At 62.9% G+C, this 55541-nt stretch carries 57 protein-coding genes (2 of these 57 running past the window's edge); 22 read left to right on the plus strand and 35 right to left on the minus strand.

Translation table 11 applies throughout. The features are described 5' to 3' along the window. The 8 genes from BHD07_RS16430 to BHD07_RS16465 all read right to left on the minus strand — a co-directional run. Positions 1–1048 carry the 5' portion of a DUF763 domain-containing protein gene (locus BHD07_RS16430; RefSeq protein ID WP_338281685.1) on the minus strand. The gene continues 230 nt to the left of window position 1, outside the view, so the window shows 1048 of its 1278 coding nt (coding positions 1–1048); its start codon is at positions 1046–1048; the stop codon falls past the left edge of the window. A 306-nt stretch (positions 1049–1354) separates the two neighbouring features. Next, positions 1355–1792 carry a hypothetical protein gene (locus BHD07_RS16435; RefSeq protein WP_018099016.1) on the minus strand — a complete coding sequence of 146 codons (438 nt, stop codon included), beginning with the start codon at positions 1790–1792 and terminating at the stop codon, positions 1355–1357. 144 nt (positions 1793–1936) lie between these two features. Beyond that, positions 1937–2812, minus strand: coding sequence for a carbohydrate ABC transporter permease (locus tag BHD07_RS16440; RefSeq protein ID WP_338281687.1), 876 nt, complete (start codon positions 2810–2812; stop codon positions 1937–1939). 10 nt (positions 2813–2822) lie between these two features. Next, the gene (locus BHD07_RS16445) at positions 2823–3716 is read right to left on the minus strand and encodes a carbohydrate ABC transporter permease (protein ID WP_338281689.1); all 894 of its coding nucleotides are present in this window, start codon (positions 3714–3716) and stop codon (positions 2823–2825) included. After that, on the minus strand, positions 3713–4825 hold the full coding sequence (locus BHD07_RS16450; protein ID WP_324763506.1) for an ABC transporter ATP-binding protein: 1113 nt from the start codon (positions 4823–4825) through the stop codon (positions 3713–3715). Before BHD07_RS16450 ends, BHD07_RS16445 begins: the two co-directional genes overlap by 4 nt. Positions 4826–4915: 90 nt before the next feature. Continuing rightward, a complete protein-coding gene (locus BHD07_RS16455; protein WP_100671515.1) occupies positions 4916–6178 on the minus strand; it encodes an ABC transporter substrate-binding protein in 1263 nt (420 codons plus the stop codon). Between the two features lie 35 nt (positions 6179–6213). Beyond that, positions 6214–7149, minus strand: coding sequence for a carbohydrate kinase family protein (locus BHD07_RS16460; protein WP_338281693.1), 936 nt, complete (start codon positions 7147–7149; stop codon positions 6214–6216). Next, complete coding sequence (locus BHD07_RS16465) at positions 7146–8531, minus strand: 6-phospho-beta-glucosidase (protein WP_338281695.1); 1386 nt, start codon at positions 8529–8531, stop codon at positions 7146–7148. The genes BHD07_RS16460 and BHD07_RS16465 overlap by 4 nt, the downstream gene beginning before the upstream one ends. A gap of 213 nt (positions 8532–8744) precedes the next feature. On the opposite strand from BHD07_RS16465, the gene BHD07_RS16470 reads away from it, so the two are divergent. Then, the gene (locus tag BHD07_RS16470) at positions 8745–9518 is read left to right on the plus strand and encodes a GntR family transcriptional regulator (protein ID WP_275599327.1); all 774 of its coding nucleotides are present in this window, start codon (positions 8745–8747) and stop codon (positions 9516–9518) included. Positions 9519–9562: 44 nt separating this feature from the next. On the opposite strand, the gene BHD07_RS16475 is transcribed toward BHD07_RS16470, so the two are convergent. From BHD07_RS16475 to BHD07_RS16490, 4 genes are all read right to left on the minus strand, one after another. Next, the gene (locus BHD07_RS16475) at positions 9563–10882 is read right to left on the minus strand and encodes an HlyD family type I secretion periplasmic adaptor subunit (RefSeq protein ID WP_338281697.1); all 1320 of its coding nucleotides are present in this window, start codon (positions 10880–10882) and stop codon (positions 9563–9565) included. Beyond that, the gene (locus tag BHD07_RS16480; protein WP_338281699.1) at positions 10879–12627 is read right to left on the minus strand and encodes a type I secretion system permease/ATPase; all 1749 of its coding nucleotides are present in this window, start codon (positions 12625–12627) and stop codon (positions 10879–10881) included. The genes BHD07_RS16475 and BHD07_RS16480 overlap by 4 nt, the downstream gene beginning before the upstream one ends. A 257-nt stretch (positions 12628–12884) precedes the next feature. After that, a complete protein-coding gene (locus BHD07_RS16485; protein ID WP_324763501.1) occupies positions 12885–13229 on the minus strand; it encodes a hypothetical protein in 345 nt (114 codons plus the stop codon). 207 nt (positions 13230–13436) lie between these two features. Beyond that, positions 13437–14534, minus strand: a complete 1098-nt coding sequence (locus BHD07_RS16490) for a DUF475 domain-containing protein (RefSeq protein ID WP_275599331.1) — start codon at positions 14532–14534, stop codon at positions 13437–13439. Positions 14535–14888: 354 nt separating this feature from the next. Between BHD07_RS16490 and BHD07_RS16495 the strand changes: the two genes are divergently transcribed. From BHD07_RS16495 to BHD07_RS16525, 7 genes are all read left to right on the plus strand, one after another. Beyond that, complete coding sequence (locus BHD07_RS16495) at positions 14889–15140, plus strand: DUF982 domain-containing protein (RefSeq protein ID WP_338282304.1); 252 nt, start codon at positions 14889–14891, stop codon at positions 15138–15140. Between the two features lie 109 nt (positions 15141–15249). Further along, positions 15250–15531 carry a DUF982 domain-containing protein gene (locus BHD07_RS16500; RefSeq protein WP_003526277.1) on the plus strand — a complete coding sequence of 94 codons (282 nt, stop codon included), beginning with the start codon at positions 15250–15252 and terminating at the stop codon, positions 15529–15531. Next, positions 15509–15757 (plus strand): DUF982 domain-containing protein, encoded by a 249-nt coding sequence (locus BHD07_RS16505; RefSeq protein WP_013850416.1) that lies wholly within the window; start codon positions 15509–15511, stop codon positions 15755–15757. Before BHD07_RS16500 ends, BHD07_RS16505 begins: the two co-directional genes overlap by 23 nt. Positions 15758–15916: 159 nt before the next feature. Beyond that, the gene (locus BHD07_RS16510) at positions 15917–16339 is read left to right on the plus strand and encodes a low affinity iron permease family protein (protein ID WP_275599332.1); all 423 of its coding nucleotides are present in this window, start codon (positions 15917–15919) and stop codon (positions 16337–16339) included. Positions 16340–16442: 103 nt separating this feature from the next. Beyond that, positions 16443–16814, plus strand: coding sequence for a hypothetical protein (locus BHD07_RS16515; protein ID WP_198516676.1), 372 nt, complete (start codon positions 16443–16445; stop codon positions 16812–16814). Continuing rightward, positions 16811–17593, plus strand: coding sequence for an SDR family oxidoreductase (locus tag BHD07_RS16520; RefSeq protein ID WP_324763499.1), 783 nt, complete (start codon positions 16811–16813; stop codon positions 17591–17593). The genes BHD07_RS16515 and BHD07_RS16520 overlap by 4 nt, the downstream gene beginning before the upstream one ends. Before the next feature lie 398 nt (positions 17594–17991). Continuing rightward, positions 17992–18294, plus strand: a complete 303-nt coding sequence (locus tag BHD07_RS16525) for a DUF6074 family protein (protein ID WP_338281712.1) — start codon at positions 17992–17994, stop codon at positions 18292–18294. A gap of 28 nt (positions 18295–18322) precedes the next feature. On the opposite strand, the gene BHD07_RS16530 is transcribed toward BHD07_RS16525, so the two are convergent. The 4 genes from BHD07_RS16530 to BHD07_RS16545 all read right to left on the minus strand — a co-directional run bounded on the left by BHD07_RS16530 (position 18323) and on the right by BHD07_RS16545 (position 20027). Next, entirely contained in the window at positions 18323–18583 is a 261-nt protein-coding gene (locus BHD07_RS16530) for a DUF982 domain-containing protein (protein WP_018099031.1), read from the minus strand. After that, a complete protein-coding gene (locus BHD07_RS16535; protein ID WP_018099032.1) occupies positions 18577–19053 on the minus strand; it encodes a CBS domain-containing protein in 477 nt (158 codons plus the stop codon). The genes BHD07_RS16530 and BHD07_RS16535 overlap by 7 nt, the downstream gene beginning before the upstream one ends. Positions 19054–19349: 296 nt before the next feature. Further along, complete coding sequence (locus tag BHD07_RS16540; RefSeq protein WP_338281716.1) at positions 19350–19613, minus strand: hypothetical protein; 264 nt, start codon at positions 19611–19613, stop codon at positions 19350–19352. A gap of 132 nt (positions 19614–19745) precedes the next feature. Further along, positions 19746–20027 carry a DUF1236 domain-containing protein gene (locus tag BHD07_RS16545; protein ID WP_100671487.1) on the minus strand — a complete coding sequence of 94 codons (282 nt, stop codon included), beginning with the start codon at positions 20025–20027 and terminating at the stop codon, positions 19746–19748. 230 nt (positions 20028–20257) lie between these two features. Here BHD07_RS16545 and BHD07_RS16550 point away from each other — a divergent pair, with 230 nt between their 5' ends. Beyond that, the gene (locus BHD07_RS16550; RefSeq protein WP_018099035.1) at positions 20258–20779 is read left to right on the plus strand and encodes a sigma-70 family RNA polymerase sigma factor; all 522 of its coding nucleotides are present in this window, start codon (positions 20258–20260) and stop codon (positions 20777–20779) included. Between the two features lie 38 nt (positions 20780–20817). Here the strand turns inward: BHD07_RS16550 and BHD07_RS16555 are convergent, their stop codons facing one another. The 3 genes from BHD07_RS16555 to BHD07_RS16565 all read right to left on the minus strand — a co-directional run bounded on the left by BHD07_RS16555 (position 20818) and on the right by BHD07_RS16565 (position 22930). Then, on the minus strand, positions 20818–20976 hold the full coding sequence (locus BHD07_RS16555) for a hypothetical protein (protein WP_018099036.1): 159 nt from the start codon (positions 20974–20976) through the stop codon (positions 20818–20820). A 213-nt stretch (positions 20977–21189) separates the two neighbouring features. Continuing rightward, on the minus strand, positions 21190–21378 hold the full coding sequence (locus BHD07_RS16560; protein ID WP_003526298.1) for a DUF3008 family protein: 189 nt from the start codon (positions 21376–21378) through the stop codon (positions 21190–21192). Positions 21379–21589: 211 nt separating this feature from the next. Further along, positions 21590–22930: an MFS transporter gene (locus BHD07_RS16565; RefSeq protein WP_100671483.1), complete on the minus strand. Its 1341-nt coding sequence runs from the start codon at positions 22928–22930 to the stop codon at positions 21590–21592. Positions 22931–23228: 298 nt separating this feature from the next. Here BHD07_RS16565 and cyoA point away from each other — a divergent pair, with 298 nt between their 5' ends. The 5 genes from cyoA to BHD07_RS16590 all read left to right on the plus strand — a co-directional run bounded on the left by cyoA (position 23229) and on the right by BHD07_RS16590 (position 28365). Continuing rightward, positions 23229–24389, plus strand: coding sequence for a ubiquinol oxidase subunit II (gene cyoA, locus BHD07_RS16570; RefSeq protein WP_338281720.1), 1161 nt, complete (start codon positions 23229–23231; stop codon positions 24387–24389). Between the two features lie 37 nt (positions 24390–24426). After that, the gene (cyoB, locus tag BHD07_RS16575) at positions 24427–26436 is read left to right on the plus strand and encodes a cytochrome o ubiquinol oxidase subunit I (RefSeq protein ID WP_338281722.1); all 2010 of its coding nucleotides are present in this window, start codon (positions 24427–24429) and stop codon (positions 26434–26436) included. Next, positions 26433–27065, plus strand: coding sequence for a cytochrome o ubiquinol oxidase subunit III (gene cyoC, locus BHD07_RS16580; RefSeq protein WP_338281724.1), 633 nt, complete (start codon positions 26433–26435; stop codon positions 27063–27065). Before cyoB ends, cyoC begins: the two co-directional genes overlap by 4 nt. Then, positions 27062–27463, plus strand: coding sequence for a cytochrome o ubiquinol oxidase subunit IV (gene cyoD, locus BHD07_RS16585; RefSeq protein ID WP_100671475.1), 402 nt, complete (start codon positions 27062–27064; stop codon positions 27461–27463). The genes cyoC and cyoD overlap by 4 nt, the downstream gene beginning before the upstream one ends. 104 nt (positions 27464–27567) lie before the next feature. Next, on the plus strand, positions 27568–28365 hold the full coding sequence (locus BHD07_RS16590; RefSeq protein ID WP_338281727.1) for an SURF1 family protein: 798 nt from the start codon (positions 27568–27570) through the stop codon (positions 28363–28365). Here the strand turns inward: BHD07_RS16590 and BHD07_RS16595 are convergent. From BHD07_RS16595 to BHD07_RS16605, 3 genes are all read right to left on the minus strand, one after another. Continuing rightward, on the minus strand, positions 28349–28879 hold the full coding sequence (locus tag BHD07_RS16595) for a DUF992 domain-containing protein (protein ID WP_338281729.1): 531 nt from the start codon (positions 28877–28879) through the stop codon (positions 28349–28351). The two genes, BHD07_RS16590 and BHD07_RS16595, sit on opposite strands and share 17 nt — an antisense overlap. Positions 28880–29121: 242 nt before the next feature. Continuing rightward, positions 29122–29742 (minus strand): DUF922 domain-containing Zn-dependent protease, encoded by a 621-nt coding sequence (locus BHD07_RS16600; protein ID WP_338281732.1) that lies wholly within the window; start codon positions 29740–29742, stop codon positions 29122–29124. A gap of 76 nt (positions 29743–29818) precedes the next feature. Beyond that, positions 29819–30280, minus strand: a complete 462-nt coding sequence (locus BHD07_RS16605; RefSeq protein WP_018099044.1) for an Lrp/AsnC family transcriptional regulator — start codon at positions 30278–30280, stop codon at positions 29819–29821. Between the two features lie 126 nt (positions 30281–30406). Here BHD07_RS16605 and BHD07_RS16610 point away from each other — a divergent pair, with 126 nt between their 5' ends. Next, the gene (locus BHD07_RS16610) at positions 30407–31474 is read left to right on the plus strand and encodes an ornithine cyclodeaminase (protein ID WP_100671619.1); all 1068 of its coding nucleotides are present in this window, start codon (positions 30407–30409) and stop codon (positions 31472–31474) included. Between the two features lie 161 nt (positions 31475–31635). On the opposite strand, the gene BHD07_RS16615 is transcribed toward BHD07_RS16610, so the two are convergent. After that, on the minus strand, positions 31636–31893 hold the full coding sequence (locus BHD07_RS16615) for a hypothetical protein (protein ID WP_324763493.1): 258 nt from the start codon (positions 31891–31893) through the stop codon (positions 31636–31638). Between the two features lie 92 nt (positions 31894–31985). Between BHD07_RS16615 and BHD07_RS16620 the strand changes: the two genes are divergently transcribed. The 3 genes from BHD07_RS16620 to BHD07_RS16630 all read left to right on the plus strand — a co-directional run bounded on the left by BHD07_RS16620 (position 31986) and on the right by BHD07_RS16630 (position 38187). Beyond that, positions 31986–33518, plus strand: coding sequence for a M10 family metallopeptidase (locus BHD07_RS16620; protein ID WP_338281738.1), 1533 nt, complete (start codon positions 31986–31988; stop codon positions 33516–33518). Between the two features lie 331 nt (positions 33519–33849). Then, on the plus strand, positions 33850–34968 hold the full coding sequence (locus BHD07_RS16625) for an efflux RND transporter periplasmic adaptor subunit (RefSeq protein WP_324763491.1): 1119 nt from the start codon (positions 33850–33852) through the stop codon (positions 34966–34968). Positions 34969–34971: 3 nt separating this feature from the next. Then, a complete protein-coding gene (locus BHD07_RS16630) occupies positions 34972–38187 on the plus strand; it encodes an efflux RND transporter permease subunit (protein ID WP_338281741.1) in 3216 nt (1071 codons plus the stop codon). Positions 38188–38189: 2 nt separating this feature from the next. Here the strand turns inward: BHD07_RS16630 and BHD07_RS16635 are convergent, their stop codons facing one another. The 8 genes from BHD07_RS16635 to BHD07_RS16670 form a co-directional block, all read right to left on the minus strand. Next, positions 38190–40349 (minus strand): glycoside hydrolase, encoded by a 2160-nt coding sequence (locus tag BHD07_RS16635; protein ID WP_338281743.1) that lies wholly within the window; start codon positions 40347–40349, stop codon positions 38190–38192. Continuing rightward, complete coding sequence (locus tag BHD07_RS16640; protein WP_338281745.1) at positions 40346–41389, minus strand: glycosyltransferase family 2 protein; 1044 nt, start codon at positions 41387–41389, stop codon at positions 40346–40348. The genes BHD07_RS16635 and BHD07_RS16640 overlap by 4 nt, the downstream gene beginning before the upstream one ends. A 29-nt stretch (positions 41390–41418) precedes the next feature. Then, complete coding sequence (locus BHD07_RS16645) at positions 41419–41808, minus strand: hypothetical protein (RefSeq protein ID WP_100671459.1); 390 nt, start codon at positions 41806–41808, stop codon at positions 41419–41421. Further along, positions 41805–42974, minus strand: coding sequence for a glycosyltransferase family 4 protein (locus tag BHD07_RS16650; protein ID WP_338281746.1), 1170 nt, complete (start codon positions 42972–42974; stop codon positions 41805–41807). Before BHD07_RS16650 ends, BHD07_RS16645 begins: the two co-directional genes overlap by 4 nt. A 227-nt stretch (positions 42975–43201) precedes the next feature. After that, entirely contained in the window at positions 43202–44431 is a 1230-nt protein-coding gene (locus BHD07_RS16655) for a glycosyltransferase family 4 protein (RefSeq protein WP_338281748.1), read from the minus strand. A gap of 10 nt (positions 44432–44441) precedes the next feature. Continuing rightward, positions 44442–45197, minus strand: coding sequence for a polysaccharide deacetylase family protein (locus BHD07_RS16660; protein WP_338281750.1), 756 nt, complete (start codon positions 45195–45197; stop codon positions 44442–44444). Then, positions 45190–46521: an O-antigen ligase family protein gene (locus BHD07_RS16665; RefSeq protein WP_338281752.1), complete on the minus strand. Its 1332-nt coding sequence runs from the start codon at positions 46519–46521 to the stop codon at positions 45190–45192. The genes BHD07_RS16660 and BHD07_RS16665 overlap by 8 nt, the downstream gene beginning before the upstream one ends. Before the next feature lie 12 nt (positions 46522–46533). Continuing rightward, the gene (locus BHD07_RS16670) at positions 46534–48150 is read right to left on the minus strand and encodes a GumC family protein (RefSeq protein WP_338281755.1); all 1617 of its coding nucleotides are present in this window, start codon (positions 48148–48150) and stop codon (positions 46534–46536) included. A 202-nt stretch (positions 48151–48352) separates the two neighbouring features. Here BHD07_RS16670 and BHD07_RS16675 point away from each other — a divergent pair, with 202 nt between their 5' ends. Next, on the plus strand, positions 48353–49009 hold the full coding sequence (locus BHD07_RS16675; protein WP_275599350.1) for a LysE family translocator: 657 nt from the start codon (positions 48353–48355) through the stop codon (positions 49007–49009). Positions 49010–49061: 52 nt separating this feature from the next. Here BHD07_RS16675 and BHD07_RS16680 read toward each other — a convergent pair whose 3' ends face one another. Next, complete coding sequence (locus tag BHD07_RS16680) at positions 49062–49964, minus strand: dihydrodipicolinate synthase family protein (RefSeq protein WP_275599351.1); 903 nt, start codon at positions 49962–49964, stop codon at positions 49062–49064. 172 nt (positions 49965–50136) lie between these two features. On the opposite strand from BHD07_RS16680, the gene BHD07_RS16685 reads away from it, so the two are divergent. Beyond that, the gene (locus BHD07_RS16685; RefSeq protein ID WP_275599352.1) at positions 50137–50385 is read left to right on the plus strand and encodes a FitA-like ribbon-helix-helix domain-containing protein; all 249 of its coding nucleotides are present in this window, start codon (positions 50137–50139) and stop codon (positions 50383–50385) included. Positions 50386–50548: 163 nt separating this feature from the next. On the opposite strand, the gene BHD07_RS16690 is transcribed toward BHD07_RS16685, so the two are convergent. Both BHD07_RS16690 and BHD07_RS16695 read right to left on the minus strand, forming a co-directional pair. After that, positions 50549–51697: a GNAT family N-acetyltransferase gene (locus tag BHD07_RS16690; protein WP_338281757.1), complete on the minus strand. Its 1149-nt coding sequence runs from the start codon at positions 51695–51697 to the stop codon at positions 50549–50551. Further along, entirely contained in the window at positions 51694–53004 is a 1311-nt protein-coding gene (locus tag BHD07_RS16695; RefSeq protein ID WP_338281758.1) for a lipopolysaccharide biosynthesis protein, read from the minus strand. Before BHD07_RS16695 ends, BHD07_RS16690 begins: the two co-directional genes overlap by 4 nt. 219 nt (positions 53005–53223) lie before the next feature. Between BHD07_RS16695 and BHD07_RS16700 the strand changes: the two genes are divergently transcribed. Both BHD07_RS16700 and BHD07_RS16705 read left to right on the plus strand, forming a co-directional pair. Continuing rightward, positions 53224–53958 carry a N5-glutamine methyltransferase family protein gene (locus BHD07_RS16700; RefSeq protein ID WP_275599355.1) on the plus strand — a complete coding sequence of 245 codons (735 nt, stop codon included), beginning with the start codon at positions 53224–53226 and terminating at the stop codon, positions 53956–53958. Continuing rightward, positions 53955–55073 (plus strand): hypothetical protein, encoded by a 1119-nt coding sequence (locus tag BHD07_RS16705; protein ID WP_338281760.1) that lies wholly within the window; start codon positions 53955–53957, stop codon positions 55071–55073. The genes BHD07_RS16700 and BHD07_RS16705 overlap by 4 nt, the downstream gene beginning before the upstream one ends. 137 nt (positions 55074–55210) lie before the next feature. Here the strand turns inward: BHD07_RS16705 and BHD07_RS16710 are convergent, their stop codons facing one another. After that, positions 55211–55541 carry the 3' portion of a L,D-transpeptidase gene (locus BHD07_RS16710; RefSeq protein ID WP_100671433.1) on the minus strand. 401 nt of this gene lie beyond the right edge of the window, so 331 of the gene's 732 nt are visible here — the last part of the coding sequence; its start codon lies beyond the right edge, outside the window; it ends in the stop codon at positions 55211–55213.

Consider the following 55541-nt stretch of genomic DNA (forward strand, 5'->3'; position numbering starts at 1 on the left):
ACTTCATGATCCTGATCGTCTCGTCGTAGACTTTCACCGGTACGGGGAACGGATGGCGGTCCTTGCCGCCATGGGCGAGCGAAAAGCGGGCGGGATCCGAGAACCTGCAAGGCGTCCCGTGGACCACCTCCGCGACCATCGCCAACGCCTTGACCGTCCGCGCGCCCACGCCCGGCACCAGCAGCAGGTCCTTGAAATCCGCCGGACCACGGTCGGCGGCGGCGGCGAAGTTGCCGTGAAGGCGCCGGAGATTGACATCACTTTCGCGTACATCGTGATGGGCAGGCATGAAGAGATGCGGCAGCATCGGCTGTGCCGGCGAGGCCACAGGAGCCCCCCGAGACTCGATCCGGGCGACCTCGCGCAAGAGCCCGTCGGGCCCGAATGACTGGAGGAGATCGAGCTGCGCGGTCCTCGAGGCGGCGGCACGGCGGTCGGCCAGATTGACGATCTCGCCCTGTTCTCTGCCTTCGATCGCGCTATGCGGCGCGTCGACGAAGCTTGTCAGGCCCTCCGAGAGCCAGTGATAGCGCCTCGCCTGCCGGCGGTCGCCGTTCATGCCCTGCTGGACGACCACCCACCTGGCATCGTCCGTGACGACGAAACCGTGCAGGTACAGATCGAAGCCGTCCTGAACGGCCGCACTGTCGACCTTGGCGACGAGGCGGCTCGCTTCTGCCAATGCGCCGCCATCGAAACCGACACGATCGCCGATCGACATGAGTTCGCCCGGCGTTTTGCGGGAGTGCTGGCCGCGGCCGCCGCAGACATGGATGCCCAGCTCGCCGGCAAGCGGGGTGAGACCGCGTTTCAACGCACCGATGACGCTCGTGGTGATACCGGAGGAATGCCAGTCCATGCCCATGACAGCACCGAAGGACTGGAACCAGAACGGATGCGCAAGCCGCCTTAGAAACTCGTCGCGTCCATAGTGATGAACCACCGCTTCGGTGACCAGCGCGCCGAGGCGCGTCATACGGTCGCCGAGCCATCGCGGCACGCGGCCGCCATGCAGCGGGAGATCCGCATTGCCTGCTCTTTGAGCCATAGTGTTTCCGTTCTGCGTCCCGACCGACAGGGCGCGTCGCCATCAGGCGCCGCGCCGACCCACTTAACATAGTGGAAATTGGAGCACGAAGCGAAAAACGCAGGCACGAGGACGCGCCGCGCACGAAGACAACCTTGAGAACGAGTGCGAACCCAAGCCCTCGGAGGACGACGCCGCGGATCGAAGGCAATCCGCCAGCCGGAGGCGATGGGAGCACCGCAGTGCGAGCGGTTAAGCCTTCGCACTGCGGCCCGCCTCCTCCGGCGGCCGCCTTCGATCACGACCCTCGATATGCCGTCGCCTGCCCTAGCCGACAAACATCTGGCGCAACCGAGCAAACAGCCCTGGCTGTTTCTCGACAAGCATTGCGCGGATGTGGCGGGCGGCCGTCGATGCGCTGACCGTCGCGCCGAAATGGCAATAGCAGATGACCTTATGTAATTGCTCGTCGCTCAGCTCGAAAAACCGCCTGGCTTCGCCGTAGCTGTCGTTCTCCATCCCGGCGGTCCGGAAGACCGGATCCTCGAAGGCGACGGAGATCGGCGAACCGTCGCCGCGCATGGCCGCGCGGACTCTCGCCGGCTGATACTCTGTCTCGTGCAGCGTCGAAAGGCGTCTGTGAGGATCACGTTCCAGGAGTTCCGCCCAACGCTCAAGGCGCTCCTTGCGCGATAACGTCCGTCGCGGCAGGTCCTGCTTGACCTCGGCGACGCCCTGTAACTGCTCGATTGCTTGGTGCTTCATTGCGACCTCCTACTCTTACGATAGTTGGTCCCCCAATTTCCACCTCGTAGGCCTTATCAGCGTGACTCCAACCGGTCGGGAAGTCCAATCACGAAAATAGATCATGCCAAATTTGGCGCATGGCGTCGCACGCGGCGGCGCTCGTCACCCCTTGACGGCGCCGGACGTCAGCCCCGCGACGATCTTGCGCTGGAAGATCAGGACGAGAACGAGCAGCGGCAGCGTCACCGTGACCGACGCGGCCATGATCTGGCCGAACGGATATTCATAGCGGCTGCTGCCCGTCAGAAGGCCGATCGCGACCGGAACCGTCCGGTTCTCGTCGGTCAGGATGAAGGTGAGCGCGAAGAGGAATTCGTTCCATGCGAGGATGAACGACAGCAGACCGGTGCTGGCAATCGCAGGCCCCATCAGAGGCAGCAGCACATGGGTGAGAATGCGCAGGCGCGAACAGCCATCGATGAGCGCCGCCTCCTCCAATTCGTTCGGCAGGTCCCGGATGAAGCTCGTCAGGATCCATGTCGTAAAGGGCAAAGTGAGAATGAGATACGAAACGATCAGCGCCGACGGCCGATTGTAGAGCCCGAGCCATCCGATCACCTCGAACATTCCCGAAAGCACCACCACTTGCGGGAAGACCGAGATCATGAGAACGGCGATCAGAACGATGCGGCCCGGAGGAAAATGCAGGCGGCCGAGCGCGTAAGCTGCAAGAATGCCGATGACGAGGGAGATCGCCGTGCTGACAAGCGCGACCACGCCGGAATTGACGAGCGCGCCCATGAATACGGGATTGGCGAACAATTGCCTGTAGTTGCTGAAATCGAGCGCCGGCAGCAGAGTGAACTGGTAAAGCGCCTGCCCCGTCTTGGTCGAGGAGACGATCGCCCAGTAATAGGGAAACAGCATGTAGACGAGGACGGCCGCCACGCCGGCATAGAGTCCGGCCGTCTTTACGCGGCGCAAGGTCCGGTACGTCGCGTTCGAATAGCGTCTCGTCATGGCTGCGCTCACCGTCATCGATACCCCCTCAGCCCGTCGCCCGATCGAGGCGCAAAAGCCCGACGATGACGATGGCGATCAGCCCGATGATCATGAACACCCAGGTGGAAGCAGCGGCTCCAAGGCCGAGGTCCTGAAAGCTGATGAGCTGGTCGCGCGCATAGATCGACATCGTCATCGTGTTTTCGTTGTTGGCCGCAAGCACGTAGCTCAGATCGAACATGCGGAGCGCGTCGAGCGCGCGGAAGAGTATCGCGACGCCGATCGCCGGCGTCGCGAGCGGCAAGGTTATGGACCAAAAGCGTTTCCAGTGCGGCACGCCGGAAACGTCCGCTGCCTCGTAGATTTCCTCGGGGATCAGTTGCAGGCCGGCAAGAATGAGGAGCACCATGAAGGGCGTCGTCACCCAGACGTCGATGAAGATCACCGTCCCGAGGATCAGCGAAGGATCGGCTGTCCAGGCGACGCCCTTTTCGACGAGTCCCAACGCGACCAGGAGCTTGTTGATCAGGCCGAACTGATCGTTGAGCATCCATTCCCAGATCCGGGCCGAGACGACCATCGGCATCGCCCAGGGAATGAGGATCGCCGCCCGCACGATGCCGCGGCCAGGAAAAGCGCGGTGAAGGAGCAAGGCGATCGCAAGTCCGAGAAGCGTCTCCAACCCGACGGATACGAGCGTGAAGACGAGCGTGTTTCTGACCGCGCCCCAGAACACCGGGTCTTCTGCAACTTCCACGAAATTCTCGAAACCCACGAATCCGTAATCCGAAGGGGCATCGAGATAAGCGTCGGTGAAGGAGAAGAAAATGCTGCGGGCGAGCGGCCATATCGCCACCGCCACCAGCGTCAGCAGCAACGGGAGCAGGAATATCCATGCGGTGCGGCGTTGCTGCCGCTCCATCCGGCGGGCGGCGTTCACGACGAGGCCCCAAGGGCCAATGGAACGCTCGCGCGGTGATCGATGCGCCGGCCATCCTCTCCGAACAGATAGAGACTTTCCGGTTGCCAGCTCAGTCCGACGGGGTCGCCGGGGGCGACTTGCGGTGGACTTCCCGTCGAACGAACCGTCCAGACCAGCGTCTCGGTGAGCCGCACATAGCAGACATATTCATAGCCGAGGTCCTCGATCCGCTCGAAGGTTCCGCGGATCGCGCCTTTCGTGTCGGCACCGACAAGCTTCAAAGCCTCCGGCCGCAAGCCGATTTCCGCAGGCCTTCCTTCGGCCGCGAGATATTCCGCGGCGTAGGCGAAGCCGCCTGCCCCCCTCAGAACCGTAGCGGCGGAGCCGGTCGCTTCGAGCGGGGCGAAATTCATTCTCGGGCTGCCGAGGAAGCCGGCAACGAAGCGATTTTCCGGCCGGTCGTAAAGCTCGCGCGGCCGCCCCACCTGCTCGATCTGCCCGTGGTTTAGAATGACGATCCGGTCCGCGAGCGTCATCGCTTCCGTCTGGTCGTGGGTGACATAGATCATCGTCGTCTTGACGTCGGCGTGCAGCTTGGCGATCTCGAAGCGCATTTCCATGCGCAGGTCCGCGTCGAGATTGGAAAGCGGCTCGTCGAAGAGGAAGACTTCCGGTTGGCCGACCAGCGCCCGGCCGATCGCCACGCGTTGCCGCTGACCGCCGGAAAGCTGGCGCGGCCGACGCTCGAGCAGGTGACCGATCTTCAGCATGTCCGCGACCCTGGCGACACGGCGACGGATTTCATCCTTGCCGAGCCGCGCCGTTTCCAACGCAAAGCCGATGTTTCGCCCCACATTCATATGCGGGTAGAGCGCGTATGATTGGAAGACGAAGGCCAGTCCACGTTTGGACGCCGGCACGTCCGTCACTTGGTCGCCGCCGATAAACACGTCGCCGCCGGAAACCGGCACGAGGCCGGCGATCAGTCGCAGAAGCGTCGACTTCCCGCAACCGGATGGGCCGACGAAGACGACGAACTCCCCGTCCTCGATCTCGAGATCGATGGAGCGGATCACGTCATAGGTGCCGAAGGTCTTGCTGACGTTCTTCAGGGAGACCGAAGCCATTCCATTTCCCTTCCAGGCCTTTCGCGGCAGCGCGTGGAACGCAGCCGGTTTCGATGAGGCGCCCCCGGCCGGGCCGAGGGCGAGCTCTCGTCATTTCGCCTTCACGTCGCGCTCGAGGCGGCGCTCGAGGTCGGCGAGTTCCTTGGCGACATCGTCCTTGCCGGAGATGATATCGTGTACGGCCCGGTAGAAGGTGCGGGAAACGCGGTTATAGTTCTTGCCGGTCGCAGCCGACGGACGTGCGACCGATTCCTCGAAGGCGGTCTTCGCCATGCCCAGGAAGGGGATCTTAGCCAGCACATCGGCGTCCTCGTAGAGCGCCTCGACGGTCGGATTGTAGCCGCCTTCGATCGCACGCATCTTCTGGTCTTCCGCGCCGACCATATAGCGCAGCAGCTCCGCGGCAAGCTCCGGCTTCTTGGAATATTTGGAGACGCCGAGATAGGCCGTGCCGAGCGCGCCGCTCGACTTCTGCCCGTCCGCACCGACGGGAAGCGCGCTCACTCCGACCTTGCCGACGAGCTTGCCACCCTCGGCCTGCGACGTTCCCCAAACATAGGGCCAGTTGCGGTGGAAGACGGCATTGCCGCTCTCGAAGAGGGCACGTGAGTTTTCCTCGTCATAGTTCAAGACCCCCTCGGGCGAGATCGTACCGATCCAGCCGCGGGCACGGGTGAGCGCCGCCTCCGTCTGCGGATTGTTGATCGTCACCTCGCCGTCGTCGGAAAGAATGGTGCCGCCGCCGGCGGAAGCGATCCACTCCAGAGCATCGCATGTCAGGCCCTCATAGCTCCTGCCCTGCCAGGAATAGCCCCAGATGTCCGGGCTCCCGGCCTTGCGCTCCGCGTCCTGGATCTCCTTGGCTGTCGCCGTCAGCTCATCCCAGGTTTTCGGCGGCTGCTTGCCGTATTTCTCCAGAAGGTCCTTGCGGTAGAACATGAGGCCCGTATCGATATAGAAGGGCATCGACAGGAGCTTGCCGTCGAGGCGCGCCGCATCCGCGGCAGAGGCGAAATGCGCCTTCACCTCGTTCTCGGGTACGAGAGAGGTCAGATCGAGGAGATGATCCTTGAACATGCCGAGCCAGATGACGTCGATATAGAGGACGTCCATGTCGGACGACTGGGCCGCGAACAATTGCTGATAGATCGGAATGGCGTCGTCGAGGTTCTGCGGCATCCGGTTGAGCTTCACCTCATGCCCGGTGTCTTTCGTCCATTTCTGGACGGCCTTCTCGCAAAGTTCGTAATCGGTCGCCGAACAGAACATCGACACGGTGTCCGCCTTTGCCGGAAAGGCCGATGCGACGGCAAAAACGGTCATGCCTGCGAGTGTTTTCAACATATGCTTCATGTTCGTTCCCTCATTTGTTCGCTTGTGAACGCAAGCTATATCGCGGCCTCCCGCCGCCGATATTTCGTCAGATCCTCTTTGAAAGGCAGGTTGCGGCCGCCATATCCCGTCACCGCCAGCGAGCCGCAGATCACGCCGAGCTCGATCGCGCCGCCGATGTCGGGCTCGGTCAGGAGCCCGTGAACGAAGCCGGCGTTGAAACTGTCGCCTGCGCCCGTCGTATCGAAAACCTCGACGGCAAGCGCCGGCACGCGGGTCGTCCGGCCCTTGGAGGAAGCGATCGCTCCGTCCGCTCCGCACTTGATCACGACGGTCGGGCAGAAGCGGGCGATCGACGACAGCGCATGCTCCACGTCCTCCTCGCCCGTTAGCGCCTTCGCTTCCGATGCGTTCGGCAGAAAGACGTCGATCAGTCCCAGCATGTCCTCCATTCCGGGCGTCGAGAGCCGGTAGTCGACATGCTGGCAGTCCGAACAGACGGTGATCCCGAGTTCGCGCGCGGCCTCGATCAGCCGCCGTCTTTCATTGTCGAGCGAAAACCCCTGCAGAAGCAGTATGCGCGGCCTGATCCGCGCCAGATCCTCCGGCGTCGGCAACGGGTCCGGCTCTTCGGCATAGCTGATGAAGCCGCGGTCATGCGCGAAGGAAAAGGCTGCACTCACGCGGCGCAGCGGCCTGTCGATATGGATGAAGAGGCGATCGTCGATATTCTCGCGGCGCGCTTCCTCGAGGATCATGCGGCTGAAGATATCGTTGCCGAACTGGCACCACCACCCGGCACTCGTTCCAAGCCGCGCGAATGCCAGCGCCGTCGAATAGGCGGCGCCCGGCACCCACTCGAATTCCTCCGCCCAGAGATCGGCGCTGATCTTCGGCACCTCCGGGAGGCCACGGAAGATCAGGTCGAAGTAGTATTCTCCGACCACCATCACGTCATTGCGTGAACCGGGGCCGGGGCCGGCGCCGATCACGACCATCCCCCTGCGAACTCGGCGTGTGCCGCCAGATACTCATCGACGAGAGGCACGGCGCGCGAATAGGAAAGCACAAGGGGGTGAGCCATGAGCGCCTGGACCGCAAGATCGCGGCTGCGTTCCCTGATCGCCCGCACGGCCAGCCGTTCGTAGCGCTTCACATTGTGGACGAGCTGCGACTGCGCTTCCGGCATCGCACCGATCTTCAGCGGCCGGATACCTTCCCCGTCGACCACGCAGCTCACCTCGACGACATCGTCGTCCCGCAAGCCTTCGATGGCGCCTTCGTTGCGCACGTTGAGGCCGGTATAGCAGGGTTTGCCAGTCTCAAGCGCATCGACCAGATTGAGCGCGACGCCGGCATAGCCCTCGCCCTCCTCTCCCGTCTCCGCGGCGGCAAGGCCTTCGACCAGCCGGTCGGCCTCTTCCATGCTGGGGGCGTCCGTCAGCGCATAATGCATATAGGTGGCGTTGCGGCGCCGCTCGTAAGCGTAATAGGCGGCGAGCGCCGCATCCGCGCCGGTATTCAAATCCATCGCGCTGAGCCGCGTGATCAGCGCTGCGTTCAGGTCCTTGACCTCCTCGCCGCGCGTGCGTGCATCGGCCTTGAGCGCCTCGACCGCCTTCTCCGCATAATAGTAATAGTAGAGATATTCGTTGATCCAGTTGCGCTGGCTTCTGATGAGGCTCGCATCGAACATGCGCTGCGAGGTGGAGCGAAGAAAGCCGTCGTCATCGAGCAGCGACTGAAGGACTTCCTTGCCGTCGATCGTTGCGCGCCTGGTAAAGGACAGATGGTTGAGCCCATAGACTTCGCAGCGCACGTCGTTCTGCTGCACCTTGTGCCAGTGCGCCAGCGCCTCCTGCGCACCGTTCGCCCCGTCACAGATGCCGACGGTACGATGATAGCCCTCGTTCTGCAGCGCCTGAGTCACGAGCCCCGCCGGATTGGTGAAGTTGAACAGCCACGCATCGGGACTGACCTTCTTCAGGATCTCGGCATATTTCAGGATGACCGGAATGCTGCGAAGGGCCATGGCAAACCCGCCGGGACCGGTGGTTTCCTGGCCAAGCACCCCGTGGGCCAGCGCGATGCGCTCGTCCTTGATACGCCCATCCTCGTTGCCGGGGCGAACTGTCGTGACCACATAGCGCGCGCCGTCGAGCGCGCGTTCTGCGTCGGCCGCCATGGTGATCCGGACCGGTGACTGCATGCGCCGCGCCAGTTCCTGGCTTATACGCCCGAAAAGCTCGAGCTTGCGCTCGTTGATGTCCTGCAGGCAGATCTCGGTCAGGCCGCTTCTCTCCGCGCGCCTCAGCGCCGAACCGACAAAAAGGGGTGCCCGGACTCCGCCGCCGCCGATCAAGGTCAGTTTCATTCTTTACTCCGCCGTTCCGATCGTGGTATCGCTACTGGATATAACCAGTTATGTCAATTCAGACGGAAGCCGTTTTCCCGGTTTCCACTGCCGATCGCCGGACTAGTCAGCGGCGCCTGCCGGCGATCCGAAAAGGCGCTTGGTACTTGTCTTCGGTCCGGACAGGTGCAATGCAAAAGAACATCCGGAAACCGGTGGCTGAAACAAGAGAGCATGGCACGACAAGCGAACCTACCGGACGAAAGCCCCATCGATCGCAACCATCCGGATGCGCTTTACGCGCAGCTGCGAAATCTTCTGAAAGGCATGATCGAGCGGCGCGAGCTGTCGGTGAACGATAAGCTCCCTTCCGAGCGGGAGCTGGTGGCCGCCTACGGCGTCAGCCGCATCACCGTGCGCCAGGCGATCAAGGAACTCGAAAATCTCGGCTACCTGCAGACGCGGCCCGGAAAGGGCATCTACGTCACAGCGCCCGCGCCGTTTTACGAACTGGAAGTCGTTCGCAGCTTCACCCAGACGGCCCATGCAAACAATCGCAAGCCCGGCATGCGGCTCCTCAGGGCGGAGATCGTCGGGGCCGATCCGGAGGTCGCAAGACCGCTTTCGCTGCCGACCGGCGCCGAAGTGGTCTTTCTGGAGAGGCTGCGCCTTCTCGACGATTTACCGGTGGTCGTGCAGCGGGACTGGTTCTCCGCCTCGCTCGCGCCCGGCATTCTCGACATCGACTGGACGGTCGAGAACAGGTCGCTTTACGGCGAATTCGAGAACCGCTACGGCATCGTCCCGACGCGCGGACAATCGACCTTGAGCGCGCGGCTTGCATCCGACCTGGAGGCGTCCCTGCTCCAACTCGAGCGGCCGGCGGCCGTCCTGACGCTCGATCAGATCGCCTATGACAATCACAACCGTACCGTCAATATCAGCGCGGCAGCCTATCATCCGACGCGCTATCCGCTTTCGCTGAGGCAGTCGCACCGGCGCTTCTAGCCAGAGCACTTCCGGGAAACGTCCAATACCGCCCGGCGCCGGTCTCAATCTTCCCGGAAGGCATGCCGCATCTGGTCGGTAAGGGGCTTGGTCAGATAGGAGATCACCGTCCGGTCGGCGATCTTGATGAACACCTCGGCCGGCATGCCCGGATAGAGCGAAAGGCCCTTCAGCTTGGCGAGGCTCTCCGCTTTCGGCCGGATGCGCAGCGGGTAGTAGCTGGCGCCGGTGCGCTCGTCCGTGACAAGATCAGGAGCGACGGTCACGACTTCGGCTTCGACCTCCGGCGTAGTGCGCTGGTTGAAGGCGCTGAAGCGGATTTCGACCGGCTGGCCGACACGGATCTGGTCGATGTCGTGGGTCGCTACCTTCGCCTCGACCGTCAGGTCCTCGGCCTCGGGCACGACAAGCATCAGCGTTTCGCCCGGATTGACGACGCCATTGACGGTATGGATCGCCAGTTGGTAAATGCGCCCGGGAAGCGGCGCGGTGATATCGAGGCGGCGCAGCTGGTCGGTCGCGGCGGTGCGGCGCTCCTCATATTCGGCGATCTTCGCCTCGACGTCCGTCAGTTCCTTCGATATCTCGCTGCGCCGGTCCTCGTCCAGCTGCAGGATCTGCAGGTCGATCTCGCTCGACTTGCCGCGGGCCTGGGCCCGGGCGGCAATATGCCTGCCGCGCCCACCCTCCAGCTCCGCCCGCTGGCGCTTCAGCGTCGTTACCCGCTGCATAGGCACGAGCCCCTGGCCGAAAAGCGAATCGACTCCGGTCAGCTCCTCCGCAATCAGCTTCAGCGCCTCCTCGATCGCGTTCAACTGCACAGTGAGCCCCTCGACCTCATCGGCGAGCTGCGCCTTTCTCGATTCGAGCTGTCCCTTCATGCCGGAAAGCGCCGACCGGCGGCTGTCAAAGAGCCGCTGTTCGCCCTCTATGAGCTTCGCCGCCGCCGTGCCGGGGATGAACTCGGCAAGATCCTCCTCGATTTCGAAGGATGCGGCGCCGATCCGCTCCGCCTGCAGCCGGGCGCGTCGGGCGTAGAACTGCGCCAGCGTGCTCTCGATGATCGCCAGATTGGCACGCACGGTGGTACCGTCCAGGCGGATCAGCACCTGGCCCGCTTCGACCCGATCGCCTTCCTTGACCAGGAGTTCGCCGACGATGCCACCGGTCAGATGCTGGACTTTCTTGACGTTGTCGTCGACGATCACGACGCCGCCGGCAACGATGGCGCTCGAAAGCTCCGTCGTCGCGGCCCAGCCGCCGACACCGGCAACGAGGGCAAGCGCAAGGACCGAGACGCCGATCAAATGGCGGGAGAGCGACCGGCGTGCAGTCGGCTTCTGCTGCTGGATCCAGCCCTTCATTGCTTCGCCTCCTGCCCTTCTGTAACGACTTTCAGGGCATTCTGTCGCTCCACCTGTTGCGGGCGAAGCACCTGGCCGAGAACCTGCTCCTTCGGCCCGAAGGCCTGCATGCGACCCTCGTTCATCATCAGCACGAGATCGACGCTTGCAAGCGCGCTCGGCCGATGGGCGACGACGATGACGATGCCGCCGCGGCTGCGCACGCTCATGATCGCTTCGCTGAGCGCCTGCTCGCCCTCCGCATCGAGGTTGGAATTCGGCTCGTCGAGAACGACGAGGAAGGGATCGCCGTAAAGGGCCCTCGCCAGAGCCACCCGTTGACGCTGGCCGGCCGAAAGCGTCATGCCGCCATCGCCGATCTCGGTGTCATAGCCGTTCGGCAGGCGCAGGATCAGATCGTTGACACGCGCCGCCTTCGCGGCGGCGACGATCGCCTCCGATGTCGCGTCTTCCGCAAAGCGGCAGATGTTCTGCGCGATCGTCCCGGCGAACAGTTCCACGTCCTGCGGCAGGTATCCGACATGTTTGCCGAGCGTGTCGCTGTCCCACTGGTCGAGCGCCGCGCCGTCGAGCCGAACGGAACCGCGATAGGCGGGCCAGATTCCGAGGATGGCGCGCGCCAAAGACGATTTTCCCGAGGCGCTCGGGCCGATCACGCCGACGGCGCCGCCGGCACGGACGGTGAAGTTCACATCCGAGACGATGAGGCGCTGTGCCGCGGGCGGACCGCTTGCCAGCCCCTCCACCGTGAGGCGTTCGCGCGGGTCCGGAAGCTGGAGCGGCGCGTCGGCCTCCGGCAGGGCTTTGAGCAATTCCTTGAGACGCTGCCAGCTCTGACGTGCCGCGACAAGACCGCGCCAGTTGCCGATCGCAAGTTCCACGGGCGCAAGAGCCCGGGCCGTCAGGATCGAGCCGGCGATAATGATGCCGGGCGAAGCTTCGCCCCGGATCACCAGAACGGCGCCGGCCGCCAGAACGCCGGATTGCAGCGCCATGCGGAAGACCTTCGACAACGCGCCGTAGCCGTTGCCGATGTCGGACGTACGCCGGTTCTCGTCACGGAATTCCGTGTTGCGGCGCTCCCACAGCCCGGTGAGCCGCGCGGACATGCCCATGGCATGCACCACTTCGGCATTGCGCTGGGAGGCCTGAGCGAAGGCGTTGCGCAGCCCTCCGGCTTCCGACGCTTTCTTGGCGGGCGCCTGCGTGCCGCGGTTGGTGAGATAGGTGAGCAACGTCAGGATCAACCCGCCGATGATCGCGATCATTCCGATGACCGGGTGAAAAAGAAAACAAATCGCGATGTAGAAAGGCAGCCAGGGCAGGTCGAAGAGCGCGGCCGGACCGACGCCCGACAGGAACGACCGGACCTGATCGAAGTCGCGCAGCGCCTGGAGGCCGTCTCCCTGCATTCTGAGCTTCAACGGCGCCTTCACGATGGCGCGGTAGATGCGTCCGTTCAGGCTCTCGTCGAGGGCGCCGGCGATGCGCACCAGCATCCGCCCGCGGATGAGCTCGAAGGCTCCCTGAAAGGCATAAAGCAACAGCGCGAGGAGAGAGAGGGCAATCAACGACGGAATGCTGCGGCTCGGCAGGATCCGGTCGTAGACTTCGAGCATGAAGAACGAACCGGTGAGATAGAGAAGATTGACGAGCGCGCTGGCGATGCCGACGCCGATAAAGGCCGCCCGGCAATCGCGAAGTGCGGCGGCTGGATCGGCATTCCTGCCCTTGGATGTAGCCATGAACTCAGGCACCGGCTGATATCTCGCTATCGGGTTTCAGGTGCATGCGGCTCCTTTTCTCTTCATCCGCCGCCGAACACCGCAGACCGGCCATCCGCATCGACGCTTTTTTGTCCCGTTGTCTGGATCGTGCCGGCTCATACTTCCAAAGCTCGCAAGGAAGAGTTGTTCCCGAAAATATAATGATGTACGCCAAACTTGCTTAATTGACTACCGGTCACTGCGAATCCCGCGCTTTGCCGCCGGCATTCGCGCCATCACTCCATCGAAGCTGCGGCCTCGGCCAGAGGGGCGGACAGGGTCGGAGGGATGGGCTCGACCGCCGCTGCCAGAGGGCTTCCCTCGATGCTGCCGCCCCTTCCCCATGTCGCGGCAAGGCTCATCAGTTCCTCCATTTCCCGTCGGAGCCGATGCCATGCCAGGATCTCGTCCGCGTGCGTCGCATTGGTACGCGGATCATAGAAGCGGCCTATCTCGTCGCCGGCGCTCCTGCGGGCGGCCTCGAGCCGCCCCTTCAAGGCGCCTGCCTCCTCCTTCAGCGAAAAATACCGGCGCATTACCGCAATCAGGGCAAGATCGTTCGGACTGGCGTTCACAAGCATTCCTCCGCGCAATTTCTTCAGCCCGACGGCGCGCAGGACTCGCGGCCGGCAGGGCCGGCCCCAATTGCCCAAGACTTTGGCACTTTTCCGGCAAGGCAGGAGAAAATGCGGCGCACGAAAAAGAACGACCCGGCGGAATATCCGCCGGGTCGTTCCTCGTCCTGATGAGACCTTTCGGCCGGATGGATCCAATGACCCGCGCTTGGCTCAGGCCTCGAGGCGTCTGCGCCCGCGCGTGTCGCCCTCGACCTGCTCCATTTCCCGCCTGTTGTGCCGGATCGAAGACCAGAGCGAAAGACCGATGAGGCCTGCCCCGCCGAGGCCGGTAATGACTTCGGGAATGTGGATCAGCGTCTGGAAGTACATGACCACGGAAAGGATCAGGATAGCGTAGAAGGCGCCGTGCTCCAGGTAACGGTATTCACTGAGCGTGCCCTTCTCGACCAGCATGATCGTCATGGAGCGGACATACATCGCCCCGATACCGAGCCCGATGGCGATGATGAAAAGGTTCTGGGTCAAAGCGAAAGCGCCGATCACTCCGTCGAAGGAGAAGCTGGCGTCGAGCACTTCCAGATAAAGGAAAGCCCCGAAGCCCCCCTTCGCCGCAGCGCTCATCGTCTGCTGCGAGGCGTCGAGCAAACCGCCGACCACCTCGACGGCCAGGAAGGTGAGGAGGCCGTAAACGCAGGCATGAACGAAGACTACGGCTTCTTCCGCTTCGAGCAGCCTCGAAAAGCCGAGTATGAGCGCCAGCACGAAGGCAATTTCGACGCCTTTGATGGTCGCAAAGCGTGCCATCCGGCTCTCCAGCCATGCAATCCAGTGCACGTCCTTCTCATGATCGAAGAAATAGGTGAGACCGACCATCATCAGGAATGTACCGCCGAATGCGGCGATCGGCAGATGCGCCTCGTGCATGATCCGGGAATATTCCTCGGGCCGGGCCGCTGCGAGAATGACGGCATCGATCGGACCGATACCCGCGGCGATGACCACGATCAGCAGCGGAAAGACGATGCGCATCCCGAAAACGGCGATGAGGATGCCCCAGGTCAGGAAGCGTTGCTGCCAGACGGGGGTCATGTCCTTGAGCTTGTTGGCATTGACGATGGCGTTGTCGAAGGACAACGAGATTTCCAGGACGGCAAGCACGGTGCAGATAAAGAACACCGTCATCATTCCGCCGATGGTGCCGGTCGACTGCCAGCCGAGCCATCCGCCAAGCAGAAGCCCGGCAGCCGTAACGATGAACGCCCATTTGAAATAACCGAGGGCGGTTGTCTGTGTGCTGGATCCGGTCATGGGCGAACCTCCCCTCCACGCGCTGTGGAAGCGTGGGCGAAAGGGAGATTTCCAGAGACAAAAAAACGCACAGCCGTATGGGCACATGCGTGAGGCATGAGATCAGTTTTCATGGTAGCTATATCCGCCGGCGTGACTTGCTGGCGGTACCGACATCACGAGAGCGCCGTAAACTCTCGCCAGAGGGGCCCGGCACCAATGTTCATCCCGCATTCCGATGTCCAAGAGCGGGACGTCTCTTACTTAGCAATGCCGCGCCTTGCGTCAAGGGGCAGGCACGTGCTCGCAGCGGAACCAAAAGCCCGTTTCCCAAGTTTCATTTCCAACCGGCAACAACCCCGCGAGGCTAGCGTCATGCATTGTTTCTGGTGGGATAAGAGTGTCGAATTGGAACTCGGAACCGAGGGCAAATATCGCGACGTGAAAAGCACGCGCGAGGCCGTAGAATGCCTGTTGCAGCGATGGCCGCGTCGGGAGGGACCGGCGCTGGCCGCAGCCAAGCGCGTATGCCTCCAGGCTCTGGATGGCAAGGTAAAGACCGAAAGGGCCCGCAGGGCCTTTATAAAGGCAGCGGAAGAGGCACATATTTCGATCCGCAGCCATTAGACCAGGACAATTTAGATTCCAACGCGTCGAAAGACGCGGTCGATCGAGTTTCGGAGTGGGACGCGGGAGGCGCCGTGCTGGCGGCCTTCGGATTGGGCGAGGAAGAACGATGTACGAGATTCCATGGAGCAAGCCCGTCAATATCAACATGCTCGACGGCAGGTGCCGCACGGTTGTCGGCCCGCTCGACGCGATGCACTGCCTGCAAAGCGAATGGCCGGTGCGGGACGGCGCCTATTATGGCTGCGCCATCCGTGCATGCAATGCGGCGCTCAAGCGCAGAAAGAGGCCGGAAGATGCGCGGGCTGCCTTCATCGCCGCTTTGCGGGAGGCCTTTCTGACGGTCGTGCCGCTGCAGGAGGAAGGTCATGGACCCCGGCCCTTGGAATGAATGCGTCCCCGTGCGGATGCCCGATGATCCGCAGATCCACATGGTGTCGAACACCCGACAGGCGGTCGAATTGCTGACGAAGCGGTGGCCGGTCAGCCACGGCCAGGCTTACCAGGCGGCAATCGACATCTGCATGGCGGTGCTCGAACGCGAATCCCCCGCTTATGTCGCGCGGGCGGCCTTCGTCGCTGCCGCCAAAGAGGCGCAGGTCAATATCGTAAGCTGACCGATACATGCGCGGGAGGACACCGCATGCGGCTTCCCGCGCGCACCCACGATTCAAGGTGCCTACGAAGCGTTGCGCGCCTGACGGAGCTTGGCGTCGCGTGGGAACTCTTCGCCTGCTCGCGTGTTGATCAGCGGATCAACAAACGTGGGATATCCGATGCCAAAGGCCAATGGTTTCAGCAGGTTTGCAAGTGCGGTGGCGGAGTATGCCGGGCGCCCCGCCGTCTTTGTCCTCGCCCTTGTATTGATAGCCGTATGGGCCCTCACAGGCCCGATCTTCGGTTTTTCCCAGACGTGGCAACTCGTCGTCAATACGGGCACGACGATTGTCACCTTCCTGATGGTCTTCGTCCTTCAGAACACGCAGAACCGGGACGGCCGAGCGCTTCAGACGAAGCTCGACGAGCTCATTCTGACGAGCTCGGCTGAGAACAGTTACGTAGGCATTGAGAGGCTCGACGAGAAAGAGCTGAAACGCCTGGGCGAGATACTCCAGCAGCACGCCCACGACGAAGACGATCATACGCTTCGGGAAAAGGTCGCGAACGTTCTCAGCCGGCGGCCGCCGACCCGGAGCTAGGCGTCGGAACCAAAACACACCGCATCCGTTTGCCTGACGAATGGCGGGCGACCGCAGAACCCAATGCGGCATGGAAGCGCCGCAGCGAACGAGGAGGTGCCGTATGCATCTTGTAGGTACACAAGTGATCCCCGAACAGGGCGGGAAAGCCGGCTTCACGGTCGAATTCGTCGGCGATGGCGGTGAGATCGTTTCGGTCTCGATGCGCAACGACGCGGCCGCAAACCTCAACCGGCTCAACGCCATCGAAAAGGCGCAAGCCGTCATGCGTGAGCTCGCGTCCGCCGATTGCAGCGCGATCGAGGAGTCCCAGGAGACCTCGAAAATCCACCGCAGCGCACGTGGCGCGAAAGACACGGATGAAATGGAAAGGCAGCTCGACGAGGGCCTTGAGGACACATTCCCCGCCAGCGATCCGGTATCCGTTACGGTTTCCACGATCCCGACCGACCGCGCGAAGAACGGCCAGCCATGAACCAGTCCTCGCCCGTCGCCTTGATCACCGGTGCCGGATCCGGCATCGGCCGAGCCACCGCGTTTACGCTTGCCGCAGACGGCGTGAAGGTGGGAGCGCTGGGGCGCACCCGCATGGAGGTGGAGGAAGTCGCCGATGAGATCGTCGGTTCCGGCGGCCAGGCGATCGCGCTGGAGGCGGATATCTCCGACGAGCTGCAGATGCGCAACGCAGTCAGAGATCTTGTGCTCAAGTTCGGTCATCTGGATATCGTCGTCGCCAATGCCGGCATCAACGGCGTCTGGGCGCCGATCGATGACCTGAAGCCTTTCGAATGGGACGAGACGATCGCCGTCAACCTGCGCGGCACGTTCCTCACCCTGCATTTGACGGTTCCCTACCTGAAACAGCGCGGGGGCGGCGCCATCGTGGTCGTTTCGTCGATCAATGGCACCCGGACCTTCACGACACCGGGTGCCACGGCCTACACCGCCACGAAGGCGGCACAGGTCGCGATCGTTCAGCAATTGGCGCTGGAGCTCGGCAAGCACCGCATCCGGGTCAACGCCGTTTGCCCCGGCGAGATCGAGACGAACATCAACGACAACACCAAGCTGCGCCACGAAGCGGAAACGGCAATTCCCGTCGAATGGCCGGAGGGGCAGGTGCCTATCACCGACGGGCAACCGGGGCGCAGCGAAGACGTGGCGGAGCTTATCCGTTTCCTCGTCTCCGAGCGTGCGCGCCACGTGACCGGAAGCCCCGTCTGGATCGACGGCGGCCAGGGCCTGCTGCGATAGTCCCTCCCCTCGTCACAGATCATGATCGACAAGAATGCGTTCCGCGCTCGCTCGCCGGCCGTCTTTCCTGGTCTCGCCTGAGATGCGTTCCCCTCGCGACACTTCGACACGCAAAGCCGCACAGGAAAGGGCCCCGCCCGGGGCGGCGGGGCCCACTATTTTGTTCGTTATTATTGAGGAGCGCGTGGATCCGTAGGGGCTTTGCGGAGAGGGAACTTGATTCCACGCGGTCCGACTATCAAACCGTGCAGCGATGCGTTTGTTCCCTTCGCCCCGGATAATGTTGTCGCTTGCGGGTTTTCCCGGACGATACCGCCAGAGGGCAAGCGATGGCGGGCGAATGAATCGTTAACCATCTAGCCGATAGACGTGGCTGGTGATGAACGTAGGGTGATTCGATGGCAGCTGAGTTTGGTGAACGAGCCATGGTTCGGGGCGGCGAAGTGATCGCGTTTCCTTTGGCGGCACGCGCAGGCGATGTCGATCGCTGCGCACGCGAACTCGACCGGATACACGGGCCCGCTGCCGTCGACTACTGGAAGAGCGAGTGCCGAAAGCTCGCCGAACAGCTTTCCGCACTCGGTCTACGCGCGGACGATATCCGAAACGAGGTCCTCGCGTTCCAGGCGGAAGTCCAGATCGCTATCGCCGAACGCTATCAGGAGCCTGCGACCCGGAACCGCTCCGACAGCCGCCCATGATGCCTCAATCTTTGTAACGCCGGATAAATCACCCGGTCCAGCTATGTACGCTGAACTGCGCTTCCTCGGCGGCCTTTATGAAGGCGGCACGTGCGACATCGGGCTCGTCATCGCCGTCGATCACGCGCTCGCATGCTGCGAAGGCCTCGCGCTTTGCGTCTCCGTCGGCAACCGGCCAGTGATTTTTGAGGCAAAGAAAAGCGTCGCGGGTGCTCTGTACCCGTAGGACGCGGTTCTCACCGGCCTCCAGAATCACCGCCTCGCTCCAGAGGCGATCCTGCGTCAGCATGTCGACATTCCTTCAAGTTGGTTATCGACGGGCGCGGGCCGGTTGATTCCCTCGAGAACGAGACCGCCGAGTTCCGGATTGACCCGGCTGATGTCCGCAAGAGCCACAATGCCGGCCGCGTGTCGCTTCCCGTTGACGACGACGAGGCGCCGGATTCGCAGGTCGTGCATCTTCTGGGCGGCAAGCAGGAGGCTGTCGTCCTCTTCGCAGGATTCGGCAGCGACTGTCATGAACTCGAACACGGCCGTCGAACTGGACAGCCCCTGCGCGACGACGGAGGTGACGATATCCCGATCGGTGACAATCCCGAGGATCGTTCCGACACCCGGCGTTTCCACCGGCACCGCGCCAACCCCTGTCTCGGCCATGAGCCGGGCGACGGACTGCGCCGTATCGGTGGGAGAAACGGTGAAAACCTGCCGAGACATTACGTCCCGAACACGGACCATCTTGTCCTCATGGCCGGCCATCGATGAGACTCCTCCCATTGATCGAGGCCGGAATTGCCACTTCATCTGCCGTCGACTTCTTTGGAGTGAGGTCGACACGGTAAGGGCCAATGACCTGAGGTTGCCAGGTATTCCGCCCCGATTTCTTCGGATTTGGATTTTCAGGCGGCCGGGCAAATTTCGGACGCTTCTGTTTCAGTCGAACGCGCACGATACGCTCCCTTCTCTTGCGTGGACATGCGGGGGCTGAAAACGCAGCCTTTCGATTAACGCACGAAGGTAGAAGGGGTTCCGGTCTAATTGCCCCGGCAGGCGTGTCAAGGCGGCTGAGGGTCCAGATCCGTCCGGTCCCTCGCGTCCTGCAGCATGGAAGCGATTTCCGTCGTCATCGCGTTCTGCCTGGCAAAGGCTTCCGAGGGTACGACGCCGGGATCTTCCTCATGATCCTGAACGATCGGGACCTCTTCCAGGGCGCGGTTGACTTCCGCCCAGACGTCCTTGTGGCGGTAAAGCGCGGATAGGACGGCAACAAGGATTTCTCTGTGCGCCGCCAGGCGAAACTCGATGCTTTGATTTTCCATGTATTGCCCTCAAGGGCTTGCGTGGCGGCGCATGCCGCCACGCTCGTGATTCAGGGACAGGAGCCGCACCAAGCAGACTTGCGCATGCATGCTGCGCACATCCAGCGCCGCGTCTCCGTCAGACGCGCAATGCTACTCCAAGACTTCCACGACCGTGTGCGTCTTCGGATTTACCACGACGCGCTTTTCGTTGACGATCGCATAGGCAAAATCGGGCTGGTCCGGGATCGTGTGGATCTCCACCGTTTCCGGAATCGGTTGCCCGACGACAATCTCGCCTTCATAGGTGATAGAAGGCGTCTTCTGCTCCATCACATAGGTTCTTACTTCGCCGGGCAGGACGACTGTCGTCTGCGCGACGGCCGATGAACCGATCAAAAGCAGTGCAGCAGTCATAGATGCAAATCTCTTCATGGCGTTCTCCTTCCACTCAACTGGATGTCCCTAGACCACTCAAACTGGTGATGTCGCTTTTGGTTCCCGTGTCGAGCGGCGGAGATCTCTCCCGGTGCAGGCCGCGCGATCAGATGCCGCATTGAGCCCGTCCGGGAAATATCCCCCGGCTCTCAGGAACCAAAGGGCCGGAAAGGCATTTCCCAACGTCACCTAGAGAAATCTTCATAGGCAGAAGGGCAATATTCGACATGCCTGCTATCGGCGGTCACGCATCGCAACAATCACCGCTGCTTGAGGAGCAAGTCGTCGATCTGATTCCCGCTCTGCGGGCGTTCGCTCGAACGTTCACGTCAGCGTCGTTCGAGGCCGACGACCTCGTTCAGGAGACGTTGTTCCGGGCGTTGAGAAGCATCGAGCAGTTCGAGCCCGGTACGAGCCTCAAGTCCTGGCTGTTCACGATCATGCGAAATGCATTTCGTACGCAGTACAAGATCCGCACGCGGGAAAGCCCGGGGAGCACCAATTGCGCCGAATTGCCGATTCCAACCGCGCCGTCGCAGGAGTGGTCCGTGCTCAACGGCGAGCTGCGCAGCGCGCTTGGGGCTCTTTCACCCGAGCACCGCGAGGTCCTCGTGCTCGTTGCCGGGTTCGGAATGAGCTATAAGGAAGCCGCTGACATATGCGACTGCGCGATCGGTACGATCAAGAGCCGGCTCAGCCGGGCACGTGACGAACTGACGGCGCAAATGCACGGCAATCCGCTGAACTGAGCGGACGAGCGGCTCTACGAGAGCAAACCGGCTTTCGGTCAGCGCTTGCGCTCGTCAAGGGCTTTTTGCAACTCCCGCGCCAGTTCGAGAAGTCGCTCCGGGACTGCTTCCTTGCGCATCTTCTGGACGAGCGACGCAATCCGCTCATCAACGGCTTTTTCCGCGTCCGCATCCGCGGAAACCCTGCTATCGTCCATTCGCCCGTCCTTAACCACGACCCGGATCCTGCTACAGAATATTGTTCCCGCTTGGCGCTGTACATCATCAAAACGGCGGGCGTGAAAGGGCTACAGCCATGGTGAGCTGAAACATTCTTCCGACCGTGAGGGCAAACCGGGACTTTTATACCTCGGCCCGAATACCGTTTACCGGCGCGTTCCGCAAGCGCAATGCGCTTTCAGCATGCGCGGTTACTTGTCCGAGACGTGTTCCTTCTTTCCCTTGCGCTTGGTCGAGGCCATTTCCTCGAGTTCCTTCTCGGTCATGGACTCTTCCATGCCCCTGGAGGCGCCCTTGAGTTCGCTCTTCTTCTTTTCGCCTCGTTTGGCGGCAAGGGCCGCGCCGGCAGCCTTTTGCTGCGCCTTCGACTTTGCAGGCATGGCTCCTTTCTCCTTTCGGTGCATGGCACTCATCGCAATGCACGGAGTTCGCTCCCGCACCGCGTCGCTGCCGGAACCGGCGAGACTCGATTATGTTCCCCCGCTCGAGCCAGCTTTACGGTTCTGATCGGCAAGCCGAAACAATGACGGAAGCTCGGGGGCGCATGGCGGGACGGAAACGAAGGGGCTTTCCGAGCCTCTCGCCTTCGCTCTATTCGTTGTAGATCTCGAGCTTCTTGCTGAAGACCAGCGCGAGGACCGTGCAAAGAGCGCCGGAGAGAAGATAGTAGCCCGCGAAGGCGAGCCCGAAGCGGCTGGTCAGCCCCAGCGCCACCAGCGGCGCAAAGCCTGCGCCGATCAGCCAGGACAGGTCCGAGGTGAGCGCCGCCCCCGTATAGCGGTACGCCTTGCCGAAGCGCGACGCGACGGCTCCGGCGGCCTGGCCGAAGGAGAGGCCGAGGATCGTGAAACCGACGATCACGAAGACGTCGCGACCGGTGGCGCCAGCCTGGAGCAGCATCGGGGCGACGAAGCTGAAAATCGCGATCAGGACCGCGCAAATTCCGAGGTGATTGCGCCGGCCGATGCGATCGGCAATCAGCCCGGAAGCGACGATGGCGAGGATGCCGCAGACCGCGCCGAGAAACTGCACCATCAGGAACGAACTTGCGCCGTGATCCGTGTAGATTTCCACCCAGCTGAGCGGAAACACGGTCACCAGATGGAAGAGGGCGAAGCTTGCAAGCGGGACGAAGGCGCCGATGAGGACGTTGCCTCCATTTACCCTGAGCACTTCCGTGACCCGGGCCGCCTGAAGCTCGTGCATGTCGAGCAGCGTTCCGAATTCCTTCGTCATGACAAGCCGCAGGCGCGTGAACAGCGCGACGACGTTGATCGCAAAGGCTACGAAGAACGGGTAGCGCCAACCCCAGGCGAGAAAGTCCGCCTCGGAAATCGAAACGAGAAAATAGGCGAAGAGGGCGCTGGCGAGCATGAAACCAAGGGGCGCGCCGAGCTGCGGAATCATCGCGTACCAGCCGCGATGGTGCTGCGGCGCGTTCAGAGCGAGAAGCGAGGCGAGCCCGTCCCAGGCGCCGCCAAGCGCAAATCCCTGACCGAGACGAAAGACGGCAAGCAGCGCGATGGACCAGGCGCCGAGCGTCTCATAGCCCGGCAGGAAGGCGATCGATGCCGTCGAGCCGCCGAGGAGGAAAAGCGCGATCGTCAGCTTGACGCCTCGGCCGTAAGTGCGGTCGATGGCCATGAAGACCAGCGAACCGACCGGCCTTGCAACGAAGGCAAGCGAAAAAATCGCGAAGGAGTAGAGCGTCGCCGTCAACCGATCCGGAGCGAAAGGAAAGAAGAGCTGGGGAAAGACGACCACGGAGGCAATGCCATAGACGAAGAAGTCGAAGAATTCCGCTGCCCGGCCGATAACGACGCCGATGGCGATATTGCCGGCAGATACGGAGGTGTCGTCGTGAATGCGCCGCGCGTCGCGCTCCATCGAAGAGGACGACGGTCCCAGGGACTGTTGCATTGCACTGCTCATCAAACGCCTCCCGCGCTCGCACGGGGGCTAGGAACATGCGGTGTTCCGCCGCACCCGCTCGTATTCTCAAGGTGAGAGCGCAAGGCCCCCTTGGTGGGATCTTGACCAATCAACCGCTCATATCAAGGGGAGAAACGCGAAATAATGCGTTTCACGTCCTCGCTACCTGCAAGCGGCGGAAGATGCTGCGTCGCAAAACGACTGCGGCGGATTGCTGCAGTGCGACCATCGACCTCATACCTTTCCCGCCCACTCTACTTTAGTCGCAAAGCCGTCGAAACAAATAGAGCTTCGAGCCGTGCCAGAACTGTTGAAGTTTTCCCGCCGCCTCGCCGTTTTGCCGCTGTTCTTCGTGATGGCGGGATGCGACATGGTGGTGATGTCGCCGTCCGGCGATATCGCTGCGCAGCAACGCGATCTGATCGTCATATCGACGATCCTCATGCTGCTGATCATCGTCCCGGTCGTTTTCCTGACGCTTTTCTTCGCCTGGCGGTATCGGCGGTCCAACACGAACGCCACCTACGATCCGGAGTGGCACCACTCGACGGCGCTCGAGATGGTGATCTGGTCGGCACCGCTTGCGATCATCATCGCGCTCGGGGCGGTCACCTGGATCAGCACGCACAAGCTCGACCCCTATCGGCCGCTCGACCGACTGGATGCCGAAAGGGCGATACCCGCGGAAGCCAGACCGCTGAACGTCGAGGTCGTGGCGCTCGACTGGAAATGGTTGTTCTTCTATCCCGACCTCGGGGTCGCGACCGTCAACGAGCTCGCAGCGCCCGTCGACGTTCCGATCCGCTTCAAGATCACCGCCTCCTCGGTGATGAACTCCTTCTATATTCCGGCCCTTGCCGGCCAGATCTATGCGATGCCGGGCATGGAAACGAAGCTCCACGCGGTGATCAACAAGCCGGGCGAATATGAAGGCTTCTCGGCCAATTACAGTGGCGACGGCTTCTCCCACATGCGTTTCAAGTTCCACGGGCTCGACCGGCAGGGCTTCGACGACTGGGTGGCGCGGGTGAAGGCGCAGGGGACCGCGCTCAACCGCGACGCCTATCTGAAGCTCGAAAAGCCGAGCGAAAGGGAGCCGGTCCGCTATTACGCCGCGGTCGAGGACGGCTTGTATCGGGCAATCCTCAACCTATGCGTCGCACCCGGCAAGATGTGCATGGAGGAGATGATGCACATCGACATGATGGGGGGCGCCGGCAAGGAGAGCGCCGAGAACCGGGAAAAGCTGGAATACGACAACAGGCATTCCCTTGCGGAAGGAGCGCCGGCCGCAACGCACCCGGCGACGGGCACACCCGCGCGCAGCCAGCACGAGCCGCAGGGCACCGGCGCAGAGGAGCCGATGCAGCACGATATGCCCATGGGGGGACACGAGGGACACTCGATGCCGGGCATGAACCATGAGAGCGATCCGGCACCGCCGCAGCTCAACCATTGAACATGGCGCGTTGCGCCAACGATTGAACAGGTTTCCCATGTTCTCCGATCCAGATTTTCTGAAGCTCATCTTCGGCCGGCTTACCCTCGACGCGATCCCTTATCACGAGCCGATCCTCGTCGTGACCTTTCTCGCCGTCGCGCTCGGCGGCATCGCGCTGATTGGGCTCATCACCTATTACCGCTTCTGGGGGACGCTCTGGCGCGACTGGCTGACGAGCGTCGACCACAAGAAGATCGGCATCATGTACATCATCCTCGCGCTGGTGATGCTGCTGCGCGGATTTTCCGACGCGATCATGATGCGGCTGCAGCAGGCGATGGCCTTCGGCGGCTCGGAAGGCTACCTGCCGCCGCATCATTATGACCAGGTCTTCACCGCACACGGCGTCATCATGATCTTCTTCATGGCGATGCCCTTCGTGACGGGGCTGATGAACTTCGTCGTGCCGCTGCAGATCGGCGCGCGCGACGTCTCCTTCCCCTTCCTCAACAATTTCAGCTTCTGGATGACGACGGCCGGCGCGATCATCATCATGCTCTCGCTCTTCGTCGGCGAGTTCGCGCGGACCGGATGGCTTGCCTATCCGCCGCTGTCGGGCGCGGACTACAGCCCCGGCGTCGGGGTCGACTATTACATCTGGGGCCTGCAGATCGCCGGCATCGGAACGACGCTGTCGGGGATAAACCTCATCGCCACCATCGTGAAGATGCGCGCCCCCGGGATGACGATGATGAAGATGCCGGTCTTCACCTGGACCTCGCTCTGCACCAACGTGCTGATCGTCGCCACCTTCCCGGTGCTGACCGCGACGCTGGCGCTGCTTACGCTCGATCGGTATGCCGGCACGAACTTCTTCACCAACGACCTCGGCGGCAATCCGATGATGTATGTCAACCTCATCTGGATCTGGGGCCATCCGGAGGTCTACATCCTCATCCTGCCGGCCTTCGGCATTTTCTCGGAAGTCGTCGCGACTTTCTGCGGCAAGCGGCTCTTCGGCTATGCCTCGATGGTCTATGCGACGGTCGTCATCACCATCCTCTCCTACATCGTCTGGCTGCACCACTTCTTCACCATGGGCTCGGGTGCGAGCGTCAACGCGTTCTTCGGAATCACGACGATGATCATCTCGATCCCGACCGGAGCGAAGATGTTCAACTGGCTCTTCACCATGTATCGCGGCCGCATCCGCTACGAGGTGCCGATGCTCTGGACCATCGGTTTCATGGTGACCTTCGTGCTCGGCGGCATGACCGGCGTTCTGCTTGCGGTTCCGCCTGCCGATTTCGTGCTGCACAATTCGCTGTTCCTCATCGCCCACTTCCACAATGTCATCATAGGCGGCGTCGTCTTCGGGCTGATGGCAGGCGTCGTCTACTGGTTCCCGAAGGCTTTCGGATTCAGGCTCGATCCGTTCTGGGGCAAGATGTCCTTCTGGTTCTGGCTGACCGGCTTCTACTTCGCCTTCATGCCGCTCTACGTGCTCGGGCTCATGGGGGTCACGCGCCGAGTCAGCCAGTTCGAGGATCCCTCTCTGCAGATCTGGTTCGTCATCGCGGCCTTCGGCGCCTTCCTGATCGCGCTCGGCATCCTGTCGATGCTGATCCAGCTCGTCGTCAGTTTCGTGCGGCGCGAAGAACTGCGCGACACGACCGGCGACCCCTGGGACGGGCGCACGCTCGAATGGTCGACCGCCTCGCCACCACCGGATTACAACTTCGCCTTCACTCCGCTCGTCCACGATCAGGACTCCTGGTGGGACATGAAAAAGCGCGGCCACAGCCGGCCGCTTGCAGGCTGCAAGCCAATCCACATGCCGAAGAACACCGGCACAGGCGTCATCCTCGGGGCGATCAGCGTCGTCTTCGCCTTCGCCATGGTCTGGTACATGTGGTGGCTGGTGATCCTCTCCTTCGTCGCCATGGTGGTGATCGCCGTCGGTCACACCTTCAACTATGACCGCGACTTCCACATTCCCGCAAACGTCGTCGCCGACACAGAGGGCAAGCGCACAGAAGTGCTTGCCGCCGAGGTGCAAGCATGACCGAGTTCCGTACCGAAAGCGCGCTTGATGCGGACGAGGCGCCGACCTTCTACCTGACGGATGAACACCACCCCGAAGGAAGCACGATGCTCGGCTTCTGGCTCTATCTGATGAGCGACTGCCTGATCTTCGCGGTTCTCTTCGCCACCCATGCGGTTCTCGGCCGAAACTATGCCGCAGGCCCCTCGCCCGCCGATCTCTTCGACCTGCCGCTCGTCGCGGTGAACACGTCGATGTTGCTTTTTTCCTCGATCACCTACGGCTTCGCCATGCTGGCGATGGAACGTTACGAAAAAAAAGCGACGCTCGCCTGGATGGCAGTCACCGCGCTCTTCGGCATCGCCTTCGTCGGGCTCGAGCTCTACGAATTCGCGCATCTGATCCATGAGGGCGCCGGACCGCAGCGCAGCGCCTTCCTGTCCTCCTTCTTCACGCTCGTCGGCACGCACGGTCTGCACGTGACCGCCGGCATCGTCTGGATGTTCGTGCTCATGGCGCAGGTCGCAAAGCGCGGGCTGATCCCGGAAAACAAGCGCCGCCTCATGTGCCTTTCGATGTTCTGGCACTTCCTCGACGTCGTCTGGATCGGCGTCTTTTCCTTCGTCTATCTGATGGGAGTTCTCGGATGAGTACGCACGCACCTTCGCACGAGGACGCTTTCGAGGCCCATCATGGCCACAGCCATGGTCACGACGCGGGACACGGAACGCTGAAGAGTTACGTGACCGGCTTCGTCCTCTCCGTCGTCCTGACCGCGATCCCCTTCTGGCTGGTGATGGCCGACGTTCTCGACAGCGCCGTCCTCACCGCCGCGATCATCATGGCTCTCGGCGCCGTCCAGATCGTCGTCCACATGATCTTCTTCCTGCACATGAACACCCGCTCGGAAGGCGGCTGGACGATGATGGCGCTGATCTTCACGATCCTTCTCGTCGCCATCGCGCTTTCCGGCTCGCTCTGGGTCATGCATCACCTGAACACGAACATGATGCCGATGAGCCCGGAAATGATGAAAAACATGCCGTGAGTCGGAGCTTCGCCCCTCACCGGATCTTCTCCCCGCCTGCGGGGAGAGGGCGCCGGCAGGCGGATGACGGGCGCCAGCAGATCGAATTCAAAGACAAGCTTGCAATGGTAGATTCTCAAGTCGAAGCCGCATCCCGACAGCACTCCCGGCTCTCGCTTGCGATCCTCAGCATCCTCGGCCTCCTGCTCATCGCGGCTTTTGCTGCGCTCGGCACGTGGCAGCTCAAACGCCTCTCCTGGAAGCTCGACCTGATCGCCCGGGTCGAGGAGCGCGTCCAGGCGGCACCCGTGCCTGTGCCGCCCCGCAGCGACTGGCCGAACGTCAACGCCGCGCGAGACGAATACCGGCACGTCACTCTCCAGGGCCGCTTCCTCCACGAGAAGGAAACGCTGGTCTATGCCGCGACCGAGCGCGGTGCCGGCTATTGGGTTGTGACGCCCCTTGCGGCTGCCGATGGGACGACCGTGCTCGTGAACCGCGGCTTCGTCCCGACGGAGAGGCGTGAGGCATCGACGCGGCGGGAAGGCCAGATCGAGGACGAGGCGAAGGTCACCGGCCTGATGCGCATGGACGAGCCGAACGGCTCACTCCTTCAATCGAACAAGGCCGGGGAAAACCGTTGGTATTCGCGCGACGTGGGTGCGATCGCTGCTGCGCGCGGCCTCTCCGAGGTCGCGCCCTATTTTGTCGACGCGGATGCTGTCCCCAATCGCGGCGGGCTTCCCGTCGGAGGCTTGACGCGCGTCGTCTTCGCCAACAATCACCTCGTTTATGCCGTCACATGGTACGGTCTCGCGGCCATGACGGTAGGTATGCTGGTGATTTTGTGGAGGTCGGCGAGGAGATCGGCCCCGGCGCGGCGTAACGGCCGCGCCGGCCAAGACATCAATTCGCGGAGTTGAGGGTCATCGATGTGCCCGCGGCCGCGACGTTGAGACCGAGCTGGCCGGTGACGCTGACCGTCTGGAGGTGGATGGAGCCGGAGGTGCCGCCGACAAGGACGTTGGCCCCCACGCCCGCACCGAGCGTCGCCTCGGCGCTCGCGCCCTTATAGATACCGCTCAGAGAACCATGGTGGTAGCCGGCCGTCGGCGCGAACACGGCCCAGATCAACCGGCTGCGCATCGTGAACCCCACATCGATCCCGAGTTTGCGAATTTCTCCCGTGTAGCGATCCTCGATCATGTCGCCGCCCAGCGACCGGAAAGCGCACTCGACCTCTTTGGACGAACCGAGCACGTAGCCGGCGCCGCCGCCGATGTCGCATTCCAGATAGCCTATCTTCACACCGCCGCGCGCGTCCTGCACCGCCGGCGGCGGCGCCGGCTCCCGATAGGTCAGATCGGCGGCATTGGCGCCCGCGGCGGCAAACGCGATCGTGACCGCGAAAAACGCCTTGGCGAGAGTCTTTTTCATGCATCTTCTCCTTTTCGGCTCATGATCGGCAGAAACCCCGGCCGATCGTCCGAAACAAATTCAGTAATGTCAGCCGCACGGAAAGCTATCGTGCCGCTATGCCTGCCACTCAGGCGGGCTCACGTTTTCGTTGCATTGAGACGATTCGGAGGCAGGCTCGACAACAACTTACTTTTGCGCAGAAGTGTTGCCTTTCGGCCAAAGCCTGAAGCGCGACGCCTCGAAACGATTTGCCACGCGCATCAGCCGCCGTTGACGAGATTGAGGATGAGCTGGTGAACATTGCCGCCGTCGCTGAGCTCGGCCCTGTCGAAGTCGCGGCTCTTCTGTCTTTGCATGCGGGAGATTTCGCCGAGCCGCTTCGTCATTTCGGATTTGATCTTGCGGCATTGGGGATCGTCGGCAACGGTGAGGCCCACGGTGGCGGCCTCGATGGCGCTCACCATCTCCTTGATGAAGTCGCCATGGACCAGCTCATGCTTTCTCACGCCGGCGATGAAGGTCTGCCAGCGGCCCTCAATATCGGCCGGCAGCTTTCCGGCAAGCTTCGGCAGCGTATAGGTGATGGTGAGCTTCGGCAGCGCCGACGCGAGCACGCAGGCCCCGTCCCGCTCCTCATATTTCCGCCTCCAGGTGAGCTTGAAGCTCGTATGGGCGATCGCGCGCCCGAGGCCGCCCACCTGCGGTCCTCGTTCGCCGATGGAAGCATAGAGCTCCGGCCCGGACTGCCCGGTGATCGCGTAAGTCTCAGTCTTTTCGACCGCCCGCCATTCCCCCCGGGCGGCCGCCGGCACCAGCAGAAAACAGGCCAACAGAAAACAAGTTCGACGGCCCGCCAAGCCAACCCCCACGAAAACCTTCATTGAATGCGGGCGCAACCTAACGGGGATGGGTCCGGCTTTCAATCGTCCCGATCTGCCCCTGCGCGGCAGCTGCCGGTCAGACGCTGCTCAACAGGAGACTGGTCTCGCTGTTGGCCACGCCGTCGATCATTCGCACCTCGCGCAGGATCCGGTCGAATTCGGAGAGATTAGCTGCCCGTATATTGGCGACCAGATCCCAGTTGCCGTTGGTGGTGTGCAGCGTATAAATCTCGGGCATGCCGCGCAGTTTGCGAACAACCTGCGTCGTCGACTTCCCCACAACCTCGATCATCATCACCGCATGAACCGTGTTGAGGTCGTAGTCTTCCCTGACGCGCACCGTGAACCCGAGAAGCGTCCCGGTCTCCAGCAGGCGATCCAGGCGATTTTGCACGGTGCCACGCGCCACGCCCAGCGCGTCGGAAAGTTTGGAAAGAGATGCCCGGCCGTCGGCGCGCAGATGCGCAATGATCCGGCGGTCCAGATCATCGGGGGTGTATTTTGCAACGACTGAATCGCCAACCGCTGTTCTGCTCATATTGCACAATCCGACTGGAAAAATCGCTCAATTCGGTGCCGAAATTAGCACATGTTTGCGCTTTCGACCAGCGCACGCAATCGCTACCCTGTCGTGGAGTACAGCAAGCCGCCAAGAGGAATCCCCATGTTCTCCCCGCTTCCTTCAGCCAAGGCCATGGTGCCCTTCGTCAGCGTCGACAACATGATGCGCCTCGTGCATCACCTCGGTGTGGAAACGGTTCTGGCGGAACTCACGGACGCCATCGAGGCGGACTTCCGCCGCTGGGAAAGTTTCGACAAGACGCCGCGCGTCGCCAGTCACTCGCGCGACGGCGTGATCGAGCTGATGCCGACCTCGGACGGCAGGATCTACAGTTTCAAATATGTCAACGGTCACCCGAAGAACACCGCCGAGGGGCTGCAGACGGTGACTGCTTTCGGGCTGCTCGCCGAGGTTTCGACGGGCTATCCGGCACTTCTGACCGAGATGACGATACTGACGGCGCTCAGAACTGCCGCAACCTCGGCAATGGCTGCCCGGCACCTGGCGCCGAAGGATGCACGCACCATGGCTATGATCGGCAACGGCGCGCAGGCCGAGTTCCAGGCGCTGGCGATGAAGGCCGTCTGCGGCATCGACACCATCCGCCTTTACGATATCGACCCGCGTGCAACGGAAAAGGCCGCCCGCAACCTCGACGGTTCCGGGCTCAGGATCGTGTCCTGCAGGTCCGCCCAGGAAGCGATCGAAGGCGCCGAGATCGTCACCACCTGTACGGCCGACAAGCAGTTCGCCACGATTCTCACCGACAACATGGTCGGCGCCGGCGTCCACATCAACGCAATCGGCGGCGATTGCCCCGGCAAGACGGAATTGCATCGCGATATCCTGAAGCGCTCGGACGTCTTCGTCGAATATCCGCCGCAGACCCGGATCGAGGGCGAAATCCAGCAGATGGCACCCGATTTTCCCGTGACCGAATTCTGGAAGGTCGTCACGGGCGAGGCGCAGGGCCGGCGCGACGCCCGCCAGATCACCCTCTTCGACAGTGTCGGCTTCGCGATCGAGGATTTCTCTGCGCTCCGCTACGTCCGCGATCGCCTCCCCGGAACCGACTTCTATCAGAACCTCGACATGATCGCCGACCCGGATGACCCGCGCGACCTGTTCGGTATGCTGCTGCGGGCAAAAGAGAGCGAAGAAGCCGTCTAAGCCCTGTCGAGGTTCGGGCCACCCGCCGCCGCTTGTTTGGTCGCCTCATTCCCGTGCTCGTTGTCTAGCCCGGACACAGGAATGAGGGTAGAGAGGGTGCGGTCCCTCGGCGCGATTCATTGCGTCACAGGTTGACCATTCCCCGCCCGGGCGGCACCGCTTCACCGGGCCTGCAGACGCAACATCGCCTTTCGAGCATCCTCGACGAGCGCATGGCCGGGATGACGGCGGATGAAGCGCTCGTAGGCCTCCACCGTATTTTCCGCCCGTGCGGCCTCGAACTCCGATCGCACGGCCCGCTCGTAGTCGGGTGGCTTCTGCATCTCCGCTCCGCTTGGCTTCATCGCGCCTTGCGCCATGGCCGGAGACATTGCCGTCAATCCCAGCACAAGCAACTGCGCAATTTTGCGAAATGTCACGAACCGCTCCTTTTGCGGCATCCCTACGATAATAGTAGCCAATGTCTCTGATAATTGCTAATCAGAAAATACAACAATAGCGGGAATTTCGAATGAGCGGTGCCGGAAAGTCTCTTAAGTTCGTCAAAGCAACCGGAAACAGCGTCGTTGATTCGTTGCTGACAGGAGACGCATGGGTCGGTACGATAACCTACGCATTCCCGACATGGCGCGGAAGCTACGGCTACGGGTTCGAAAAATACTACGGGTTTACTTCGATATCGGCGGCACAGGCGAAAACAGCGCTTTTCGCCATGGAGCAATCCTACGGTTCGGCGGCCAATGACGGCTTTTCGGTCGAAGGATTCACCAATGCCAGCTTCAAGGCGGGAAGCGCCAGCACCGCGACGATCCGGTTCGCGCAATCGTGGCTGCCGGACACCGCCTATGCTTACCTGCCGGCGCTCGATGCCTCCGGCGGCGACATCTGGTTCGGCACGGCCTATGCCGGCACGGCGGACGACTACCGCAAGCCGGTCGCGGGCAATTACGCATGGCACACGCTCCTGCACGAGCTCGGCCACGCACTCGGCCTGAAGCACGGCCATGAAGGAGACGTCTACGGCGCCTCGCCCGCACGATACGACTCGATCGAATATTCGGTCATGACCTATCGTGGCTATATCGGCGCCGACGAGGGCTACTATTACGAGCAGTTCGGCGCGCCGCAGACCTTCATGATGGCCGACATCGCCGCGCTTCAGGAAATGTACGGCGCCGATTTCACGACCAATGCCGGCAATACGGTGTATAAGTGGACGCCGGGCGGCGGCACCACTTTCGTGAACGGCGGGGCCGGGATTTCGCCCGGCGCGAACCGCATCTTCGCAACCATCTGGGACGGCGGCGGCAACGACACCTACGATTTGAGCGCCTATACCAACGCCCTCAAGATCGATCTCAGGCCGGGCAGCGCTTCGACCTTCAGCATCGACCAGCTGGCCTGGCTCGGCGGCGGCCCGAATGGCGGCTTTGCCGCCGGCAACATTTTCAATGCGCTGCTTTACCATGGCGATGCGCGCTCACTGATCGAAAACGTCAAGGGAGGTTCGTCCGGCGACTCGATCATGGGCAACCAGGCAGCCAATGTGCTGTGGGGTTACGGGGGCAATGACAGGCTGAACGGAGACACGGGCAACGACACGCTCTATGGCGGCTCCGGTTCCGACAGAATCTACGGCGGAAAAGGCAACGACAAGCTCTACGGGGAATCCGGCAACGACCTGCTCTATGCCGCCGCGGGCGCGGATCGTCTGAACGGGGGCAGCGGTAGCGACAGCTTCACTTTCAAGGCGCTCTCGGATTCGACGGTGGCAAAGTCCGGGCGCGACACCATTTTCGATTTTACGGCAAAGTCCGACAGGATCGATCTCTCTGCGATCGATGCCAATACGTCCTCCGCCGGCGACCAGGCGTTTGGCTTCGTGGGAAGCGCCGCCTTCGGCGGCAAGAAGGGTGAGCTACGCTACGTCCGCGATGTCTCCGACACCTATATCTACGGCGACGTGAACGGCGACAGGAAGGCGGATTTCGCGATACACCTGGACGATGCCGTCACCCTCCAGAAGGGCTATTTCGTCCTCTAGACCGCCTGAACCGGCTGGACACACACAGGACGCACCCACCCCTTGCAGCATCGCATATTACAATCGAAAGCAAATGACTGCGCAGCCGCAGGGGCGCGCGGCACGGCAGGACGTTCGACGCGACGCCTGCGGCCGGCGTCGACAGGCCTCGGCGTATCCCACCGGCCTGATTTGCAGTGACAAACCCGCTTCCCTATTTGCCGCAGCCCCGCTAGCATGAGAAAGAGAAGCAATTTCAAGTTGCGCCGCTCGAAGTGTAGGGGTGGCTTGAGCCGAGATAGATGGTGTGATCCACGCGACGCGTGCGGGGTCGGCTTGAGGGGAGCATTGCATGCGTGTTTCGAGAATTCTGGCCGCCGGTCTGACTTGCGGACTGCTCGCCGTCAGCGTCATGGCGGGAAATGCGCAGGCGCAACAGCCGCCTCCCTCGGTTACCGTCGCGCCGGCCGCGGTCATGGACCTGCGCGAAAGCGTCGGCCTGACCGGCAAGGTCGTCGCTGTTCAAAAGGTGGACATCCGCGCCCGCGTGTCCGGATTCCTCGAGAAGGTCAATTTCGAGGATGGGCAGAAGGTCTCGGCGGGAACAGTCCTTTACCAGGTGGAAGACGGTGCCTATCGCGCCGCGCTGCAGGAGATCGACGGTTCGATCGCGGCAGCGGAGGCTCAACGGGACCTCGCCGTTCTCGAACGTGACCGTGCCCAGCGGTTGATCTCCACCAATACCGTCGCGCAGGCGACGCTCGACACTGCGAATGCGCAACTGAAAAAGGCCGAGGCCGATATACTGCGCCTCAAGGGCAGTAAGCAGAATGCCGAGCTCAATCTTTCCTACACGAAGATCCTCGCGCCGTTCGATGGCGTCGTCGGCCTGACCAGCGTCGATGTCGGCGCCCTGGTCACGCCGGACAGCGGAGCGCTCGTGACGCTGACGCGTCTCGACCCGATCTATGTCGAGTTTCCCGTCGCGACATCCCTTTATTTCTCCTACCGCGAGCGCGTCGAAAAGGGTGAGATGTCCGGCGGCGCCAATGTCAGCATTACGCTTCCGAACGGTACCGATTACCCGGAGAAAGGCACAATAGACTTCGTCGCGAGCACGGTCTCGCAAGGGACCGACACCGTTACGGTTCGCGCCGAGTTTCCCAATCCCCGTGGGACGCTTCTCGACGGGACGCTCGTCAGGGTCGTTCTCGAGCAGTCCGATCGGCAGGACGTGCTGGCCGTACCGCAACAGGCGGTCCAGCGCGACCAGCAGGGCGCCTTTGTCATGGTGGTCGACGCCAACTCCAAGGTCGAGCTTCGCCGCGTCGACGTCAGCCGCTCCAGCCGCGGCCAGGCCGTCGTCGCCAAGGGACTGAAGGAGGGAGAAAACGTCATAACCGAGGGTGTGGGCAAGGTTCGGCCGGGCATCGTGGTGGACGCCGTCGCCGCAACCACGACGGGTGGCTGAGCCATGATCTCCGGGATCTTCATCGATCGTCCGCGCTTTGCCGCGGTCATTTCCATCGTGCTCACGCTCGCGGGGCTGATCGCCCTGACGAGGCTGCCGATTGCACAGTTCCCCGATATCGTCCCGCCGCAGGTCAGCGTGACCGCAAGCTATCCCGGCGCAGGCGCCGACGTGGTCGAGGCCACCGTCGCTCAACCCTTGGAAAGCAAGGTCGTCGGCGTCGACAACATGCTCTACATGAAATCGACGAGCGGCGCCGACGGGACCTACTCGCTGACGGTGACCTTTGCCGTCGGCACCGATCCGGATATCGCCACCGTCAACGTGCAGAACCGCGTCGCGCTTGCCGAGCCGGTGCTGCCGGCCGAAGTCAAGCAGAGCGGCGTCAGCGTCAAGAAGCAGTCATCCTCGCTCATGCAGGTGATCGCCATCCACGGCGAGAATGACGAGTTCGACAATCTGTTCCTCTCGAACTACGCGACGATCAACGTGCTCGACACGATCAAGCGCGTGCCGGGGGTCGGCGACGCGACGCTCTTCGGTGCCCAGGACTATTCAATGCGGATCGTCCTCGACATCGATCGGCTGACAAATCTGGGGCTGACGCCGACGGATGTGGTCAACGCCCTGAAGACCCAGAACGTCCAGGCGGCGATCGGCCGCATCGGCGCGCAGCCGATGACCGACGATCCGCTGTTCCAGCTGAACATACAGACGCAGGGCCGGCTCACCGATCCCGCCCAGTTCGAGGACGTCGTGCTTCGGGCAGAGGCGGACGGGTCCTTCGTGCGCATCCGCGACGTCGCGCGCGTCGAACTGGGTTCTGTGACCTCCGACTCAACCGCCCGCATCAACGGCAAACCCGTGGCGATGATCGGCACCTATCAGGCGCCGGGCGCCAATGCGCTCGCCGCCACGGAGGGCGTGCAGCAGGCGATGGAGCGCCTGGCCCAGGCCTTCCCGGAGGGGCTCACCTATACGGTCTCCTACGACACGTCCGATTTCGTCGAGGCGAGCGTGGAGAATGTCGAGCACACCCTGTTCGAAGCCTTCGCACTCGTCATCGTCGTCGTCTTCCTCTTTCTCGGCAATTGGCGCGCGACACTGATTCCGCTCATCGCCGTCCCGGTGGCGCTCGTCGGCACCTTCGCCGTGATCCTGGCGATGGGCTTTTCGCTCAACACGGTTTCGCTTCTGGCGCTGGTGCTCGCCATCGGCATCGTCGTCGACGATGCGATCGTGGTGGTGGAAAACGTCGAGCGCGTCATGGAGGAAAACCCCGGCATGAGCGCGGCGCAGGCCGCGCGCCTCGCCATGGGAGAAATCACCGGGGCGATCGTCGCCATCACGCTCGTGCTGCTTTCGGTGTTCGTACCGGTGGCATTCATTCCTGGCCTGAGCGGGCAGCTCTTCCAGCAGTTCGCCGTCGCCGTATCGGTGTCGATGGTCATTTCCGCGATCAACGCACTGACCCTCAGCCCGGCCCTCTGCGCGATCCTCCTGAAGCCCCATCACGGGCCGAAGCGCGGCGTCCTTGGATGGATTTCACGGGGTATCGACCGTACCCGCAACGGCTATGCGCATGTCGCAGGCGGCATTGCGCGCAGGGCCGTCATCGGCTTGGTCCTCCTTGCCGTTGCGATCGGCGCCAGTGGCTGGCTGTTCCGGGTCGTGCCGACCGGGTTCCTCCCCAGCGAGGATCAAGGCGCCTTCTTTGCCGAAATCCGCCTTCCGGAAGGTGCCTCCTTCAACAGGACCGACGCCGTGGTGCGCGAGGTCGAAACAATGCTCGGCGAAATCGAGGGCGTGGCGAACGTCACGACCGTCACCGGCTACAGCTTCCTCGACGGAATCGCCAAATCCAGCAGCGCGTTCGCGATCGTGATCATGAAGCCCTTCGCCGAACGCCAGAGCGAAAGCGCATCTGTCAATGCCGCGATCGGCACGGTGATGGCCAAGGGTGCGGCAATCCGCAATGCCCAGGTTTTCGCCTTCAACCTGCCGCCCATTATCGGTCTCGGCACCGGCTCCGGCTTCGAGTATCAGCTGCTTGACCTCCAGGGCCGATCGCCGGCCGAGCTTGCCGCGACGGCAGGCGGATTGATGGTGGCCGCCAACCAGAACCCGCAGCTCGGACCTACATTCAGCACCTATTCGGCGAGCTCGCCGCAGCTTTATCTGGATCTCGACCGCGATCGCCTGCAGGCGCTCGGGGTCTCTGTCAGCGATCTTTTCGCGACGCTGCAGGGCACGCTCGGATCCTATTACGTCAACGACTTCAATCTTTTCGGCCGGAGCTGGAAAGTCACCATGCAGGCGGCCGAAGCGGATCGCGATGCCGTCGACGACATCTCCCGGCTGCATGTACGCAATGCCGCGGGCGATATGGTCCCGGTGGCCTCGGTCGCGCGCGTGGACTACATCGTCGGGCCGCAATCGATCGTGCGGTACAACAATTACCGCTCCATCACGCTCAACGGCCAGCCGGCCCCGGGCGTCTCCTCGGGTGAGGCGCTGGCCGCAATGGAACAGGTCTCCGCCGCCACGCTGCCGCCGGGCTACAGCTTCGAGTGGACGGGGACGGCACTGCAGGAACTCGAAGCCGCGGGCCAGACGACGGTGATCCTCGCACTGGCCCTGTTCTTCGCCTATCTCTTCCTCGTGGCTCTTTACGAAAGCTGGACGATCCCCATACCGGTTCTGCTTTCGGTCTCCGTCGGCGTAGCAGGCGCTCTCGTCGCCGTGCTGCTGGCAGGGCTCTCCTTCGACATCTATGCCCAGATCGGCCTCGTCGTGCTGATCGCGCTCGCGTCCAAGAACGCGATCCTGATCGTCGAATTCGCCAAGTTCCAGCGGGAGAAGGGGGTGCCGATCGTCGATGCCGCCGTGGAGGGCGCGCGCACCCGTTTCCGTGCGGTGATGATGACCAGCTTTGCCTTCATCATGGGGCTGATCCCGCTCGTCACGGCCGAAGGCGCCGGCATGCTCAGCCGCCGTGCCGTCGGCACGGGGGTTGCCGGGGGCATGCTCGCCGCATCGCTCCTCGGAATTTTCATCATTCCCGCGCTCTATGTCGTATTCCAGTGGCTGCGCGAGAGGGGGCACAAGCTCGCCGGCCTGTCGTCACACACGGCAGGCGATGCGGCAGAAGATGCCAGGAACCGAGAGGGAGCCGAACCGGCTCAGCCCGCCGGACACGACCGGGGCGCTGCCGGCTGAGCCTACATCTCCACCAGAAAATAGGGAGTGGGCCCATAGGGCGTGTCGTTCGAGAGGCGGAAGGCGACGCGCCCGCTGCCGCTGTCGGCGGGCGGATAGACGGTGCCGTCCAGGCCTACCGGTGACACGCTCCATCTGGCAGCGGTTCGTGCCAGTTCGAGATCGACATAGCCCTTCCGGATTCTCGCCGGCAGCGCGCCGAAATCCTCGATCACCTTCTCTTCGCTGTCGCGAAAGACCATGCCGGTGTTCTGCGCATCGGTTGCAAAGATCAAAAGCAGGCGCCGGCTTTCGGAAAGCGTGCCTTGAGCGTCGATAGCCGAAAGCGCCACGAGACCGTTGCCGTCCGCCTGTCCGATGCGCATGAGACCGAGATCGATCGGTTCACGCAGAGAGGAGAAGGCTGCCGCTTCCGTAGCGGGCGTAGAAACACGGAGCTGCCCTGCCCGGCGGTCGAGCAGGACCTGACCTGTATCGCTTTCGTAAAATCCGCTTGTGGTATCGGTGCGATTTTCAGTCGCGAGAATGTGTTCGTCGCGGAGTGCGGCAAGGATTGTTCCGGCGTCCCGGTCGCGTGGTTGCGTGACACCGCTTTCTCCACCGGACGGGTCTGCCCGCAGCAGGCCGATGCGCCCGACCAGCGCCAGATCGGTCAATCGCTCCGGCTCGCGGACCTGCATGTCCTCGCCGAGATCCTCCTCGCCGCGAACTGAGAAGGGGATCGTGATGGCGGAGGTCGTCACGTCGCCGCGACGAAAGACGAGTGCGCTGAGCGTCTCGCCGGCGCGCGCCACGGGATCGAGCGCAATCGCATAGGGAAGCATCGCCTTTTTGTGCGGAAAGGGTTCGCCATAGGCGAGCGCGATCGGCCCGTGGCCGTGACGGCAAATCACGTCCCAGCCCTGGAGTGCGGCGTAGGCCGGCATTGTCAGGCCGGCCTCGTAGCGATAGCGGTTCCAGAAAAGATGGTCATATTCGCTGACGATGAATGGCTTTCCTAGCCACCGCGCCGCGGCAATCATGCGCATGTAGCTGGCGCCGTCTGCAAGCGAACTTGCCTGCGTCAAAGCGCTTCCCGCAGAATAGCCCCCAACCCAATCGTGATAGGTGTTCATGGTCACGGCGTCGAGATCGCGCCGGCTGAGCGCCGTCTGCACCGTCGGCCAATTGTTGTAGGTGCTGATCAGGCCGCGATAGCCCAAATCGCGCAGGACCTGGCTCATGCGTGCGGCGGAGGCGCGCTCGGTTTCGACGAAGAAGGCCTGGAGATCGCGCATCCGCGGACCGTCTGCGTAGCGCTTGGCGGGAAGCCTCACCGATGCCGTTTCGACCCGCTCGTCGGCACCGAGATCTCCCCAGGCGCTCGCGAGCGCTTCCGTCGTGCCGTAGCGTGCCGAAAGCCAGCGGTTGAATGGTTCCGCAAGCGCCTCGTCATAGGCGGGCTTTTCGGGCCGCTCACGCACGACGCTGTCGAACTCCATGCCGTTTTCATTGGCAAGGATCACCAATGCGAGCGCGTCGTCGCGGATGGTCGCCGTCCCCGTATAGGGATTGACGCTCGCGAGAAACGTGTGCTGCAGCTTGCTCCAGTGCGCAACGGCCTCTTCGTCGAGGTGCAGCCGGAGCTTGAGATCGCCGTTTGCGTCCCATCGGTCGTCGTGGCCGCCGTAGGCGCCGCGCGGAGACGAAAGTCCATCGATGATCCAGTAGATGCCGTTGCGCTTCAGCGCCGCCAGCAGGTAATGGACACGATCCAGCGTCTCCGGATCGAAATCGAAATCCTTCTGCCTGCCGAACATAAGGCTGGCATCGACGAAATGGAGCCGGGCGATGTTGTATCCGTGCATCGCAAGCTGGCGGGCGTAGCGCTCGGCGCCGTCATGGTCCGGAAAGCCGCCGGATGCCGGACTCCAGGCGAGCGACGCGCATAGCATTCTGACCGGTTGTTCCGGCGCCTTGGCAAAGGCCAGCCGGCCATCCGGACCTGCAACGAGGCGGCTGTCCGCGTCGATCGAAGCGTTCGGCAGCAAGGACGAGAAATCGAGCGGACTGCCGGCGCGGACTTCGAGCGAGACCTCGCGAACCGGCACCCATTCAGAGGCACTGGCGGCCGGGGACAGCCACGTGCAAAGCAGCGCCGCCGCGAGCGATGGCCTCCTCATGCCCTCTGTCCGAGAACCGGTTCGCCGGGAGAGGACTTCCCGAGACGACCCTTTGCGAGGATCGTGCTTTCGATCGGTTCGGCAGGCAGCCGCCGGCTTCGCAGGAAGCCGACAGGAAGGGCTGCCGCATGGAAGAACCAGGCGACGACCGTATAGAGGCCCATGCTGAGGCCGCCCTTTCGGAAGCTGACGGCGAGAACGGCGGCCGCGAAACTCGCGCAGACGGCGGCGAGGGACATGAGCGTATCGGGCAGCAGCAGGATCAGGCCGAGGCAGGCGAGCCACCAGAGATAGACGAGAGCCCAGAGTTTCAGCTCCGGCAGTTCCCGCAACAGCTGAAAGAAATAGGGCTTGCCGAGAGAAGCGCGCAGAAGCTCGCCTATCCCGTAGAGATATTTGGTCTTCCAGCGTCGAACGAGCAGCCGGTAGGAATTGACCGTGTGGCCGAAGTGCTGGACGAAACGGCGGTCGAGCCGGTAAAGCCTCCAGCCGGCACTTCTGAGGCGGATGCCGAGATCGAATTCCTCGTAGCCGTGCAGGTTGCGGTCCGAGAGGTAGCCGACGTCCTCGACGGCACTGCGCCTGTAGAGCCCGCCGCCGTTCATGCGATCGATCGGACCCGTCCGGTTCTCGGGCGCATTGCGGCTGACGCGGCGCGCGAATTCGAGGTTCGAGATGTGCATTTCCTCCACATGTCCGGTAACGCCCGCCATGGCCGGATTGTCGGCCAGGAAGCGGACTGCGTCTTTGAGGAAGGCAGCGTCGAGCAGCATGTCGCCGTCGATGAGACAGACGTAATCGTGGCGGGAATGCTGGAAGCCGAGCTGCGGGCCGATGCCGCAGCTCGGTCGCGCGGGCGGGGCGATCTGGGCGATGATGACGGGATATTGCGAGGCGATCTCGACCGTGCGGTCGCAGGAGCCGCTGTCGGCGATGATGACCTCGCCGCCGACGTCGCGAAGCGCTGCGAGCGCGCTCTCGACGGTTGCGGCAATCCGCTTCTCTTCATTCAATGTCTTGATGATGATGGATATAGTCAAGAGAGCCCCCAAAATCGCGCGGCGAAGGTCTATCCGCGGTGGTTTGCGCTTTGGTTCATGCCCGCGATTTTCGGCTGAAACCGGTGCCAAAGGCGGACGAGCAGCCAGCCGGCGCCGACACCGCAGCCCGCCCCCGCCATTTTGACCGAAAGGTCGATCAACCTTGCATGGCGGTCGGCGGCGAGCATCTGCGTGAGTTCGAGCCCGATTGCCGCCGCGAGCATAGCCGCCAGAACGGCAAGCACGTGCCGGGGATAGGCGATCGCGAACATGAGACCCGTCAGCCCGAATGCTCCGAACCGTTCAAGCTGCACCGAGCTGCCCATGTGCGGGCGCAGGTCGAGCGGAGAAAGTGTCGAATAGGCAATGACGCCAAGAAGCAGCCACGCAAGTACCGATGCGATGCGCCTGACATTCATTTCGTCACCGCCCGGTAGACGTCGAGCGTCTTCAGTGCCACGCTCGACCAGCTATAGACAGTTTCGACGCGCTCGGTCTGCGCGAGCACCTCTTGTTCGTCGGGGGGATTGGCGATCTTTTTGGCGATGGCAGACGAAAGCGCGTCGACGTTCCCCAGCGGAAAATAATCGTCGGCGGGCAGGCCGAGCTGCCGGTTGGCAACGATGTCGCTTGCCAGAACCGGAAGACCATGGGCCATCGCCTCCAGAAGCGCGATCGGCATGCCTTCATGGCTCGACGGCAGCACGAAGAGCGCCGCATTGGCGAAGAGTTCCGCCAGGCGATCGCCAGTCTGGAACCCCGTCAGGACGACGCCCGGCACGCGGCTGGCCAGCGCCCGTACTTCCTCTTCGTAGGCGCCCGCGAATTCCGCACCGCCCGCAAGCACGAGATCGAATCCGCTATTTTCGAGTTTTGCATATGCCTGGATGAGATCGATCTGCCGCTTCTCCGGAACAAGCCGCGCCGCAAGCAGGATATAGCGCCGTCGCAACAGACGGAATTCGCCGAGAATGCCGGTTTCGCCGCTGGGGCGCGAAACGGTGACGCCATTCGGTACCAAAGACACCGGTACGCGATAGCGTTCGCCCATCGTATCGGCGATATCCCTGGAGATTGCGATGCGGCCTTGCGCGAGCCGCATTCCCATGCGTTCACCCGCTCGCAACATCCTCCTGGCGAAAGCCCCCCATTTCTGTCGGTCGTAGTCGTAGCCGTGGTGGGTCACGACGACGTTCAGGCGCATCAGCCGGGCGAGCGGTACCAGGAGCGCCGGGCCGACGGCGTGGATGTGCAGGATATCCGGGCGCCGCAGCGCCGCATAGCATACACCGAGGAAGGTATGGACGATGGCCTCGAGTGCCATCATACGTGGAGACCAGAGGGGAGTGACGCGAATTCCGTTCCAGGAATGCGGCGCGCGGCCCGGAAGATAGCGCCGGCGTCCGACGACCTCGACATCCCAACCATGCGCGACCAGCCTGCCTACGAGCATCTCCACGTGCTTTTCGACGCCGCCCTGAACGTTCGGAATGCCACGAAGCCCGAGCATCATCACGCGGCGGCGCTCTATCGTCAGTGCACGATAAGCGCTTGCAGGCATGCTCGCGGTTGCCCCGCCCGGCATTGCCGACGCATCCGGCCCTGCCGAAGGTCGATCTCGGGAAACCCCCGATCTTCTGCTCATGGTTGTTGCGCCCCAGCGATAACCCAATTCGCATCTTTTACGAGCAGAAGACTTACCATCCCGGTAAGACGGTCATTAGATTCGTAGAGGTCTGACCGAAAATCAGACGGTGATGGGCGAGCGTTGCGAATGTGCTCGTCACAGGAATGAGGATCGGAGGAGAAGCCTCAGGCCACGCCGATCGCCCCATAAAGCTCGAGCGTCCTCTCGCGGTAGGCGGCGGCGGAGAATTCGCTCGCGACCCAGGACCGGGCGGCCGCCCCCATGCGGGCGCGTTCCGTCGGCGAAAGTGCCGCCATTTCGCACAGGGCTCTGGCGAGGTCCCCGGCGTCCCCCGGAGCCGCAAGCAGACCGGTCTCGCCTTCCCTGACCATTTCCGGAATGCCGCCGATCGCCGCGCCGATCACCGGGCGCCGAAGCGCGTAGGTTTCGAGCACGCTGATCGGCGCGTTTTCGTACCATTCCGACGGCAGCACGAGCGCGCGGGACTCGCCGATCAACTTGTGCAGCTTCTCGCCCGAGAGATAGCCGGCGAAAGTCACGTCCGCCTTGAGCTCGGCCGCGAGGCGGCGAAGTGTTTGCTCCTCCGGACCGGTGCCGGCGATGACCAGCCGCTGGTTCGACAAAGCCGCCGCTTTGATCAGGGTCGTGAGGCCCTTTTCCGGCGCCAACCGGCCGGCAAAGGCGAAATAATCGCCCTCCTGCCAAGCACCGGAAAGAGCCGTGACATCGACGAAATTGGCGATATGAACCATCTTCTCGCGCGGCCAGCCCCATTCGGCGAGCTTTTCCAGATAGAAGCGGCTTGGCACGACCAGCCGGTCCACCTTGTCGCGGTAGAGCCCGAGCAAGCGGTGCAGCACCGTTTCCGCGAGCACCACCGCGCTCAGAGGGGCCGAACCCTTCACGCAGCGATGACGCAGGACATTGTAGACCCTGCCGCCGCGACAGTCCTCGCATACCCTGCCGTCCCGAAGCATCTTGTAGGAGGGGCAGGCGAGCTTCAGGTCGTGGACCGTCATCACCACCGGAATGCCGGCGGCTTTCAGGGTCGAGAAGATCGCCGGCGACAGGTGATGATAGACATTGTGCGCGTGGGCGACCGAAGGGCGGGCGCGTTCTATGAGCCGGCCGAGATTGCGCTGCGCCTCGAGCGAATAGATGACGCTCGCCGCCTGGACAGCCTTCCGCAGGAGACCGGTTCGGCGGCCGTATTCTATCTCCGAGACGAAATAATCCGACCAGGGCGAGGATTCGTTGAGATCATGCTGCATGGCGAATGGAACGATGTCCCAGCCGATCTCGCCGAACATGCTCATATGGTCGAAGAAGACCGCCTCCGCTCCGCCGCGGCGGTAGAAATAGTTGTTGATCGCAAGAAGGCGCTTCCCGGTCACCAGAACCTCCTTACCAGCCGATCCGGTCAGCGGCGCTGTCGACGGGCAGGATGCAGCATCCCTTTTCGGCGGCGTAGCGGACCAGATGATCGAAGGTATCGGGTGTGCAGCCGTAGTTCGTGGGCTGCGCGGCAATGTCGTGAGTGAAGAAGATCAGCCAGCCGGGACGCTCGGCGACATCGTCTATCCAGCGCGTCAGCGCGCGCGCCCTATCCTCCGGCTGGCGTATCTCGACGCCCTTGAGCATCATCGGGTCGACGGCACCGCGGTTGATGTCCTCGCCCCCTGCCCGGCACGTTCGGTAGCGGCGGCGGAGCTCGGCCCGTGCCAACGGCCAGGCAGCGTTGTAGGGGAAGGCAAAATTCGATGCAGCCGGAGAAACGCCGACCTGCTTCAGGTACTCGGCATTGCGGTCGAGATCGGTGCCAAGGCCGGCAATGTCACGCAATCTTCGGTGGGCGAAGGTGTGGCAGCCGATTTCGTGTCCGCGGGCGAGCAACTCGCTGCACCCTTCGGGCGTGATCAGCCTTCGATCCGGCTCCACCTGCCCGGCTAGCCCGCCCGCAATATAGAAGGTGCCGCGGACTCCATACTTCTCGAGGATGGCTGCGCCCGCGCCAAGTGCGCTGTCAGGGACATCGTCGAAGGTGAAGGAGACGAGCGGAACCTCCGCCTCCAACCGGCGCCGGGCTCCCGCCAGCTTCCAGATCGCCCGGTTAGCCAGCCTGTCGACGAGCGGACCGAGCCCGCTCAGTTTCTCAAGCATGCGCTACCCTCCCCTGACGAACGCGTGCAGGAGCAGCCGCCAGTTCCGCGCTCGACTGCAACGACAGTCCATAGAGCGCGACCATGAATGTGAACCACAGAAGGCTCCCGCCCTCGAAGAAGAGACTTTCGAGGCCGGCGTTGAAGATCGTGTAGAGCCATATGCGGACGAACAGCCTCGTCAGATGCGAATGCACGCGCTCCGGAGCGATGCGGGCGATCTTTCGAAGCGGCAGGAAAAGGATCCAGATCAGGGTCAGGGCGAGGCCCGGGAAGCCCGTCATCAGGGCAATGTCGAGATAGGAATTGTGACCGTTGGCGGCAGCGACGGCCCAGGTCTCGACCGAGCCGCCGCTATAGACCAGTTCTTCCGTCTGCCAGAAGGCCTTGAAGCCATAGCCCGTGAGAGGCTGTTCGGCGAGCGCGCCGAAGGCGAAACGCCAGATATCGGCGCGATTGGTAAAGGTCGCATCGATGCCGAGCCCGCTGATGAATTCGCCGAGCGGGGAGAAGACGGCGGAGCCCACCGCGAAGAGATTGAAAAGACCGACGCCGCCGACGGCAATCGGGAGGCGGAGAAAGCGCACCTTCTCGAATATGAGCGCGAGCAGCAGAATGGCCGGCAGCATCGCGGTCGACGTCTTACCCCCGGTATTGACGAGGAAGACGAAGGACAGCGCGACGATGACGATCCCGGCAAACCTCGACCAAACGTTCATGACGTAAAGGCCGATGAAGGCTGCGATCACCATGGCAGCCGCGGCGCTGTTCTTGTGGGGAAAGTGGCCGCGCCACAGGCCGGCATTCATCGGCTCGCGCAGTTCTGACGCCTGATGGATCGCGAGCAACGGCTTGAAGACGATGCCGTAGTAGGCGACCGCGAGCATGATGAGGATGCCGATGCCGAGCATCTTGGCGAAGTGGCGTTCCGAAGCGGGCAACAACAGGTAGACGCTGGCATTGACGGTAACCATCAACGCGAGGATCGCACCCTTGATGCCGAGCATCGGATGCGCCGACAACAGCGAAACAAAGATGAACCAGGAAAGAAGAATCGCCAGCAGCGCGCGCGGCTGCAGGATCGTTTGCCGCAAAGGGTGGACCAGGCCGTAGCCCAGCATTCCGGTGAAAAGCAGGAGCGAGATGATCTGGTTCAGCCGGTTGGAATTGCCGGCGGAAGGGTCCAGCACCGCCTCGCCCGTCAGATCCACGAATGGATTGATGGAGATCCAGAAGAACCCGAAGATCGCCATGAACAGCACGGTACCGACACGCGCCCTTACCGCATTCGTCGGCTCGACCTCTCCGTAGCCCGCGCGATCCATCTCCCGGGCTCCTCAGGCAGCCACGTGGGTCTTGCCGCGAAGGAATTTCCAGAGGCCGAGGGCAAGTGCCGCGGCGATGCCGATTGCGAGACCCAGGACGGCGCCGCCGATCAGCAGGATCAAGGTACGCGGGGGCCAGCTTCGCGCATTGGGCGGCAGGGCCCGCGAGATGACGCGAATATTCGTGGTGTCGATCTGCTGGCGTTCGGTGATCTGCTGCGCGCGTGCCAGATGGGTTTCGTAGATCGCCGCCTTGCTGCGCGCGTCGCGTTCGAGGTCACGAAGCTGCACCTGGGCCTGGTTATCGGTGAAGACGTTCGATTTTTCGTCATCCGCCTTGCCGCGGAGCGCATCGAGCGCCTTTTGCTCCCGGTCGAAGTCGGCCTTCGCGCGCTCCAGAATGCGGCGGGCTTCATCCTTCATCGCCGCTTCCAGCGCCGTGCGCTCCGAGCGCGCGGCAACGAGCCGCGGATGCCGCTCGCCATAAGTGAGCTGCATGGAGCCGATCTGCTGCTGCAAGGCATTATACTGCTGGCGCAGATTGGTCATGTTTGCCGACTCGAACACCGAGGCGCTGGCGGTCTGGCCCTCGGCAACGGCCGCACTCATCTGCCTGTAACGCGTTTCCGCCTGGATGAAACGCTGCTGACCGTCGAGAACCTGGGTGTTGAGCTCACTCGAAAGCTGGTTGCTGACGAGCTCGCCATTGGTGGATTGCAGGCCGTTCTCACGCCGGAAATCCTCGACCCTCTTCTCCGCTTCGGTGACGTTGCGCCGCAGCTCGTCGAGTCGCTCGTTCAGGTTCTGCGCCACGCGGCCGGCGCTCTCGGCGGCCGACTGAAAGAGTTCCGCCTCGAATGCCTCGACGATCGCGTCCGAAAGGGCGATTGCCTTGGCCGGTTCTTCGCTCCACACCTTCAGGATCACGACGAAGGAACGTTCCTCCCGGCGCGCCTCGACCCTCTCGGACAGAGCGCGCATGGCCGCCAGCTCCTTGTCCACCTTGGCGTCCCGCGGCGCAATGAGCGTCTTCATCCAGTCGAGGATTGTCGGCCTGACGAATTCGGGATCGTCCGCAAGCCGCAACTCGTCGATGACGCGTTGGAGGACGTTGCGCGAGGTCAGGATCCGGAGCTTGCTCTCGACCTCCAGCAACTGCGCGTCGCGCTGAGGATTGGTCGTAAAGACGTCGTCGCTGACGACGTTGAGATTGGAAGGGTCCACCACGAGATCGGTATAGACCGTGTAACGCGGCGTCGCCGCCACGGCATAGGCAAAGGCGGCGGCAACCGAGAGGACGAGCGCAAGCACGATCCAGCGGGCGCCGTTGCGTAGCCACGCGATGAGGTCATTGACCCCGATGCTGCCCAGGAGGTGGATTTGCGGGAAGAAATCCGCGACGGAGGACGGCTGCTCCTCAAGAGCGCGCGCCTGGTGGGCGGGACCGGGAATATCAACCACGCGGGCGGAGGCGCCATCCTCTGCCTCCGCGGGGGCCTCTTCGCGAGCGGCGGCCTCTTCCGTTACCGCGGGCACGAGGTCGAGCAACGACCCTCCGCCCGCGCGAAGGCGCTGATGTGGCCTTTCAAGGCGTAATCCCAGTCCCTCGGGCTCGCTGCGCCGATACATCCGTTTTCCCCATCCCCTCGGAGCCACCAAGGTGCTTATTGCCGTATAAGCAATTCCCCATGCGGATTTAGGGCCTGCAGGGTGAATATTCGGTTAAGCGGAACTGTTCGGACGGTAACCTTTTGGGCAGGCCAATGCTCCTCTACGGGCACTGGTTCGTTTCCGCTGGGGAACTTCGACCTGCTTCCACAGTTTCTGTAGAATGCCCGACCTGACCAGCTATGCCGCGTTTCTGGGCGCCGTGCTTGCCTATCAATTGTCCGGAGTCGGCCCGGACATGATGCTTGTCATCAGCCGCGGCATCGGCCAGGGCCGACGGGCTGCGCTTGCAACCGCTATCGGATGCGTCGCGGCGGGCTTCGTCCAGATACCCTTGCTTGCCATGGGCCTTGCCACGGTCGTGGCGTCCTCGCCGCTCCTCTACAAGGCCATGCAATTTATCGGAGCGGCCTATCTGATTTATGTCGGGGTGCGTTTCTTGACGACGAGCAGTAAGACCTTCCTGCGCGAAGCGCCGGGCCGCACCACGTCTCCATCGCTTCTCGCCCCCTTCAGGCAGGGTGTGATCTGCAATCTGACGAATCCGACGTCGCTTTCCTTTATGCTCGCGATCCTTCCGCAGTTCGTGGCACCGTCCGCCGGATCGCCGGCCCTGCAATTCTTCATCCTCGGAGTTACGATGAAAGCCACCGGGCTGCTGGTCCTTGGTGCGGTGGCCCTCACCTCAGGCACATTCAGCAATTGGTTGTCGCACAGCAGTGCCTTTGTGGCGTGGCAGCAGCGCATTGCGGGCAGCATCATGATCGCGCTTGGCATACGGTTGCTGCTTTCTCCAGTCGCGCCCGCCCTTCACCGATGATCAGGACCGGCTGGAGCACTTCCGGGTAAAGCGTAATTCCTCAAGAGCACTCTTAGAAGTCGATCAGTTTCTGAACAGCTTCCTCTACCCGTACATTGTCACGAGGTCCAAGCGGCAAAATCGGCCGCGGGGGCAATGCCTGAAACAGTCCGAGGATGCTCCCGATAGCGTACATCACGCGGAAACTGCCGAACTCCTTGAATAGTGCCCATAAGGGTTGAAATGCGGTGTCGATCCGATGCGCTTCCGCACGATCGCCCCCTTTCGCCGCCCGAGTGAGTTTTGTTGCAGCCACGGGCAAAAGCCCGCCCGCGACACTGAACCACGCATCAGCACCGGACAGGAGCGCACCTGCTGCGCCCCAATCGCCGCTATAGCCGATAGCAAAAGCTGCAGACGTGTTCGCACGGAGTCGAGCGATCTCACCCGCGAAATCTCCGTCGGCAGGCAACGGCATCTTCACTGCGGCAATATTCGGCACCTGCGAGAGCCGTGTGATCAGTTCCTCGCTGAAAACGAACCTGGTCGTGCCCGGATTATTGTAGATGCAGAGCGGCAAGTCGGAAACGCCGGCAACGGCAACGAAATGCTGATAAACTTCCTCCTCAGTCAGAGGCGTGTAGGATACGGGAGCCAGGAGAAGTCCATCTGCCCCGGCTTCTTTCGCGTCGCGCGCGAGCGCCTGAGCCTCGTCGGTCCTGAGTGCGCCGACGCCGACGATGAGGGGAACTTTGCCTCCCACGCATTCGACAGCGATCTCCACTGCCCGTCGCCGTTCACCGCGCGAGAGAAATGCGTAAGCCCCTGTGCTGCCGAGCAATCCAATCGAGTCCGCGCGTGCTAGTCGGATACGCTCGAGCAGTCGCGACAGCGCCTCTTCCGAAACCTTGCCGCCCACATCGGCGGGTGTGGGCGGGAACGCTGACAGGCCATCAAATAAAGCCGCAGGTGCCATCGTCATTTCCCATCGACTGCGTCAGAACAGGCCTCGCTCATATAACCGCGAATGATCGCCGGCAAGACATGCAACCAAAAATCCGTCGGCAGCCGGCTCCGGGTCACTCGTAGGCGTGTTGCCGCCCGCTGCAGTCAACGATAAATTGCCATCAATGAAGAAAGGAAGCCGCATGGCGAACGTGACGATCCGCAACCTCGATGACGGGCTCAAGAAGCGCCTGCGCATTCGCGCCGCCGAGCATGGGCGTTCGATGGAGGACGAAGCGCGGGACATCCTTCGCGCCGCGCTTTCGACTACCGAATACCGACCGGCCAATCTCGCTACAGTAATCCGCATCCGAATGGCGCCGCTCGCAGGCGTCATGCTTGACCTTCCGCAGCGCGAGCCCATCCGCTACGCACCGGATTTCTCCGAGTGATTATCTCGATACCAATGTGCCGTCGGAGCTGTTGGCAGCCACCCTCTCCGTCGCGGTAGAGGCTGGCTCGCCTCCGTGGCAACCCGTAACGTCGCGGATCTCGCCGACACCGGTGTAACTATCATCAATCCCTGGGATCATCGGCCTTGAAATTTCAACCGGGCTAAAAATCCGTCAGCAGCCGGCTCCAGGTCTCCGAGGCGAGGCCGCCGATATAGATGCCGTTGCGCTCTGCCGCTTCCTTGAGGTCCGCATGGCGGGTCACCATGCAGAAGTAGCCGCGGTGCCGGAATGACAGCCATCGCTGGCGCGAGATAGCGTTCATCAGGAACGGCTGAGCCATGCCGACCGCCACGGCATAGCCTTCCGCATCGAGCTGCGCGAACATCGCCGCGGCGACGTCGCGCTCACGCCCCTCCTCGCAGACGAGATTGAGCACCGTGGCCGCGGCATCCTGCTTGCCGAAGAAAAGAAAGGCGCCAATCGTGCGACCGTCCGGCAGAACGACTTTCCTGCACTGGAGCGTCCCGAGGTTGCGGTTCATCGAAGCGACGCGCACGAGCCAGTCGAATTCGGCTGGCGACCAGACCGGGCGGATCGCAAAGCGTTCCAGCATCGGGCTCGCGCATTGGAGGAACTCCTCGACGCCCGCTGCCTCGCTCCTGCATTCGCCCTCGGCCTTCGGCCGCATGGAGGGCCGCAACCGGCGCAGTGCACGGTCAATCGGCCGGAGGACGCCGACGAGAACACGCGAGCGCGCGATTGGGAAGTGACGGCCCGCAAGGATCGCCGCCGCGGTCAACGGCAGAAACGAGCGCTGCCATTCGAGGCTCTGGATCGGCAGGACGATGCCGCCTCCCGCAACCCAATGGTCGGCGCTGACCGGCGACGCATTGTCGGAGAAGCACATGTCCTGGCGAGCCGCCCGCATGGTGCGCGCAAGACGCGCCGCTCCAACGGCCCCGGCCTTGCCATCCGCCATGAAGGCACAGAGAAGGCGGGCCATGGTCGGGCGGCCATTGACCATGAACGCCATCGGCACCGAGAGTATGGCGCTGTCTATGCCGTTTGCACCGCTCTCGTGCACGACGCTGCCGAGTTCCGGAGAATAGTGAGGGCTGCCGAAGAAGACGGTCTCGAGATACCGTCCGAGGTCATCGTCGGATGCCTGATCGTGCCTTCGGAAAATCCTGTTGAAAAGCCGCCCGACCGCCGCAACGTCGTCGCGCGCCATGGGCCGCGTACCGCGGCGCTGCCCTGCATCGGCCGGCACGCTCTCGGATACGCGTAGTTCATTCGCCTCCATCGTCATATGGCGCCCGCTCCAAGAGTGAGCGCAGCCTGGCGGCGGTCGCGCCGCACGAAGTGCAGGAACACGCTCCAGGAGGCGACGACCATCGCGATTTCGATTGCGTAGAAGGACAGGAAAGTTCCCATCGGCGGGGCGTACCAGCTTGCCCATGCGGCAAGGCCGGCACCGGCGATGCTGCCGAGCCCCATGACGGTCGCGCGGGCCGCGTGTGCGCCGGAGGCACCGAGCGCCTCGACCGCGACGGACCACATCGCGAGCGGCACCACGACCCAGCAGAGGCTTCTGACGAAGCCGACCAGCGAGAGATAGTCCTTGCCGAAGAGGTAGGGCAGGACCGGCGCCAGAACGAAAACGGTGACGGCCGCAGCCAGGCTGATGACGATTGCGGCAGCGAGCACCCGGCGCACCCGATGGAGGGCGTGGTGAAGCCCCGCCGCCGTCGCCCTCGCCGAACCCGGGTAGATAAGCCGGTTGAGCGCTTCCACCGAAAGATAGCTGCTCTCCAGCATGCGGCGAGCGACACTGTAGCTTGCGACGACCTCGGCGGTGGTGACGAGGCTCAGGACAAGCAGGTCGGCATTCTGGCGCAGCGCACGCAGGATGAAGGGAATGCTGAAGTAAAGGCCTTGCGGGAGTTCCTCCCGCACGATGCGGTAGCGCGGCGCACCGAGTCCCCGGATTGCCCGCATACACAAGAGCGCCACGAGGACATGGCAGAGAAACTGCCACACCGCCCAGGATGCGACGCTGGTGACGCCGAAGGCGATGCAGGCAAGTGCCGCCGCAACCGTGCGCGCCGCCGCAAAACCGACGACGACCTTGTTGGCGGAGGCAAAATCCGTGTGAGCGATAAAGATCTGCTCGGTGAGCACGATGACCCGGACCAGCAGGATATTGGTGACGAGCATCAGCGTGATCACGGCGACGTTCGTCACGGGATCCGGCGAAAGGGTGAAGAAGAACGGCAGGACCACCGCTCCCGACAGGACCAGGGCTGCCCCGCTCGCCACCGTCAGGATGACATTGTGTCCGAGCATCTGCGGGTAGATCGCGCGGTCGCGCGCGACCCGGCGCACCAGGCATTCCATCGCCCCGAGCCCGCAGAGATGGACGGCTATATTGGCGACCGCAGTAATTGCGACGAACACGCCGAACTCGTGGACGCCGAGCCAGCGGGCAAGGATGGCAAAGGTAAGGAGTTGCGCCGCAGAACCGAGAACCAGACTGCCGCCGGAGGCGAGATAGGACATGACCATCGGCAGGAATGGTCTGTCACCGCGCTGTTCCGTTACACCTTCCGAGACCATCCGTTCTGCCTTGACAAATCGACTTAAAGGCCGGCACCGGGCTGCGAAACGCCCCCCTCGCCGATTGAGGCGCACACTAGCGAGGATAAGTGATTGGCCGGTTAACATAAGCATTGTGGCGCCATGTGTTGTCGGACGCCCTGCATTTCAGCTTCCGTTTACCTGCACGCGCTAGTGTGCGCCGGACCGACATCCCATCCGATAACCGAAGGAGCCTTCGTGCTGCAGGGCGACAATCATCTTGACGGCCGGACCGAGGGTCGCGCGCCACGGCTCGTACGATTCATGGGCGTCGACCTCGAACTGGCGCCGGACGTGCTTGTGCCGAGGGAGGAGACGGAACTCCTCGGGCGGAACGCCGCAGCGATCCTGATCGAGCGCGCCGGACCGGCGACCGTGATCGACATGTGCTGCGGATCCGGGAATCTCGCTCTGGGGATCGCCGCGGAGGTACCGCTCGCGCGTGTCTGGGCTGCAGACCTCACCGACAGCACGGTCGCGCTTGCGAGGCGCAATGTCGAGCGCCTCTCGCTTGGAGACCGCGTCGTCATCCGCCAGGGCGACCTGTTCGCGGCCCTCGCGGGAGAGGACCTCGCGGGCGCCGTCGACATGATCGTCTGCAACCCGCCCTATATCTCGACATCCCGCCTGGAAGGCGACAGCGCGCATCTTCTCGCAAGCGAGCCGCGAGAGGCGTTCGACGGCGGGCCCTACGGCATATCCATCCATCAGCGGCTGATCCGCGAAGCCGCCGCCTTCCTCAAGCCGGGCGGCTGGCTTCTCTTCGAGTTCGGAGAGGGACAGGATCGCCAGGCCACGGCGCTTCTCGCCCGGACGAAGGCCTATGAGGCAGTGACATTCGCCGAGGACTCGGCCGGAAAGCCGCGAGTCGCACTGGCGCGCAGGCTGGGCGGTGCAGCGGCAGCCGCCGCGGCTGACGGGGCGGACAGATGAGCGACATCCGTTCGCTCGCAGCCGAGGATATTCCGGCTGTCGCGCGGCTCTTCCAGAAGGTCTTCCGCAACAGCGCGGAGGAGCCGCCGCCTGCGTTCATCGAATATCTTCGGCAACTCTATATCGATGCCCCGGGAAATGACCCGGAAATACGCCCGCTCGTGTATAGCAACGATGACGGCCGGATTTCCGGCTTCGTCGGAGCGAACACTCTGGCCATGACGTATCGCGGCAGGGCATTGCGCGCCGCCATCTGCGGCTCGCTGATGGTCGACGGCCGCGAAAGCGATCCGATGGCCGGCGCGCGGCTGCTGAAAGCGTTCCTTGCAGGACCGCAGGACCTTTCCTTCAGCGAAACGGCGAGCGAAGTTTCGACGCAGATGTGGACGAAGCTGCGGGGAGTCGTGCTGCCGCAATACAGCCTCGACTGGATACGCGTCATCCGGCCGGCATCGTTCGGCGTCGATCTCGTCGCGAGCCGGTTCGGTCCCGCCCGCGCACTCCGGCCGCTGGCTCATGCATTCGATCGCCGCCATCGCGGAAAGTTGCGACGCGGCGAGCTGCGCTGGTCGGGCGTGCCCGAGGCCGCCACCCAAGGACGGCTGCAGGTCACCGACATCGACCGGCATGGCTTCGCCGAGCTCTTCGCCCCCTTGACCAGGCAGTTTGCCGTGCAGCCGGCCTGGACCGAGGGCCAGCTAGACCATATCCTCGAAGACGCGGAGAAGAAGCCGGAATTCGGCGAGCCGGTGCTTGCGGCCGTCAGAACGCGAAGTGGTGCGCCCGTCGGAGCGTTTTTCTACCACCTGCAGCCCGGCGGAACTGCCAGGGTTCTCCAGGTCCTCGCCCAGCCGGGACAGGCCGGGCCGATCCTCGACTGCCTGATAGAGCACGCGGCCGCGCGCGGAGCCGCTGCGGTTCGCGGTCGAACCCAGCCGGCGCTGCTTGAGGCCATGATGGGCCGCCGTATCGGCTTCGTCCATGCCGCCTCGACCGTCGTCCACTCCCGCGAGGAGGAACTCGTCGACGCTTTCCGTCACGCACGAGGGTTCATCAACGGGCTGGCGGGGGAACACTGGAGCCGGCTGATCGGCGGGACGTTCAACCGGATCTAAAGCACTTCCAAGAAGGCGCAGAGTGGTCTTGCGTCCGGGAATGCGCCGTTCGAAGTGCTCTAAACCACGATGATTTCAGGCCGGGTCGGCCTAAAATCATCAAACAACCGCGGCGGGTATGCCGGATCTGAACAGCCCTAGACCTGAAGCTGCTCGGCGAGAGGCTTTTGATAGACGACGATCGGGGCGTGATAGGGTACACGCTTGTAAAGATCGATGACGTCCTGGTTCACCAGCCGAACGCACCCTGACGAAACTGCCTTGCCGATCGATTTCCATTCCGGCGTGCCGTGCAGACGGTACAGCGTGTCCTGCCCGTTCTGGAAGATGTAGAGCGCACGGGCACCCAAGGGATTGTCTATGCCGGGGGCCATGCCGCCATTTTCGACGGAGTATTTTTCGAGTTCCGGCCGGCGGGCGATCATATCGGCCGGAGGCTTCCACCGGGGCCAGGGCTGGCGCCAGTGT

Source organism: Sinorhizobium sp. KGO-5 (genome assembly GCF_036245905.1).
GTDB classification, from domain to species: domain Bacteria; phylum Pseudomonadota; class Alphaproteobacteria; order Rhizobiales; family Rhizobiaceae; genus Sinorhizobium; species Sinorhizobium meliloti_A.

Excerpts from the sequence above, each read along its gene's own strand:
- BHD07_RS16435 (WP_018099016.1), bottom strand. The coding sequence starts at position 1,792 with ATGAAGCACCAAGCAATCGAGCAGTTACAGGGCGTCGCCGAGGTCAAG.
- BHD07_RS16440 (WP_338281687.1), bottom strand. The coding sequence starts at position 2,812 with ATGACGGTGAGCGCAGCCATGACGAGACGCTATTCGAACGCGACGTAC.
- BHD07_RS16450 (WP_324763506.1), bottom strand. The coding sequence starts at position 4,825 with ATGGCTTCGGTCTCCCTGAAGAACGTCAGCAAGACCTTCGGCACCTAT.
- BHD07_RS16455 (WP_100671515.1), bottom strand. The coding sequence starts at position 6,178 with ATGAAGCATATGTTGAAAACACTCGCAGGCATGACCGTTTTTGCCGTC.
- BHD07_RS16465 (WP_338281695.1), bottom strand. The coding sequence starts at position 8,531 with ATGAAACTGACCTTGATCGGCGGCGGCGGAGTCCGGGCACCCCTTTTT.
- BHD07_RS16470 (WP_275599327.1), top strand. The coding sequence starts at position 8,745 with ATGGCACGACAAGCGAACCTACCGGACGAAAGCCCCATCGATCGCAAC.
- BHD07_RS16475 (WP_338281697.1), bottom strand. The coding sequence starts at position 10,882 with ATGAAGGGCTGGATCCAGCAGCAGAAGCCGACTGCACGCCGGTCGCTC.
- BHD07_RS16480 (WP_338281699.1), bottom strand. The coding sequence starts at position 12,627 with ATGGCTACATCCAAGGGCAGGAATGCCGATCCAGCCGCCGCACTTCGC.
- BHD07_RS16485 (WP_324763501.1), bottom strand. The coding sequence starts at position 13,229 with ATGCTTGTGAACGCCAGTCCGAACGATCTTGCCCTGATTGCGGTAATG.
- BHD07_RS16490 (WP_275599331.1), bottom strand. The coding sequence starts at position 14,534 with ATGACCGGATCCAGCACACAGACAACCGCCCTCGGTTATTTCAAATGG.
- BHD07_RS16495 (WP_338282304.1), top strand. The coding sequence starts at position 14,889 with ATGCATTGTTTCTGGTGGGATAAGAGTGTCGAATTGGAACTCGGAACC.
- BHD07_RS16500 (WP_003526277.1), top strand. The coding sequence starts at position 15,250 with ATGTACGAGATTCCATGGAGCAAGCCCGTCAATATCAACATGCTCGAC.
- BHD07_RS16505 (WP_013850416.1), top strand. The coding sequence starts at position 15,509 with ATGGACCCCGGCCCTTGGAATGAATGCGTCCCCGTGCGGATGCCCGAT.
- BHD07_RS16510 (WP_275599332.1), top strand. The coding sequence starts at position 15,917 with ATGCCAAAGGCCAATGGTTTCAGCAGGTTTGCAAGTGCGGTGGCGGAG.
- BHD07_RS16515 (WP_198516676.1), top strand. The coding sequence starts at position 16,443 with ATGCATCTTGTAGGTACACAAGTGATCCCCGAACAGGGCGGGAAAGCC.
- BHD07_RS16520 (WP_324763499.1), top strand. The coding sequence starts at position 16,811 with ATGAACCAGTCCTCGCCCGTCGCCTTGATCACCGGTGCCGGATCCGGC.
- BHD07_RS16525 (WP_338281712.1), top strand. The coding sequence starts at position 17,992 with ATGGCAGCTGAGTTTGGTGAACGAGCCATGGTTCGGGGCGGCGAAGTG.
- BHD07_RS16530 (WP_018099031.1), bottom strand. The coding sequence starts at position 18,583 with ATGCTGACGCAGGATCGCCTCTGGAGCGAGGCGGTGATTCTGGAGGCC.
- BHD07_RS16535 (WP_018099032.1), bottom strand. The coding sequence starts at position 19,053 with ATGGCCGGCCATGAGGACAAGATGGTCCGTGTTCGGGACGTAATGTCT.
- BHD07_RS16540 (WP_338281716.1), bottom strand. The coding sequence starts at position 19,613 with ATGGAAAATCAAAGCATCGAGTTTCGCCTGGCGGCGCACAGAGAAATC.
- BHD07_RS16545 (WP_100671487.1), bottom strand. The coding sequence starts at position 20,027 with ATGAAGAGATTTGCATCTATGACTGCTGCACTGCTTTTGATCGGTTCA.
- BHD07_RS16550 (WP_018099035.1), top strand. The coding sequence starts at position 20,258 with ATGCCTGCTATCGGCGGTCACGCATCGCAACAATCACCGCTGCTTGAG.
- BHD07_RS16555 (WP_018099036.1), bottom strand. The coding sequence starts at position 20,976 with ATGGACGATAGCAGGGTTTCCGCGGATGCGGACGCGGAAAAAGCCGTT.
- BHD07_RS16560 (WP_003526298.1), bottom strand. The coding sequence starts at position 21,378 with ATGCCTGCAAAGTCGAAGGCGCAGCAAAAGGCTGCCGGCGCGGCCCTT.
- BHD07_RS16565 (WP_100671483.1), bottom strand. The coding sequence starts at position 22,930 with ATGAGCAGTGCAATGCAACAGTCCCTGGGACCGTCGTCCTCTTCGATG.
- cyoB (WP_338281722.1), top strand. The coding sequence starts at position 24,427 with ATGTTCTCCGATCCAGATTTTCTGAAGCTCATCTTCGGCCGGCTTACC.
- cyoC (WP_338281724.1), top strand. The coding sequence starts at position 26,433 with ATGACCGAGTTCCGTACCGAAAGCGCGCTTGATGCGGACGAGGCGCCG.
- cyoD (WP_100671475.1), top strand. The coding sequence starts at position 27,062 with ATGAGTACGCACGCACCTTCGCACGAGGACGCTTTCGAGGCCCATCAT.
- BHD07_RS16590 (WP_338281727.1), top strand. The coding sequence starts at position 27,568 with ATGGTAGATTCTCAAGTCGAAGCCGCATCCCGACAGCACTCCCGGCTC.
- BHD07_RS16595 (WP_338281729.1), bottom strand. The coding sequence starts at position 28,879 with ATGAAAAAGACTCTCGCCAAGGCGTTTTTCGCGGTCACGATCGCGTTT.
- BHD07_RS16600 (WP_338281732.1), bottom strand. The coding sequence starts at position 29,742 with ATGAAGGTTTTCGTGGGGGTTGGCTTGGCGGGCCGTCGAACTTGTTTT.
- BHD07_RS16605 (WP_018099044.1), bottom strand. The coding sequence starts at position 30,280 with ATGAGCAGAACAGCGGTTGGCGATTCAGTCGTTGCAAAATACACCCCC.
- BHD07_RS16610 (WP_100671619.1), top strand. The coding sequence starts at position 30,407 with ATGTTCTCCCCGCTTCCTTCAGCCAAGGCCATGGTGCCCTTCGTCAGC.
- BHD07_RS16620 (WP_338281738.1), top strand. The coding sequence starts at position 31,986 with ATGAGCGGTGCCGGAAAGTCTCTTAAGTTCGTCAAAGCAACCGGAAAC.
- BHD07_RS16625 (WP_324763491.1), top strand. The coding sequence starts at position 33,850 with ATGCGTGTTTCGAGAATTCTGGCCGCCGGTCTGACTTGCGGACTGCTC.
- BHD07_RS16630 (WP_338281741.1), top strand. The coding sequence starts at position 34,972 with ATGATCTCCGGGATCTTCATCGATCGTCCGCGCTTTGCCGCGGTCATT.
- BHD07_RS16635 (WP_338281743.1), bottom strand. The coding sequence starts at position 40,349 with ATGAGGAGGCCATCGCTCGCGGCGGCGCTGCTTTGCACGTGGCTGTCC.
- BHD07_RS16645 (WP_100671459.1), bottom strand. The coding sequence starts at position 41,808 with ATGAATGTCAGGCGCATCGCATCGGTACTTGCGTGGCTGCTTCTTGGC.
- BHD07_RS16650 (WP_338281746.1), bottom strand. The coding sequence starts at position 42,974 with ATGCCGGGCGGGGCAACCGCGAGCATGCCTGCAAGCGCTTATCGTGCA.
- BHD07_RS16660 (WP_338281750.1), bottom strand. The coding sequence starts at position 45,197 with ATGCTTGAGAAACTGAGCGGGCTCGGTCCGCTCGTCGACAGGCTGGCT.
- BHD07_RS16665 (WP_338281752.1), bottom strand. The coding sequence starts at position 46,521 with ATGGATCGCGCGGGCTACGGAGAGGTCGAGCCGACGAATGCGGTAAGG.
- BHD07_RS16670 (WP_338281755.1), bottom strand. The coding sequence starts at position 48,150 with ATGTATCGGCGCAGCGAGCCCGAGGGACTGGGATTACGCCTTGAAAGG.
- BHD07_RS16675 (WP_275599350.1), top strand. The coding sequence starts at position 48,353 with ATGCCCGACCTGACCAGCTATGCCGCGTTTCTGGGCGCCGTGCTTGCC.
- BHD07_RS16680 (WP_275599351.1), bottom strand. The coding sequence starts at position 49,964 with ATGGCACCTGCGGCTTTATTTGATGGCCTGTCAGCGTTCCCGCCCACA.
- BHD07_RS16685 (WP_275599352.1), top strand. The coding sequence starts at position 50,137 with ATGGCGAACGTGACGATCCGCAACCTCGATGACGGGCTCAAGAAGCGC.
- BHD07_RS16690 (WP_338281757.1), bottom strand. The coding sequence starts at position 51,697 with ATGACGATGGAGGCGAATGAACTACGCGTATCCGAGAGCGTGCCGGCC.
- BHD07_RS16695 (WP_338281758.1), bottom strand. The coding sequence starts at position 53,004 with ATGGTCTCGGAAGGTGTAACGGAACAGCGCGGTGACAGACCATTCCTG.
- BHD07_RS16705 (WP_338281760.1), top strand. The coding sequence starts at position 53,955 with ATGAGCGACATCCGTTCGCTCGCAGCCGAGGATATTCCGGCTGTCGCG.